General features: G+C 67.3%; 55 protein-coding genes and 2 pseudogenes (2 of these 57 running past the window's edge). 39 read left to right on the top strand and 18 right to left on the bottom strand.

Annotated features, from left to right (window positions below; all coding sequences use genetic code 11):
• Positions 1-216: the final stretch of a hypothetical protein gene (locus EDD27_RS17810; RefSeq protein WP_127933435.1), read on the top strand. The gene continues 216 nt to the left of window position 1, outside the view; 216 of the gene's 432 nt are visible here — the last part of the coding sequence; its start codon lies beyond the left edge, outside the window; its stop codon occupies positions 214-216.
• A gap of 69 nt (positions 217-285) precedes the next feature.
• Here the strand turns inward: EDD27_RS17810 and EDD27_RS17805 are convergent, their stop codons facing one another.
• Positions 286-1,989: an alpha/beta fold hydrolase gene (locus EDD27_RS17805; protein ID WP_127933434.1), complete on the bottom strand. Its 1,704-nt coding sequence runs from the start codon at positions 1,987-1,989 to the stop codon at positions 286-288.
• Between the two features lie 1,401 nt (positions 1,990-3,390).
• On the opposite strand from EDD27_RS17805, the gene EDD27_RS17800 reads away from it, so the two are divergent.
• The gene (locus tag EDD27_RS17800) at positions 3,391-4,299 is read left to right on the top strand and encodes a hypothetical protein (protein WP_127933433.1); all 909 of its coding nucleotides are present in this window, start codon (positions 3,391-3,393) and stop codon (positions 4,297-4,299) included.
• Between the two features lie 149 nt (positions 4,300-4,448).
• On the opposite strand, the gene EDD27_RS17795 is transcribed toward EDD27_RS17800, so the two are convergent.
• Positions 4,449-4,892, bottom strand: a complete 444-nt coding sequence (locus EDD27_RS17795; RefSeq protein ID WP_127933432.1) for a hypothetical protein — start codon at positions 4,890-4,892, stop codon at positions 4,449-4,451.
• A 204-nt stretch (positions 4,893-5,096) separates the two neighbouring features.
• Here EDD27_RS17795 and EDD27_RS17790 point away from each other — a divergent pair, with 204 nt between their 5' ends.
• From EDD27_RS17790 to EDD27_RS17745, 12 genes are all read left to right on the top strand, one after another.
• Positions 5,097-5,345: a DUF7662 domain-containing protein gene (locus tag EDD27_RS17790; protein ID WP_127933431.1), complete on the top strand. Its 249-nt coding sequence runs from the start codon at positions 5,097-5,099 to the stop codon at positions 5,343-5,345.
• Between the two features lie 26 nt (positions 5,346-5,371).
• The gene (locus EDD27_RS17785) at positions 5,372-5,605 is read left to right on the top strand and encodes a hypothetical protein (protein ID WP_127933430.1); all 234 of its coding nucleotides are present in this window, start codon (positions 5,372-5,374) and stop codon (positions 5,603-5,605) included.
• Entirely contained in the window at positions 5,602-5,952 is a 351-nt protein-coding gene (locus EDD27_RS17780) for a hypothetical protein (protein WP_127933429.1), read from the top strand. Before EDD27_RS17785 ends, EDD27_RS17780 begins: the two co-directional genes overlap by 4 nt.
• Positions 5,949-6,116, top strand: a complete 168-nt coding sequence (locus EDD27_RS54300) for a hypothetical protein (RefSeq protein WP_164903665.1) — start codon at positions 5,949-5,951, stop codon at positions 6,114-6,116. Before EDD27_RS17780 ends, EDD27_RS54300 begins: the two co-directional genes overlap by 4 nt.
• Positions 6,113-6,343 carry a hypothetical protein gene (locus EDD27_RS17775; protein ID WP_127933428.1) on the top strand — a complete coding sequence of 77 codons (231 nt, stop codon included), beginning with the start codon at positions 6,113-6,115 and terminating at the stop codon, positions 6,341-6,343. The genes EDD27_RS54300 and EDD27_RS17775 overlap by 4 nt, the downstream gene beginning before the upstream one ends.
• Positions 6,340-6,567 (top strand): hypothetical protein, encoded by a 228-nt coding sequence (locus tag EDD27_RS17770; RefSeq protein ID WP_127933427.1) that lies wholly within the window; start codon positions 6,340-6,342, stop codon positions 6,565-6,567. Before EDD27_RS17775 ends, EDD27_RS17770 begins: the two co-directional genes overlap by 4 nt.
• Positions 6,568-6,644: 77 nt before the next feature.
• The gene (locus EDD27_RS17765) at positions 6,645-6,965 is read left to right on the top strand and encodes a VOC family protein (protein ID WP_127933426.1); all 321 of its coding nucleotides are present in this window, start codon (positions 6,645-6,647) and stop codon (positions 6,963-6,965) included.
• Positions 6,966-7,022: 57 nt separating this feature from the next.
• On the top strand, positions 7,023-7,247 hold the full coding sequence (locus EDD27_RS58680; protein ID WP_421915398.1) for a DUF6221 family protein: 225 nt from the start codon (positions 7,023-7,025) through the stop codon (positions 7,245-7,247).
• Positions 7,183-7,452, top strand: a complete 270-nt coding sequence (locus tag EDD27_RS17760) for a DUF6221 family protein (RefSeq protein WP_127933425.1) — start codon at positions 7,183-7,185, stop codon at positions 7,450-7,452. The genes EDD27_RS58680 and EDD27_RS17760 overlap by 65 nt, the downstream gene beginning before the upstream one ends.
• Positions 7,449-8,012: a phage tail tube protein gene (locus tag EDD27_RS17755; RefSeq protein ID WP_127933424.1), complete on the top strand. Its 564-nt coding sequence runs from the start codon at positions 7,449-7,451 to the stop codon at positions 8,010-8,012. The genes EDD27_RS17760 and EDD27_RS17755 overlap by 4 nt, the downstream gene beginning before the upstream one ends.
• Before the next feature lie 29 nt (positions 8,013-8,041).
• Positions 8,042-8,581, top strand: a complete 540-nt coding sequence (locus tag EDD27_RS17750) for a hypothetical protein (RefSeq protein WP_127933423.1) — start codon at positions 8,042-8,044, stop codon at positions 8,579-8,581.
• Between the two features lie 18 nt (positions 8,582-8,599).
• Positions 8,600-8,788 (top strand): hypothetical protein, encoded by a 189-nt coding sequence (locus EDD27_RS17745; RefSeq protein WP_127933422.1) that lies wholly within the window; start codon positions 8,600-8,602, stop codon positions 8,786-8,788.
• Between the two features lie 172 nt (positions 8,789-8,960).
• Here EDD27_RS17745 and EDD27_RS17740 read toward each other — a convergent pair whose 3' ends face one another.
• Positions 8,961-9,299, bottom strand: a complete 339-nt coding sequence (locus EDD27_RS17740; RefSeq protein ID WP_127933421.1) for a hypothetical protein — start codon at positions 9,297-9,299, stop codon at positions 8,961-8,963.
• Positions 9,300-9,836: 537 nt separating this feature from the next.
• Between EDD27_RS17740 and EDD27_RS17735 the strand changes: the two genes are divergently transcribed.
• Positions 9,837-10,304, top strand: a complete 468-nt coding sequence (locus EDD27_RS17735) for a hypothetical protein (protein WP_127933420.1) — start codon at positions 9,837-9,839, stop codon at positions 10,302-10,304.
• Entirely contained in the window at positions 10,301-10,717 is a 417-nt protein-coding gene (locus EDD27_RS17730) for a hypothetical protein (RefSeq protein ID WP_127933419.1), read from the top strand. Before EDD27_RS17735 ends, EDD27_RS17730 begins: the two co-directional genes overlap by 4 nt.
• Positions 10,718-11,108: 391 nt before the next feature.
• Here EDD27_RS17730 and EDD27_RS54295 read toward each other — a convergent pair whose 3' ends face one another.
• The 3 genes from EDD27_RS54295 to istA all read right to left on the bottom strand — a co-directional run bounded on the left by EDD27_RS54295 (position 11,109) and on the right by istA (position 14,573).
• Complete coding sequence (locus tag EDD27_RS54295; protein ID WP_164903664.1) at positions 11,109-11,282, bottom strand: hypothetical protein; 174 nt, start codon at positions 11,280-11,282, stop codon at positions 11,109-11,111.
• 872 nt (positions 11,283-12,154) lie between these two features.
• Positions 12,155-12,985, bottom strand: coding sequence for an IS21-like element helper ATPase IstB (gene istB, locus EDD27_RS17725; protein WP_277750727.1), 831 nt, complete (start codon positions 12,983-12,985; stop codon positions 12,155-12,157).
• Between the two features lie 109 nt (positions 12,986-13,094).
• Positions 13,095-14,573: an IS21 family transposase gene (istA, locus tag EDD27_RS17720; RefSeq protein ID WP_127933418.1), complete on the bottom strand. Its 1,479-nt coding sequence runs from the start codon at positions 14,571-14,573 to the stop codon at positions 13,095-13,097.
• A 146-nt stretch (positions 14,574-14,719) separates the two neighbouring features.
• Between istA and EDD27_RS17715 the strand changes: the two genes are divergently transcribed.
• The 3 genes from EDD27_RS17715 (at position 14,720) to EDD27_RS17705 (ending at position 16,933) form a co-directional block, all read left to right on the top strand.
• Positions 14,720-15,061, top strand: a complete 342-nt coding sequence (locus tag EDD27_RS17715) for a hypothetical protein (RefSeq protein WP_127933417.1) — start codon at positions 14,720-14,722, stop codon at positions 15,059-15,061.
• A gap of 148 nt (positions 15,062-15,209) precedes the next feature.
• Positions 15,210-16,439, top strand: a complete 1,230-nt coding sequence (locus EDD27_RS17710) for an IS256 family transposase (protein WP_127940761.1) — start codon at positions 15,210-15,212, stop codon at positions 16,437-16,439.
• Positions 16,436-16,933, top strand: a complete 498-nt coding sequence (locus tag EDD27_RS17705; protein WP_127933416.1) for an HAD domain-containing protein — start codon at positions 16,436-16,438, stop codon at positions 16,931-16,933. The genes EDD27_RS17710 and EDD27_RS17705 overlap by 4 nt, the downstream gene beginning before the upstream one ends.
• 160 nt (positions 16,934-17,093) lie before the next feature.
• Here EDD27_RS17705 and EDD27_RS17700 read toward each other — a convergent pair whose 3' ends face one another.
• Both EDD27_RS17700 and EDD27_RS17695 read right to left on the bottom strand, forming a co-directional pair.
• Complete coding sequence (locus EDD27_RS17700; RefSeq protein WP_127933415.1) at positions 17,094-17,315, bottom strand: hypothetical protein; 222 nt, start codon at positions 17,313-17,315, stop codon at positions 17,094-17,096.
• 248 nt (positions 17,316-17,563) lie between these two features.
• A complete protein-coding gene (locus EDD27_RS17695; protein ID WP_127933414.1) occupies positions 17,564-17,806 on the bottom strand; it encodes a hypothetical protein in 243 nt (80 codons plus the stop codon).
• Positions 17,807-18,236: 430 nt separating this feature from the next.
• Between EDD27_RS17695 and EDD27_RS17685 the strand changes: the two genes are divergently transcribed.
• Both EDD27_RS17685 and EDD27_RS54290 read left to right on the top strand, forming a co-directional pair.
• Complete coding sequence (locus EDD27_RS17685; protein WP_127933412.1) at positions 18,237-19,061, top strand: hypothetical protein; 825 nt, start codon at positions 18,237-18,239, stop codon at positions 19,059-19,061.
• Between the two features lie 175 nt (positions 19,062-19,236).
• Positions 19,237-19,404 carry a hypothetical protein gene (locus tag EDD27_RS54290; protein WP_164903663.1) on the top strand — a complete coding sequence of 56 codons (168 nt, stop codon included), beginning with the start codon at positions 19,237-19,239 and terminating at the stop codon, positions 19,402-19,404.
• 266 nt (positions 19,405-19,670) lie between these two features.
• Here EDD27_RS54290 and EDD27_RS17680 read toward each other — a convergent pair whose 3' ends face one another.
• Complete coding sequence (locus tag EDD27_RS17680) at positions 19,671-20,270, bottom strand: hypothetical protein (protein WP_127933411.1); 600 nt, start codon at positions 20,268-20,270, stop codon at positions 19,671-19,673.
• 283 nt (positions 20,271-20,553) lie between these two features.
• Between EDD27_RS17680 and EDD27_RS17675 the strand changes: the two genes are divergently transcribed.
• Entirely contained in the window at positions 20,554-23,718 is a 3,165-nt protein-coding gene (locus EDD27_RS17675) for a Tn3 family transposase (RefSeq protein WP_241564093.1), read from the top strand.
• Between the two features lie 639 nt (positions 23,719-24,357).
• Here EDD27_RS17675 and EDD27_RS17670 read toward each other — a convergent pair.
• The gene (locus EDD27_RS17670) at positions 24,358-24,861 is read right to left on the bottom strand and encodes a hypothetical protein (protein WP_127933410.1); all 504 of its coding nucleotides are present in this window, start codon (positions 24,859-24,861) and stop codon (positions 24,358-24,360) included.
• Between the two features lies 1 nt (position 24,862).
• Positions 24,863-31,333 carry a polymorphic toxin-type HINT domain-containing protein gene (locus EDD27_RS57800; RefSeq protein WP_127933409.1) on the bottom strand — a complete coding sequence of 2,157 codons (6,471 nt, stop codon included), beginning with the start codon at positions 31,331-31,333 and terminating at the stop codon, positions 24,863-24,865.
• A 231-nt stretch (positions 31,334-31,564) separates the two neighbouring features.
• Between EDD27_RS57800 and EDD27_RS17660 the strand changes: the two genes are divergently transcribed.
• Genes EDD27_RS17660 through EDD27_RS17650 form a run of 3 tightly spaced genes read left to right on the top strand, consistent with a single transcriptional unit; the run spans position 31,565 to position 34,236 of the window.
• Positions 31,565-32,785 (top strand): sensor histidine kinase, encoded by a 1,221-nt coding sequence (locus EDD27_RS17660; protein ID WP_164903662.1) that lies wholly within the window; start codon positions 31,565-31,567, stop codon positions 32,783-32,785.
• Positions 32,782-33,477: a response regulator gene (locus EDD27_RS17655; protein ID WP_127933407.1), complete on the top strand. Its 696-nt coding sequence runs from the start codon at positions 32,782-32,784 to the stop codon at positions 33,475-33,477. The genes EDD27_RS17660 and EDD27_RS17655 overlap by 4 nt, the downstream gene beginning before the upstream one ends.
• A gap of 42 nt (positions 33,478-33,519) precedes the next feature.
• Entirely contained in the window at positions 33,520-34,236 is a 717-nt protein-coding gene (locus EDD27_RS17650; RefSeq protein ID WP_127933406.1) for an FkbM family methyltransferase, read from the top strand.
• A 207-nt stretch (positions 34,237-34,443) separates the two neighbouring features.
• Here the strand turns inward: EDD27_RS17650 and EDD27_RS17645 are convergent, their stop codons facing one another.
• Positions 34,444-35,850: a YncE family protein gene (locus tag EDD27_RS17645; RefSeq protein WP_127933405.1), complete on the bottom strand. Its 1,407-nt coding sequence runs from the start codon at positions 35,848-35,850 to the stop codon at positions 34,444-34,446.
• A gap of 718 nt (positions 35,851-36,568) precedes the next feature.
• Here EDD27_RS17645 and EDD27_RS17640 point away from each other — a divergent pair.
• A complete protein-coding gene (locus EDD27_RS17640; protein ID WP_127933404.1) occupies positions 36,569-37,171 on the top strand; it encodes a hypothetical protein in 603 nt (200 codons plus the stop codon).
• 298 nt (positions 37,172-37,469) lie between these two features.
• Here the strand turns inward: EDD27_RS17640 and EDD27_RS17635 are convergent, their stop codons facing one another.
• Entirely contained in the window at positions 37,470-38,990 is a 1,521-nt protein-coding gene (locus EDD27_RS17635) for a hypothetical protein (RefSeq protein ID WP_127933403.1), read from the bottom strand.
• A 420-nt stretch (positions 38,991-39,410) separates the two neighbouring features.
• On the opposite strand from EDD27_RS17635, the gene EDD27_RS54285 reads away from it, so the two are divergent.
• Entirely contained in the window at positions 39,411-40,949 is a 1,539-nt protein-coding gene (locus EDD27_RS54285; RefSeq protein WP_164903661.1) for a hypothetical protein, read from the top strand.
• Between the two features lie 388 nt (positions 40,950-41,337).
• Here the strand turns inward: EDD27_RS54285 and EDD27_RS17630 are convergent, their stop codons facing one another.
• Complete coding sequence (locus tag EDD27_RS17630; protein ID WP_127933402.1) at positions 41,338-44,004, bottom strand: ATP-binding protein; 2,667 nt, start codon at positions 44,002-44,004, stop codon at positions 41,338-41,340.
• Between the two features lie 350 nt (positions 44,005-44,354).
• Between EDD27_RS17630 and EDD27_RS17625 the strand changes: the two genes are divergently transcribed.
• The 10 genes and pseudogenes from EDD27_RS17625 (at position 44,355) to EDD27_RS17585 (ending at position 50,875) form a co-directional block, all read left to right on the top strand.
• Complete coding sequence (locus EDD27_RS17625; RefSeq protein WP_127933401.1) at positions 44,355-44,861, top strand: pyridoxamine 5'-phosphate oxidase family protein; 507 nt, start codon at positions 44,355-44,357, stop codon at positions 44,859-44,861.
• A 195-nt stretch (positions 44,862-45,056) separates the two neighbouring features.
• Positions 45,057-45,554 (top strand): dihydrofolate reductase family protein, encoded by a 498-nt coding sequence (locus tag EDD27_RS17620; protein ID WP_127933400.1) that lies wholly within the window; start codon positions 45,057-45,059, stop codon positions 45,552-45,554.
• Positions 45,548-46,357 (top strand): annotated as a pseudogene (locus EDD27_RS17615) (MBL fold metallo-hydrolase). Before EDD27_RS17620 ends, EDD27_RS17615 begins: the two are co-directional and overlap by 7 nt.
• Before the next feature lie 425 nt (positions 46,358-46,782).
• A pseudogene (locus EDD27_RS17610) lies at positions 46,783-47,298 on the top strand (dihydrofolate reductase family protein); the annotation flags it as partial.
• Between the two features lie 60 nt (positions 47,299-47,358).
• Entirely contained in the window at positions 47,359-47,766 is a 408-nt protein-coding gene (locus EDD27_RS17605; RefSeq protein WP_127933398.1) for a transposase, read from the top strand.
• Between the two features lie 236 nt (positions 47,767-48,002).
• The gene (locus tag EDD27_RS17600; protein ID WP_127933397.1) at positions 48,003-48,422 is read left to right on the top strand and encodes a DUF6069 family protein; all 420 of its coding nucleotides are present in this window, start codon (positions 48,003-48,005) and stop codon (positions 48,420-48,422) included.
• Between the two features lie 20 nt (positions 48,423-48,442).
• On the top strand, positions 48,443-48,679 hold the full coding sequence (locus EDD27_RS17595; protein WP_127933396.1) for a putative quinol monooxygenase: 237 nt from the start codon (positions 48,443-48,445) through the stop codon (positions 48,677-48,679).
• Positions 48,680-48,729: 50 nt separating this feature from the next.
• Positions 48,730-49,440 (top strand): alpha/beta fold hydrolase, encoded by a 711-nt coding sequence (locus EDD27_RS17590; protein WP_206641478.1) that lies wholly within the window; start codon positions 48,730-48,732, stop codon positions 49,438-49,440.
• On the top strand, positions 49,437-49,613 hold the full coding sequence (locus tag EDD27_RS55530) for an alpha/beta fold hydrolase (RefSeq protein WP_206641477.1): 177 nt from the start codon (positions 49,437-49,439) through the stop codon (positions 49,611-49,613). The genes EDD27_RS17590 and EDD27_RS55530 overlap by 4 nt, the downstream gene beginning before the upstream one ends.
• A complete protein-coding gene (locus tag EDD27_RS17585; RefSeq protein ID WP_127933395.1) occupies positions 49,610-50,875 on the top strand; it encodes an MFS transporter in 1,266 nt (421 codons plus the stop codon). The genes EDD27_RS55530 and EDD27_RS17585 overlap by 4 nt, the downstream gene beginning before the upstream one ends.
• 325 nt (positions 50,876-51,200) lie before the next feature.
• Here the strand turns inward: EDD27_RS17585 and EDD27_RS54280 are convergent, their stop codons facing one another.
• Both EDD27_RS54280 and EDD27_RS17580 read right to left on the bottom strand, forming a co-directional pair.
• Positions 51,201-51,371: a cysteine hydrolase family protein gene (locus EDD27_RS54280; RefSeq protein WP_164903659.1), complete on the bottom strand. Its 171-nt coding sequence runs from the start codon at positions 51,369-51,371 to the stop codon at positions 51,201-51,203.
• A 211-nt stretch (positions 51,372-51,582) separates the two neighbouring features.
• Complete coding sequence (locus EDD27_RS17580; protein WP_127933394.1) at positions 51,583-52,827, bottom strand: MFS transporter; 1,245 nt, start codon at positions 52,825-52,827, stop codon at positions 51,583-51,585.
• 135 nt (positions 52,828-52,962) lie between these two features.
• Here EDD27_RS17580 and EDD27_RS17575 point away from each other — a divergent pair, with 135 nt between their 5' ends.
• A complete protein-coding gene (locus EDD27_RS17575; protein ID WP_127933393.1) occupies positions 52,963-53,898 on the top strand; it encodes a LysR family transcriptional regulator in 936 nt (311 codons plus the stop codon).
• Between the two features lie 603 nt (positions 53,899-54,501).
• Here EDD27_RS17575 and EDD27_RS54275 read toward each other — a convergent pair.
• Positions 54,502-54,642, bottom strand: a complete 141-nt coding sequence (locus EDD27_RS54275; protein WP_164903658.1) for a hypothetical protein — start codon at positions 54,640-54,642, stop codon at positions 54,502-54,504.
• Positions 54,643-54,649: 7 nt separating this feature from the next.
• Complete coding sequence (locus tag EDD27_RS17565; RefSeq protein ID WP_206641476.1) at positions 54,650-54,934, bottom strand: hypothetical protein; 285 nt, start codon at positions 54,932-54,934, stop codon at positions 54,650-54,652.
• Positions 54,935-55,488: 554 nt separating this feature from the next.
• Here EDD27_RS17565 and EDD27_RS17560 point away from each other — a divergent pair.
• Positions 55,489-56,730 carry the 5' portion of a cytochrome P450 family protein gene (locus tag EDD27_RS17560; protein ID WP_127933392.1) on the top strand. 33 nt of this gene lie beyond the right edge of the window, so the window shows 1,242 of its 1,275 coding nt (coding positions 1-1,242); the start codon lies at positions 55,489-55,491; the stop codon falls past the right edge of the window.

Here is a 56,730-nt window from a genome sequence, read left to right as displayed (position 1 = left end):
GACCGCAACAATCCCGGACAGGGGCACAAGTTTCTCCTCAACTGCTACCTCCGGGCTACAGATGGGCCGTCCCTGGAGCGGCTGCTGCTGACCACGATCGAGAACTTCCTCAAGGACCAGGCCAAAAGCACCCCCCCGGGGCCTACTCAGGCGGCGGGTGCAGACGCTCTTCAAGGCTGTTACGGATGTGTGAGTTCGGCCCGCCAGCGAAAATGACTACGCCCCCGCCCCGGAGAGGTGCCGGGACGGGGGCGTAGTCAGACGCCGGCTAAAGCCCGTTCAGGCTCAGCCGGACGTCCTGGACGTGCCGGTGAAAGCCGGGGCCTGGAAGCGGGGCAGGCCCGCCAACGGACCTGCCCACTTCAGGCCGTCCGTCCGCCACAGCTCACGCTGGTCCTTCTTGAGCTTGGTCTCGACCCTGCCGCCCACGGGGCAGCGGAAGCCGTGCGGAGGCACGGTCAGCGAGATCAGGTAGTTGTCGATCGGCACCGTGCTGCACTCGTCCTTGCCGTAGATGCGGTGGCCCCAGCCTTCGTAGGTGAGCAGCACGGCCTTCGGGCCGAGTTGCTTGGCCACGTTGGCGGACCAGCTGTACGGGGTGGAGGGATCGTGCAGCGAGTTGCCCAGCAGGATCGGAGCGCTGCCCGTGTAACGCAGCCGGTGCTGCGGGTTGTTGGTGGGGTGGTTGAGGCAGACCGGCAAATCCTCGATCGGCATCGGGTTGAAGCGCATGTCAGGAGCGCGGCGCTTGGAGCTGCGCAGCAGGAAGGCGTATTCCTTGTAGCTGCGCACCTTCAGCTTGTAGTCCTCGCACAGGATTGTGGTGGCCAGCTGGGCCGTCTCCCCGGACACGGGCTGGCGGCCGGGCAGCGGAGGCACCCACGACGGCGGCTCGCCGCCGTCCAGCGCGCGAAGCACCTCGGCCAGCAGCGCCCAGGCGGGACCTTCGGTGCCCAGCACGCCGTTCCACAGGACCTGGAGCTCGGTCACCGGCTTGCCGGGGACGCCCGGCCAGTACAACTTGCCGTCACGCGCCTTGGCCAGGATCCTCTCCCACACCGCGCGGACGTCTTTCCCGTGCAGCACGCAACTGGGCTCCTGGTCGCACCAGCCGACGAACTGGTCGAAGGCGTCCTCGACGGCGGCGGCCTCGCTGTCGAGGAACGCCTTGACGCCGAGGCTGTGGTCCATGTTGCTGTCCAGGGTCATGGCCCGGATCTTGGTGGGGAACAGCTCGGCGTACATCTGGCCGAGCAGCGTGCCGTACGAGACCCCGTAGAAGGTCAGCTTCTCCTCGCCGAGCGCGGCGCGCAGGGCGTCCAGGTCACGCGCGACGTTGACCGAATCAACGTGATCGTACAGCGGGCCGGTACGGGCCCGGCAGTCCGCACGCAGCTTCTTGGCGAAAGCGACCCATTTGACGTAGTCGGCCTGGCTCTTCATGACGGCGTACGGCGCCTGGTTGTACACCGACGCCGAGCAGGTGATCGGGTGACTGCGACCCACGCCCCGCGGGTCGAAACCGACGATGTCGAACCGCTTCTGGATCTCCGGGGTGAAGAAGCCGGGGGAGCTGTAGGCGAACTCCACACCGGATCCGCCCGGGCCACCCGCGCCGAGCACTAGAGACCCGACCCGGGCTGCCGGGTCGGTGGCCTTGCGGCGCGCGACGGCCAGCTCGACCTTGGCGCCGTTCGGGCGGGACCAGTCTATCGGCACCGCCAGCTTGCCGCACTCGGCGGAGGGCTCCTCCTCGCAAGGCGCCCAGGTGATACTGCTCTTCCCCGGAGCCGGGGTCTTGGAGGCCGTCGGGCTCGGCGACGCCGTCGAGGTTCCCGAGGCATTGGGAGTGCTCGAGGCCTTCGGAGTGCCCGACGCCGTCGGGGTCGCGGTGGCTCCGCCAGGGGCCTCCGCCACGGCGGCCGAAACAGGTAACAACGTCGCCATCGCCACGAAGGCGGCGGCGAGCAGAGAAGATCGTGTTCGCACAGTGCTCCAATCATTGGTTGGCCCGGCCCACGCGCGCAGCATGCGACCGACCTGTGACCATCCCCTGGTCGACGGCCGCGGCGGCTTGGAAGCCGGCGGCAGCGGCGGTGAGCGCGGCCGACGTGGTCCAGCCTGCGCCCCAGCCGTCCAACCCCGAAAATTTTGCTGCGTACGTCCTATCATGATTTTTACGGCCGCATGACGCATGTGTTCGAAACACTTGTCCGACCCGGAACGCGTCCGCCGTTCGTTCCCGCGGAGAACCCCTAGAAGCTCACTGAAGATCTTGTTCTTGGTGGCCTGTGAGGTGGCAGGAGGCTGGGATTCTTCAGGAGAGTCGGAGAGCCCGGACGACGGCAATCCCGTGATCTATGAAGGCTCCCTGCCGTGTGCAGGTGAGGTGATGAAGGGGATGGGGTGGCGCGAGACGTGACGATCGAGAAACGATGTGCTGATGTCATCGCTGTCCAGGCCCCGCGCCAGGATGGTGGCGGGCGTATGCGCAACTGCCAGCACGCTCGTGCTGTCCCTGACCGTCGCGCTGGTGACGGGTTGGAGTTTTCGCTCGACGACGGCGCGAACGCCGGTTGCGTCCGATGTGCCGAGTGTCCCCGGGCCCTGGGATGAATCCGAGCCGATCTCCGCCAGGGATCGCGCCGTATTCCTCGCGGCGCTGCGGGACATCGATCCAGGTCTCGTCGTAAATGAGGAGCGTGCGGCCCGACCAGCCCCTACCACCCCGAACACGCCAACCCACCGCGACGTCCCACCACGCCTCCGTACTTGCCGCCCCCACTTGCCTTTGTCACGTCTGCCCATGCCAATGCGACATGCCATACCTGGCCGCGCCGTCCCATGCCGACTATCCCGCTCGACCCTGGCCATCACGAGCCGAGCCGACACGCCGATGCCTGGCCGCGTCTTCGCCATGCCGACTTGCCCACCCGTGCCGAGGACCTGCCGAACCCGCCCGAATTGCCCTCCGCTCACCCTCATCGTTCCGCGGCCTGCCCGACAGCTCATGCCACCTCTTTCCTGCCCCGCCGAGGAGCCTTGCCTCACCCGTGCCGACCGACTGCTCTCCCCCAACCATCCCCGGCCACTTCACGCCGGCCCCAGCCCCGCCGACGTGCCGCCACCAGCCACAGCACGCCGTCCCGTGCCGGACCGACCACCCTGCCCAACCCATGCCCGTACGACATGCCTACGCCTGCCGCGCCCGCCCGACATACCCGCCCGGCCCGTGACCACCCAAGGCCTCGACAAGCCCAGTCCCCGCCGACGTGCCCTGCCAGACCGCGCGTTGCCGACCCGCGCCCTGCCTTCCCGGGCCGACGCGCCTAGCCATCCCTGGCCACGCCTCGCGCGGACCGCACGGCACCGGCCACCCAAGGGAGCCCGATGACCCCAGCTGAAGAGACCCCCACGCTCGTCACTGAGCTCAAGGCCCTGCTGCCCCGTCTGCAGGAGCTGCTGCCCGAACCCGTCGCCGACCCGACCAAGGGCACCATGTCGCACCACAAGATCTCCGGGTCGCCGGCGCCCTGGCACCCGGAGGCCGGCGGCGTGCTCATGACCATCCGCGCCGGCGTGCGCGAGCTCGAGGACGACCTGCGCTACCACGTCACCGGCCACACGGGAGAAGGCCGGGGCGGCAGCGACGGCAACACCGTGGCGGCCCTCGACACGATCGTGCGACTCGTGCACGGCGTCGACGACGAGATGGCCCGCGACGCCTGCCACCGACTGAACAGGTGGATCGAGCAGGCGCGCCAGATCCGCGACATCGGCGAGAGCGAGAAGTGGATTCCGATCAGGGTGTCCAAGGGCCTGCCGCCAGCCTGCCCGTACTGCAACACCTACTCGATCCGGCTCGCCCAACAGTCCGGGCGCGTGGTCTGCGTCAACGTCCGGTGTGAGGACGGAAACGCCGAGCGGCCCCGCGGCCGCATCGACAAGAATCGGCTGGACGGGTCCGCCATGTTGGTGTGGGCGGATGGGCGCTCTACCTATTACTACCGGGGCGATATGACACATCGTGATGTTGACACCCCTTGGAAATCGCGCCACGCATGCTCAAAGATATGTCCAATAACCTGTGAGCTGTATCGCTCAAATAGAACGGGCGGAGGAGCATGTGACTTACCGCGCGGTTTATTTCGAACGTACCATGCCTATCCCATATATGACTTTATAGTAGTTCCACATTTGTTCGAGATCGTCATAGATGGCAGTCACCTCGAAGGGCTTGCCATTGTTGTCTATTGTCTGTTGGATTGTGTCGCCGTGTGCCCGAGTGGTGAATTGTAGCGCGAACTTGAAATAGTGTCGCAAGGTCGTAGCGTGGATGCGAAACGTTGCACCCTCGCCAGGTTGTAGCTGTATTCTATGCTTGTCGAAATATTCCTCCTTTGATTGTGCTTGCAGTGCAACTGGGATTTGGCCGTCCAGGTCTATGTCTAGGGTTTTAACTTCCTCCTCCCCTCCACCGGGGGATCGTAAACGAACGTCCCCGTTAGTGGTTTGACGCACATCGGACCGCTCGAATAGGGGACTGCCCTAAGGTCGACTACTCGAACATTCCGGCTATGGTTTCCTCGGAACTCGACATTGATAATCAAGGTAACGGGGTCTATACCGCCTCTGCTGCGAAACCATTCTGGTTGATCTTCTTCTTCTAGGTTTCTTACTTCAGTGATCTCTTCTTGAGAGAAGATAGTGGGTTTCGGGAAAGCCCAATTGCCGCTGGCGTCGTCGTGTAGAACCTCTACGCTGTCTATGTCAAGTGGGCTCTTTATGAAGTCGAGGCCATATTTGACCCACTCGGCACCAAGCGTTCCAAGAATCGCGATCAGGATCGCCCCGATACCTGCAAATAGCGTTTTAAGCTTATGGGTGCGCATCCAGGCCAGCGTGTGCTTCACCCATGATTGGCCCGGTTGTTGGCTGCTGGCTGCTGCTGCACGGCGCGCTGACCTAACGCTGGATGTTGCGACGACTGCATTCCTATTCCCCTGAGAGGACTCTTCATGCCTATTCCGAAAGACGCTTTGATCTATATTGAGAGGCGCATTAGAGAAAACCGGGCGTCGAGGAGTCGTGACCACATGGTGGCCCGAGAGCAGTACGAGCGCCTCACCCGACACCTCCGGGACGATGGACGCGACCGGATCGAGATGACCTTCGCCGAGGTTGCCTGGGTGGTCGGCGAGGACCTGCCCGCGAACGCTGGCCGATACAACGCATGGTGGGCCACTGATCCCAAGCACACACATGCCGTCTGGCTCGACGTCGGCTACATCGCCCGGCCCAATCTCACCGCCCAGCGCGTCGTCTTCGACCGGGGGACACCGTGAGCATCTGAGCCAGCGTCGGCGCCGAGGTGATCGAGGCGCTCGACGGCCACGAGGAGGCGGCGAACTACCGCGCCGAGGGCACGCCGCGGATCGAGTTCGACGTAGCCAGAACCAGTGTGCACGACCACATCCGGGTTGCGTTGTGGAGCATCCGCGACGACGGCATCCGGACGGGTGGGCTCGACGTGTGCGCCGTCCTCTCGCCGGCCAACGCGCGCAACCTCCGCGACGCCCTGAACATCGCCCTGGGGGAATCATGAGCTGCGACATCCTCGACCGGATCGACGACGTCATCACCTGGCACGGCAGCCGAGACGCCATGGTCTGGACCGCCGAACCGCCCAAGCCTCCCACGTTGGCGCTCAACATCGACGGCGAGGCTGCCCAAGCCGCGTTCGCCAGGCTGGGCGAGCATATGCAGGTGGTTGTCGAGGCGTTCCGGTCGGCCGCAGAGCAAATGACGCGAGGCGCTACCGTCATCTACGAAGCGTTCGACGAGCTCATGCGCATGCCCGGCATGCAGGACCTCGCCGAAGCCCAGCGGCTACAGCGCCGCGCGATGAAGAGCCAATACCACCAGCGCAGGCGCAAGAGGGCGAGACGGTGAACCGTATCCGAGCCGAACTGCGCGCCGCCGCCCAGGTCCTCGTCGAGATCTTCACGCCTCAGATCTGGGTCCGCTGGTGGTCGCCGAGCATCCGCATCGACAGCAGCGGCGCAGACGAGCGCGTGGCCGCCGTACGCGCCGGAACGAGGAAGGCGGGCCGATGAGCATCGCCCGCCCGACCGATCGCTATGTGGCCGCCGGTGAGGTGCTCCGCGCCTACCAGCAACAGTCCGGCGTACTCGCAGTATGGCGTCACCTCGTCGGCCTGGCCGGGCGTCCGGCCGCGATCGGGACGCTGCTCCTGCGCTGCGACAACGAGTCCACCGCGTCCGGGGACAAGCTGGCGGTGGCCATCTTGCGCGCTGTCGGCATCGAGCGGAGAGCGCGATGAGTCCCGTCGAGGAGATGAAGGCCGCGTTTCGGGCACGGCTCGACGCGGCGGGCGTCCGCGAGCTGGTGCAGCTGGACGGGCAGGGCGAGGAAGAGCGGCTGCTGGAATGGGGCCGGTGCCCGCTGTGCTGCGTGGTGCCCACACCCCGCTTTACGATCCGGCTGGACGAGAACGACCACATCCACGCCGCGTACGACGCGATCTGCGAATGCCGGGGACCATGAGCCACAACGACAACCGAGGCGCAACCAGCCCCGGCGGGCACTCGCCCCACAACCACCGACGCGATACAAGGAGACCCATGCACACCACGCTCATCGTCATCTACACCGACCGCCTGCAGGAGTGCACTGACTTCTACACCAGCGTCGGCCTGCCCCTGCAGATCGAGCAGCACGGCAACGGCCCCGAGCACTACGCCACCGAGCTCGGCACGACGCTCTTCGAGCTCTACCCGACTTCCGAGCGCCGGCCCGCCACCGGCAGCCTCCGCCTGGGTTTCCGCATCCCCGACCACGCCGTGGCCCGCGAACTGCCGCCCGGCCGGCACCTTCTCACCGACCCGGACGGCCGCACGGTCGCCCTGGAGATCATCAAGGAGACGACACGAAGGACGGCGTGAAGCGCTGGCGACGTGCCACCATCGACGACGTCATGAGCAAGCGGCGCGGCTACCGGCGTGCGGCGAAGGGTGAGCAGCGTGGATGACCTGATCGCGTTCCTGCGAGCGCGGCTCGACGAGGAGGAGCAGGCGGCGAACGCTGCGGCAGAAGAGGCACGAGCCCTGGACGGATGGTGGACCCTACGCGGACGACGTCCGAACAGACGGCGGGGGTGTCGTGGCCACCGGCCCATGGACGGCCTACCTCCCGGATCCGCTGCGCCTGCACATCGCCCGCTATGACCCTGCCCGTGTACTCCGAGAGGTAGAAGCCAAGAGGTGCATCCTCGACGCGCTCGCGTCTGATGTCGCCCAGTTCTCCGGCGGAGTCGAGCAACAGAAGTTCGCCGAACGGATGGCGACGTGGGCCAAGGCGTACGCCGTCCTACGCCTGCTCGCCCTGCCGTACGCCGACCACCCGGACTACCAGGAGAGGTGGAAGCCGTGAGCGAAGATCAGAAGGTCCGCATCGTCTGGGTGCCCCAGGTCCGCGACCCCGAGGCGCCCACGGCCGACGAGCTCGCCGCTGGCGTCCCGCTCGGTGAGGCGGACCCTGCCGTCATCGATGACGGCCTCCAGTTCACCAAGGCCGACGGCCCCCCGACGCCGTTCCTGCCTAGGACCGACCGGTACAAGGTCATCCGCTACCCGGGCGGCATGGACGTCATTCGCGAGGACCTCTGCAGCCTGAGCGAGCCCGACTGGATCGTGCTCCGCCCGGCCGAGGGCGTACCACCGGACGCCCTGCCGCCGGGTATCGATGGCTGGTGGCTCGACCGGTACGGCTGGTCCGCCGAAGGGACGATGCTCCACAGCAGCGGGACCGTCCTCCGGTTCGCCCCGGCGGGGCGTTTCGAGGCGCGCGAGGACGGGGCCGTGGCCGAGGTGTTCGAGGTGTGGCCGGGAGTGACATCGAGCCGGCGAAGATCTGGCCCTGCCGCTGCGTGCACGACCTTTAGCGAAGATGTAACGGCAGATCGACCTCGCCGATATGGTCACGTTTGCTGATTGTGCGACCAAGCCCCGCCGAGGTGCCCATGATCTTGATATCTGCCGGTCTTGTCATCGCGTCGGTCGTGCTCCTCATTGCCGGATTCGTCGCCTCGGCGGTACCTCTGATCTCGGCATCCATCGTCACAAGCATCCTCGCAGCCCTCTTTCTGGTGCTCGGGGGCTACATTCGTCGTAAGGAGCTATTCCCGCAGGCCGCAGCGCAGCTTGTCGAGCCTGAACCTGCTCTGGAAGATGAACTGGCGACGATCGCAAAGACGCTTCTGCGGCAGGCGGCGCGGTTAGCCGAGGTCGAAGCAGATGTTCGCGCCAGAGCGGCGGAAGCGGAGAAGCTTCAGATCGAAGCGAAGGAGCACGCTCGGCGCGCCAGAGAGAGCCAGGAATACGCCGCAGCTCAGGAGAAGGCGGCCGAGGCCGTTGAGGAAGTGCTCAAGAACCGTACCGACACCTTGGCGAAGTTCTTCGCCCACCAAAGCCGGAAGACTCAAATCTCGTTCCTGGTGATCGGCGCTGTCCTTGGTGGCGTCGTTGGCGTCGGCATACAGGAACTCGTGAACCTTCTGTGAGTCAGTCGGGGCTTCCTTGTGCGCTTCGAGTGCGGACACGCCTTCCCGACGCCCGAAGCGCTACTTGCCGACCATGCGGCGCTGATCGAGCGGCTCAACGCCAACCCTCTGCCCGACCCCTTCGGGCCGGACCACGCCGCGCCGCTCGCACCGAAGACCGACCCGGAGGCGATCACCGCGTGCCCGCACTGCTCGCACGACCTGTAGATCAGCCGGATGACGCCCGCGGACGGCCACTCTTGTGCTCCCCGGCCCAGCTCGCGCACGGGCCGTACGCCAGTCGCCTCCTCTCCAGAACGAAAGACGCGCCGCCCGTATCCAGGCGGCGCGCCTGACGCCGCGACCCATGTGGGCCGCGGCTCAGCCAGCGGACCGTGAACTATCGTCTCTGGACGGTGAAGTCAGCAGTGGCGATGATGTTCTCGGCCTGCCGATATTGAATGGTGATCGTTCCGGGCTCGGTGCTTTCCATGACGCGGAATGTCGCGGCAGGAATGCCGCCGAATTCTTGAGCTTTGATACTATCAGGGCCGCTTAGCCCGGGATGGGAAATGCTAATCAGGAGGTTCGGGAGGAAACCGATCCCGTCAACGGTTATTTCCGTTCCCGGAGGTCCGGTCTCAGGTGATACGTAGATCCACGGGTTTTGCCTGATTGAGGCGCTTGCGGTCGGAGCCACAGCTCCCGTCACCAGAGCTACCGGGGCCACCAGCGTCATGATGACGTGCTTGATCGTATGCCTTGGCCGCATGAGAAAACTCCCTTGCGTATGGCAGGCTCGCTAGATGTCTAATTCCTCCTTGGGTGCGATGACATCTTCCATCGTTGACTGTCCTTCTCCTGGCCGTCCAGGCACTTGGCCCAAAACTGGGGTTGACAAATTATCCGCAAATGCCCGATTAAACGTGGCTGCACCGGCAGGCCCTCCAATGAGCCCCACGCCGAGACAGTGAGGCGGCGCGCGATCCGCGCGTGCGGCGAGTGCGGGCACGCCCAAGGCGCTGCCGGCCGACCACAACGCCCTTGTGGTCCGGCTCATCGCGTCCGGAGTCGAGCCGCCCGGCGGACCGGTCGAGCCCATCCCGGAAGAGAGATCGACCCGAACGCGATCTGGGTCCGCCCGCACTGCGCGCACGACCTGTAGCACCGTACGCATCACCCCTGGAGCGCCAGCCAATCCGGAACGCTCCACAACTCGATCACGAAGCGCAGCGTCATACGTACTGTTCGCGTCCACATCCCCCAAGGAGGCGCCATGCCGAGCGCGAAGGCAACGGCACGCGACCAGGCCAAAGGCTGCGGCTGCCTGATCGTGGCCATGCTGCTCGTCGTCGGCGGCTGCAACGCCCTGTTCGGCAGCGACGATGCGCCCACGCCTGTCCCCGTCGTGGCGACCGCCACGCCCACCACCGCGCCCGCAATCACGTGGAGCCCCGAACTCATCGCGGACCTCGACGACGACGGCATCGAAGACCGCTACGACGTCGATGCCGACGGCGACGGCGTAACGAGAACCTACGACCGCGACGACGAGGATCCCAACAAGGGCAAGCGCAAGCCCAAGCGCACCACGACGCCCAAGCCCGCAGTCCAGCCCAAACGCGAACAGCCGGCTCCGGTTGCCAAGGCGCACCCCGGCGGATTCTGCGGAACCCCTGTCGCGGTCGGGATCGCCTCCAACGGTCGCACCTACACCTGTAGGGGTGGACATTGGCGCCGATGAAGCTCGCAATCACCGCGGCCCTGACCGTCGTCATCACCGCGGCCGCCGTCGTCGGCATCCTCGCAGCGGCGGGGATGCTGGTCCTCACGCGGCCACCCGCTGAGATCGTCGAGGCGTGCCGGGCCTTCATCCCCGCCTTCCAGGACGCCATGGCAAGCGCCACCCGCGACAACGAGCGAATCCTCCAGACGGAGCTCGCCCACCCCGTGCGCCCATCAGACCACTGGAAGGCCAAGCACCAGGCCGCGCTCGAGGCCGCCGCACTACGCGTGCAGAAGATGCAGGGCGAATGGAGTGGCGTCGCCTGGCAACTCGTACACGCGGCATCCGCCATGCAACCCGAGAACCTGATCGGAGCTGTGGACAAGGAGAACGCACTCAGCGGCGCCCACGCCGCATGTCTGGGCAGATGAGCTTCAGCTATCCCGAAAACGCCCTGCTGCTAGATCGCAGTAGGAGTGCTGGTCTCACCATTTGAAACACGTGAACCGAGTAGCAAGCGAAGACGTCATTATGTATGTAAGAGACAGTGATGGCGTCAAGGTCACTACGTCCACTGGACTAGCATGACTCCACAGTGTGTCGAGCACTATTGATGCAGAAGTGACGTAGCGCAGTATGTATCGCTTCTGAAACATTGCTTGTGCTGGGGAGCGTGCTTACTAACATAGGCAACCCAAGACCCCATAGGTCTACCCGGCCGGATGCCGGGTAGACCGTGGTTGGCGAGGCGTCGCCGGATAGTCGTTGGTAGCGACCGGCGGGAAGCCTCAGTCTCTCAGGCGGTCCTGCGGCCTCCTCGCACTAGAGTGCGAGGGGGCCCGGGCCGTCGCCGTTCCCGAAGTATTTCTCCCAGAGCAGTCGCGCGAGCTCCCACGCCAGTCGGCCCGCGGCCCACGTGACGATCGGAACCCAGCGACGCTGGGGTCGTTCCCCCTTGCTCTGCTCTTCTGGACCCCCGGCGTCGTTTGCCGCCATTGAGCATCACCTTCTCTCGTGATCACCCCGCTGTGGGGTCTTGCCGGACCTCGTGGACAGATCGTGTGTCCGTCGGCCTGGCCGCCGTCCGGGCGACCACGTGGTGCAATTTCGCCCGCATTAGGCGATCACGGAGAGTTGGTTCTTCAAAGACTAGCTGGGCGGGATGCTCCGGGCATTTCGGTGCCGCGCGGGCATGTCGTGCACTCGCCTGGCAGTGCGAAGATCCGTTGGAATACGATAGTTCCCCGACCAGCGCTGACATGAGCGTATGGGGTCAATGCCCATTATCTGGTCGAAACCCGTGTGAGCGTCATGTAACCCTAAGTTCACCCGTCGGGACTATCCCAAGTCGCCAGGAAATGGCACCAAGTAGCCATGGAACGGTCCGGCGATGAGCGGTTCACTATGAAGGTTTGGCTCTTGCGCGTTTCTTCAAGGCCCCCAAGCGATCCGTGATAGACGCCCGCACACGACGACGCGACCCGCAGTCGAGCAGCTGAATACCCCCGGTTGTCGCCGCCATAGGGCCCAGAACGGAAGAGCCGGACGTGGCAGAGACCGACCAGGAGAAGGTCACCCGCTGCCCGCACTGCTCGCACGATTTGGGCACCCTGGAACGCCAACCAGTTGCCGGGCCGCTCAGGGCCGGCGTGACGTCTCATCTGGGGTCTGGTGCGCGACGCCGGACTACAGAGACGATGAAGGGCACCGCCACATCTGGCCACGATCTATGTGGCTGTTCCTGCTCGACGCCAGCTGACAGGAGTGTCAATGGACTCTGAGATTTCCCCGGTGACGGACTTGAGATGTCCCCGCTGGTGGACAGCGGTTCTCCCCGGGATGGACACGGTTTCTCCCCGGGGCTGGGGTTAGTTGAGTGGGACGACGCCGTTGCCGGTGGTGGCTTCGGTGAGCCGGTGGCTGTCACCTTGGGTGACGACGACGTGGGCGTGGTGCAGGAGTCGGTCGACGGTCGCGGTGGCGAGGGTCTTGGGCATGATCTCGTCGAAGCCGGACGGATGCAGGTTGCTGCTGACGGCGAGACTTCGCCGCTCGTAGGCGGCATCGACCAGGCGGTAGAAGCCTTCGGCGGCGTCGGCGGAGACGGGTAGCAGGCCGATGTCGTCGACGATGATGAGGTCGGTGCGGGTGATGCGGGTCATCGCCTTGCTGACGGAGTCGTCGACGCGGTGGCGGCGGACCAGGGCGCCGAGGTCTTCGATGGTGAACCAGGCGACGGTGAGGCCTGCGTCGACGGCGGCTTGGCCGAGGGCTTCGCAGAAGTGGCTTTTGCCGGTCCCGGATGGGCCGCAGATGCATAGGTTCTCCCGGCGGCCGACCCATTCCAGGGTGCGCAGGGCGGACTGGGTCGGGATGGGGATGGAAGAGGCGTCTTCGTTCCAGATGTGGAAGGTCTTGCCGGTGGGGAACGCCGCCCGGCTGCGGCGGGTTCGCAGGTTCGCGGCGTCTCGGCCTGCGGCTTCCTCGGCGAGCAAGGCCCGCACTACTTCGGCGGGATCCCAGCGCTGGGCCTTGGCGGTGGGGACGATTTCGGCCAGTGCCCGGCGGATGTGCGGGAGTTTGAGGCGTCTGGTGAGTGCGATCGCCTCGTCATAGGCGGCGCCCGAGACGGCGGCGCCTGCCGCGGCTGGGGCTGCCAGGCGAGGCGGGGCCGTGGTCGGGATCGGGGTGGTCGTCAACGTGCTTCTCCTTGGGCGGTGGTTTCGGGCAGCGTGCAGCCCGAACGCGGCAGGTCAGGTCATGCGGGCGGGATGCTCGTGCGGGACGGTGCCGAGGGGTGGGCTGAGGTCAGCGGCCAAGTTGGGCCCAGGCCGAGGTGCCGGGTTGCAGGCTGTGGGTCTCGCTCGCCCGTGAGGGGATGTCGGGTTCGCGGGCGCTTTGGTAGTCCAGGATGGCCATCAGGTCATGTTCGGCGAACCGGCCGGCGAGCGCTGCGGTGCCCAGCGCCCGGTCGACGGCCTGGTTGCCGCGGAGTTTGGCCAGGGTGACGGCCTCGGCCATCTTGAATCGGATGCGCGTCACGCCCTGGGCGGCGGCCTCCATCAGCCACTGAGCCGCGCCGGGCCCGATCGCCAGGAAGGCGGCTTCCGCGGCGTTGACCGGCTTGGGAGTGCGCTGGCCGCGGGCGGTGTCGGGGTAGTGCTCGTCGCGGATGCGGGGGTTGCCCGGGGTGGAGCGCTGATGCCGGGCGATCTCGGTGACCATCCCGTCGATGACGGCGGCCACGACGAGCTCGTCGCCGTGGAAGCGCACCCAGACCTTCGAGTCGATCAGCGCGTGCGGGACGGAGTAGCGGACGGACCCGACCGACACGGTCGAGTCCTTGCCCACCTTTCGAGTCTCGCCGAACACGCCGACATAGGGCTGCTCAGGCACCAGATGCAGCCGGAGCCGCTCCTCGGCGAGCATCTGGGCCGGGACTTGGCGGGTCTCTCGATGCAGGCGGCCGTTCACCTCGGCCGTGAACTCAGCGCACGCCACCTCCAGATCGGCGAAGGCCGAGTAGGCGACCCGCAGGTTCACCTCGGTCGGCACCAGGTCCCGCTTAGCGATCCGTACTGTCGCCTCGGTCCCGCCCTTGGACTGCGGGTCGGCCGGCATGCAGGTGCGCATCACCGTCCCGTAATGCCGCCCGATCGGGAGAATGTCAGGGTTACGGACCGCGACCCGGGCCACATGATCGACCGTCACGGTCTTCTCGTTGTCGGTCAGGCAATACGTCGGCACCCCGCCGAACTGGCGAAACGTCGTATCCAGGCAGGCCGCGATCGTCGGCAGCGTCTTGTCGAAGGTCGGGATCACCACCCGAAACCGCGACCAGGCCAGCCACGCGCACCACAACTGCGTCTGACGTCCATCGACCTTGGGACCAAACCCCCAGTCCCACTGCATCCACAACCCCGGCTCGACGATCCACGGCCGGTGCACCCGGCGGTTGCCCGCCCGATACGACTTCTTCGCCGCCGCGACCGCCCGCCGGGTTGTGCGGTCGGTGCCGGTGAACCCCATCGCCCGCAGCTTCTTATGGACGACATCGCCGCCGATCCGGCCGCCCGACCGCTCGACCAGCTCCTCGATCTTCGGCATGAACTCGTCGATCATCTTCGGCCGGTCTGCCCGCACCGTCGGATCCACTCCCGTGCCCCGCAGCAGCACATACCGGCGCACCGTGTGATGGTCACAACCCGCCAGCTCAGCCGCTGCGCGGTAACTGCCCGTGAGGTCATACGCCTCAAGAATCTCCATGATCTCCTCATCGCTCTTCACGAGCGCCCACTCTGCCGAGTAGGCCAGGACGAACCCGTGGGGAGATCCGGTGTCCGTCAGCGGGGAGAACTCATGTCCGTCGATGGGGGCCGTTCATGTCCGCCATTGGGGATTCTGCCGTGTCCACTGACACAGGAGGGACGCGCATGACGGAGCCCAAGACCCCGCAGCAGATGATCCCGCAGGGATATCCTCTCTGGCTCATACAGGAGGATTACGCGGGCGAGCCCCCCGGCACATACCTGGCCGCCAGCGTCTGCCATCTGGTGATCGGCTGGGTGGCAGGCATGGATCCCGAGGGTCCGCACTGGTCCCCAGTTTTGGCTGTCGATGGCGGCTTGGCGTTCCTGGAGGACGTCGACAAGCCCGGAGCCAAGATCTGGAGCGTCAGCTTCTTCACCACAGTGCCGCCAGTCGACGGTGGCCGAATCCGCCACAGGCGCCACGCGCCGAGGCGCCCTCCAACCGAAGCTGAAGCGGAGCAATGATCGAAGCCTGTGGATCGCCGGGAAGGGGTGTACCTTCCCGGATCACCCGATGATGGTTTCGAGATAAGGCCGACGTTGCAGCGTCGGCCGGGAAGGCACACCCGTGCCGCTTACCGTAGTCCCTGATCCTCCCTCCGACGACAGCCGCCTGGCCTCCGATTCGGCCGCGCTGATCGACCAGATCGTCCGCGAAGGCGCCCGCCGTATGCTGGCCGCCGCCCTGCAGGCCGAGGCGGACGCCTACATCGCTCAGTTCGCCGACGAGCGCGACGTCAACGGCCGCCGTCTGGTGGTGCGCAACGGCTCCCACGCCCCGCGCGAGGTTCTCACCGCGGCCGGCGCGATCGTGGTCCGCGCGCCCCGTATCAACGACAAGCGCACCGACCTTGTCACCGGCGAGCGTAGACGGTTCGCCTCGTCCATCCTGCCGCCGTGGTGCCGCAAGACTCCGAAGGTCAGCGAGGTGTTGCCGCTGCTGTACCTGCACGGCCTGTCCTCGGGCGACTTCGTCCCGGCGTTGGGGCAGTTCCTCGGCTCGACCTCGGGGCTGTCGGCATCGGTGATCACGAAGCTGGCCGAGCAGTGGAAGGCCGAGCAGCGCGCCTTCGCCACCCGGGACCTGTCGGGTGTGGACTACGTGTACCTGTGGGCCGACGGCATCCACGTCAACGTGCGCCTGGAGGAGGAGCGCCTGTGCCTGCTGGTGATGATCGGCGTGCGCTCCGACGGCCGCAAAGAGCTCGTCGCCTTGGCCGACGGCTACCGCGAATCCACCGAATCGTGGGCCGATCTACTGCGCGATTGCAAGCGGCGCGGGATGCGCGCTCCGATGCTGGCCGTCGCCGACGGGGCGCTGGGGTTCTGGGGCGCGCTGGGCGAGGTGTTCCCGCAGACCAGAGCCCAGAGGTGCTGGTTTCATAAGATCGCCAATGTGCTCGGGGCGCTACCGAAGTCCGCGCACCCGGGAGCGAAGAAGGCGCTGGCCGAGATCTGGAACGCCGAGGACAAAGAGCACGCCGAGGCGGCGGTGGCGGCGTTCCAGGACGCTTACGGCGCCAAGTACGGCAAGGCCGTGGCCAAGGTCACGGACGATGTCGACGAGCTGCTGGCGTTCTACGACTTCCCGGCCGAGCACTGGATCCACCTGCGCACGACCAACCCCATCGAGTCGACGTTCGCCACGGTCCGGCACCGCACCAAGGTCACCGAAGGGCCGGGATCACGCGCGGCCGGGCTTGCCATGGCGTTCAAACTGATCGAGTCGGCCCAGGCGCGCTGGCGCTCGGTCAACGCGCCTCACCTGGTGGCTCTCGTGCGTGCCGGAGCCCGCTTCGAACGCGGCGTACTCATCGAACGTGACGAGGCTAGTGCAGCATGACCGGTCATACCGAACGCCCGCTGCTCTTCCTCGACGTCGACGGGCCCCTTCTCCCTTTTGGCGAGGACCCGCAACGCGCACCGCGGGGTACTACACCGGACTCGCGCTTGGCGCGGCTCACCTCCGAGGTGGGGAGTCGGCTGGCAGCGCTGCCCTGCGAACTCGTCTGGGCGACGACCTGGGAAGAGGAGGCGAATGCCGAGATAGCACCCCGAATCGGCCTGTCGCGGCTACCCGTCGTGAGGTGGCCGGAGGCAACTGAACACCACGAACGTGAGGACCAATGGTTCGGGCTCTGTTGGAAGACCCGGCCCCTGGTGAACTGGGCGGGCGGACGCCCGTTCGCCTGGGTCGACGACGAGATCACCGACGCCGATAGGGAGTGGGTCTCCACGCACCATAGCGGCCGGGCTCTCCTCCACCACGTGGAGTCATACAGGGGACTCGCCGACGAAGACTTCGCAGTCCTCGATCAATGGCTTCGAGCCCTGTGAATCACCCGCAATCCACAGAATTTGACAATTGCTCCTGAAGCGCACCCTCCCGTCGAGAGCGACACCGAGCAACCCTCCGAGCAGCCCCCGCTGAGGGCGACACGTGACGAAAGGTACCGACCGAGCTTGCCGCGTTGTCCGCGTAGTTGCCTGATCGCGGTCAGTCTCTGAGGAGCTCCTGGAAGTGCTCGCAGTCGATGGCGTGCCACTCGCGCACGAGGACCTGGCCGTCAACGGTGACCACCTCGGCATGCCAGGCGAGGCAGTCATGGCAGGGCCAGATCTCGTACGGGGTGCCATCGTCTTGGAAGGCGGCGAGATCGATCGATCCCACCGGCGCCGAGTAGATCGTGTTCGGCTTGCGATTCTTGGGGGGTTCCACGATGGCCAGTATCGACGAAGGCCCCGCACAGGCCGGAACCGTGCGGGGGCCTTCTGGTGTGTCGCTACCTCCCCCCGACGATCGCATCTCACGCCGCCGTATCCCCCGCGCGACGACGTCGAGCACGGCGTGATGAGGTAGCGACAAAGCGTGATCGATGACGTCATGAGGAGTCAGCGCGGATACCGGCGTAGGGGTGAGCAGGCCGGAAAGTCAGGCAGCCGCGCCCTTGTCGCGCATGGGGTGTGCTATCTGCGCCCGGGGTCATAGGCGAATTCCGTGTAGCCGTAGCCCGGATCGCGCTTCAGTACCTGGCGCAGGGCGAGCGCACCGAGGGCCAGGAGCAGGCATTCCTCCTCGGTCCAGTCCTCCCGGCCCTCCTCTCGATATCGCTGCGCCAAGACGGCGGCTTCCCGGTGGTGATTCACCAGAGCCGCGATGTGGCGGCCCGCTTCCCACAGGTCGTGCTTCTTCTCGGTCTCGGCGCTCATCGGCGTCTCCTTTCCTGTTTAGTCCTCGATGAGGACTTGACGCGGGAGAGTAGACAACATCGACCCGGTTTGCGTCTTGTGCTGGATTGACTACCTAAGTAACGGCTGGTTGTCGATGAGCCAGTCATCCGGACACCCGCGGGCGGCCGCTCTTGCGCTCCCAGGTGGCCAGCCACCGCCGCACCGCGGCGGCCGACCAGATCTTGCCCGCGGCCAGATCTGCGAGCGGCTGAGGGAAATCGTCGCGCTTGGTCAGCTGGTCGGCCCGCTGGCGACTCAGTGGCTGATTGACGGCCGCCGCGATCTCCCCGAACCTTGAGGTGCAGCGGTAGTCACGAAACGGCCAGCACAGGTGTGAAGTAACACCAGACTCGCCATCAGCGATTACGCGACAGAGCAGCGATCCACTCATGGGCATGGCGAGGCAGCGATGAAGCTGTGGGACTGGCTGACCGGCAGGAACAAGCCACGACGCGAACGCCCCCCTGCCTTCGCAGCCACCGTCTTCCGCCTTCTGCCGCGCTTGGACCAACCCGAACCAGAGCTCACCGGTAGCGATCCTGACGCTCAGCGAAAGCTCAACAACTGGCGTAGCTCCGAACCAAACCTCCGCGCCATCATCGACCGGCTCGCGAAAGCGCGCGACCCAGCCGTCGCCAACGCCTTTCTCCTGCTGGCCAAAACCATCCGCTACCAGCCAGGCCGCCGGGACGACACCCTCGCCGCCTACATTGATGCTCTCTACTACGACCGGCACAACGCGGACCTGTGGCGGGAGCTGATCGACTATGCCGCCTCGGCACCGCACATTCCCATGCTCGCCGCGCTCTTCCGGCGGGCTCCCGCCGACGTGCGCCCCGTCCTGCTAGGCCAATTCCTGTCCATCTCGGACGGCAACGATCGTATGGGTAACCTCGACCCCGCCAACGGTCCGCGCCTCCGCGACGCTCTTGCCGAGGCCGCCCACGCAGAGGCGGACCGACCCAGCATCGCCGCCCTGGCCGCCGACGCTGCCCGCCGCGCGGAAGCCGCAGGAGAGCAGGACGTCGCTGTCCACCACTGGCGAGTCGCCGTTGCAGCCGGCAGTACAGATCCCATGGTCGCCGACCGCTTCACCATATGGCTCACCCAGCAGGGCGAATATGCGGAGGCCGCGCACGTCCTACGGCAAACTCTTGCCGTGCCGCCCAAAGGAACAACCGTCAGACAGCGCTTGGAAAAGCGCCTTGCCCGCTGCGAAAGGGCCCTCGGCTGACCGCGTCCGGGGTCGGGCACGCGACCGCGGGCCCTCTCTCCGCCGACTCGCTTCCGGCCCTCAGGTCTACCTCAGGAGGCACGCTAACCTCACCGAAGTCTGGGCATGCGGGAACACCTCGCGGCGACGATCCGGGCGTCGCACACTACGAGCAGGTGAAGGAGCGGGAGAAACTATGAACGTCAGCAATCGTGTCGCCCGTATCATCGTCTGCATCTGGTGGTGGCCGTTTGTCTTGGCATACATGGCATTCGGCGACCTGACTGCCACCCAGATCCTCGGCTTGGCGATCGCCAGCCTCATTGGGACCGCAGTAATGGGGTTCTTTGTCTCGCTTAGTTAATGGAAGCTCTTCGGTGGGAGTAGTCGGCGACGGCGAGCCCCTGAGCGAAGAACAACTCGCGGCTGGCATGCCCGGACGCCGGTCTGGCGGCCGGCGACCATTCTCGAATGGAAACGGCCCGGCCAGGCCGCCGGCGGCGGCTCAACGCTCACCCGCTGGCCGACCCGTTCCCAGACGAGCCTCCCGCCCCGTTGGAACCGAAGACGGACCCGGAGGAGATCACCGTGTGCCAGCACTGCGCGCACGATCTATAGCCCAATGACGCATCACTCTGGCGCTGCGCGTCTGGCATTCAAGTCAGCGAGTTGGCTCTGGATGCGCTCGTGCACCTGACGCGTTGATCTATCGGGTTTCCAGTCGCCAGGTGCCCGGAGCCATTCCAGGGTGGTGTGCTCGATGTCCTTCACGTCAGCTGATGTCGCGCGGAGCTTGTTCATGAGCTGTCGAGGGTCTGTGCTGTTCATGAAGTGCACGTCAAGTAATAGGTCGACCGCTTGACCGATGAGCGCCACCCACACCGCGAAGCGTTCATGAGGGGAAGCTACGTGGCGGCGTAGAGGCTTCGGCAGGTGAGCCATGATCCACTTGTACGTCTTGTAGATGCGGCCCCGTACAGAATAGTTCGAGTAAAGTCGAACAATTCGACCAGTGAGCACGTTGAACTGCTCAAGGGCATCCTCAACCGTCCGATGATCAGGATTAGGCAGGAGAACCTGACTCGCGAGTCCGGTGATTTCCTTCGAAAGCCTTCGAGCTGCGTCTGCGTACTGAAGCGCGATAGTGCGGCGGTGTTCTTCGTCGCGCGCGCGACGATCAGTCCTCGCCATCAGCCGGGACGCGTACCAGGCCGCGGCGAGCGCGCCCATGACGCCGAATGCTGCACCGCCGAAATCGCCCCAGACGACATCGTGCCACCAGTCCCAGCTGTCTGGTGGAGCCTGGACGTTGACTACAGGGGGGGCAGACCAAGTACGAGAGAAAGGGACAGTGGGGTGTAGAGGCGCTGCTCAGAGGGCTCGTTTGTCCGATGATGTGACCCTCCGCTTGGGTTTGGTTGCGGTTTGATGAACATGACCATTCGGCAGGGTTGATCATCGCTACGGTTTTCGGCGTCTGGACGCCGGGATCGAGGCGAGGGACGGCCCTAGGATGACGTGGATCGAGCGGACCGCCTATCCGCAGTTCAAGCGGCTGACGTCGGCGCGGGTGCTGCACGTGTTCTTCACGCCGTCGTCGGAAGAGGTGGCCTGGGCCGAAAAGCGCACCGGCAGCCCGGAGTCGTGCTTCGCGCTGGTGCTGGCGTTGAAGTGTTTTCAGAAGATGGCGCGTTTCCCATCCCCGGACGAGATTCCCGAGGTGGTGATCGACCACGTCCGACGCTGCCTGGAGTTGGCCGAGGACGTCTGCCCGGACCATGGCTCCTCCGGCAGCGCGAAGGCGCATCGCAAGCTGGTGCGCCAGCGTCAGGGTGTGAAGTACGGCGCGGGCCGGGCCCGGGCGATCGCCGCGGTGGCGATTCGGGAGGCGGCTCAGGCCAAGAACAACCCGGCGGATCTGATCAACGTGGCGATCGAGGAGTTGCTCCGGCTCCGGCTGGAGCTGCTGGGGTACACGACGCTGGAGGACCTGGCCACCAGCATCCGCGCTGAGGTGAACGCCACCATCTTCGCCACGATCCTGCAGCGGATGGGCGAGGCCGGCCGGGCCCGGATGGAGGGTCTGCTCGTCGTCGGGTCGGACGGCAAATCGACGTTCAACCGGCTCAAGAAGCCCGCCCAGCGGGCCACCTGGTCGCGGTTCAGGGATCAGGTGAGATGGCTGGATCAGGTGGACGCGCTCGGCGACACCGACGCGTGGCTGGACGGCATCGCGCCGTCGAAGATCGCCGACTTCGCTGGGGAGGCCGACGCCCAGGACGCCGACACCTTGTCGCGCTACGAGGCGGTCAAGCAGGTGGCGTTGCTGGCGTGTCTGACGCATACCGCCCGGATGCGGGCGCGCGATGACCTGGCCGAGATGTTGTGCAAGCGGATGGCCTCCCACGTCAAGCGGGCTAAGGCGGAGCTGGAGGAGATCCGCGCCCGGCAGCGCGCGACCAGTGAGCGGCTGATCGGCACCTATCGTCAGGTGCTGGAACGTCTCGACCCCGGCAGCGAGACCTCGGCCGCCGGGGTCGAGGCGGTGGCGCGGGCCATGGAGGCGGTGACCTCGTGCGCGGCGGGCGCCGGGCAAGTCCAGGCGCTGGGCGAGATGCTGTCGGCGCTCGTGGTGCAGACCCACAGCGTGCAGGCGGTGCGGGCGGCGGTGGAGCAGGCCGGCGGGTTCGCCGCGCAGCTGGCCGATATCGAGGAGGTTGCCGCCTTCCACGGCGACGCGCACGAGCTGCTGGTGTACCGGTTCTTCAAGAAGGACCGGCCGGCGCTGTTCGAGCTGGCGGGCAAGCTGCGGCTGAAGGCCACCTCCAGCGACGATTCGGTGCTGGTCGCGCTGGCGCACGCCCGTGAGCATTCACCCAAGCGGCGCGACTTCATCCCGCTGCCCCCGGCGGTGGAGGAGGATGAGCCGGAGTCGGGCATCGCGTTCGCCTCGGGCAACTGGCGGCGCGCGGTGACCGACCGGCGCCGCCCCGGCATGGTGGCGCGGCGGCCTTTCGAGGCGATGGTGTTCTGCTACCTGGCCGAGGAACTGCGCACCGGAGACGTGGCCGTGCTCGGCTCGAACGAGTACGCCGGCTGGAGCGCGCACCTGCTTCCCTGGGAAGACTGCCAGGCACGGCTGGCGGCGTTCTGCGAGAAGGTCGGGCTGCCCGATACGCCTGCCGGTTTCGTCGCCCATCTCAAGGACGCCCATCTGAGTGCGGCCGCGCATCTGGATGCCGGCTACCTCGACAATGCCGACCTGGTCATCGACGAGAGTGGTGTGCCCACCCTCAAGCGCCGCCGCGGCAAGGGCAGCGATGCCGAGGCCGAACGGCTGGCGGCCGCGATCGAGCGGCGCATGCCCGAACGCTCACTGCTGTCGATCGTGGCGCGTACCGCCCACTGGCTGAGCTGGTATCGCCACTTCGGCCCCGCCTCCGGCTCCGACCCCAAGATCAAGGACAAGCTGGGGCGGTACTCGTTGGCGGTGTTCACCGGCGGCATCAACATCGGCCCGTACGAGGCGGCCAAGCACATCGCCGGCGTCACCGCCCGCGAGTTGTCCATGGTCCGCAACCGGCACATCACCCTGAAGAAGCTCAACGCCGCGATCGCCGATGTGGTCAACGCCTTCGCCGAGCTGGATGTGGTCAAGGCCTGGGGCGACGGCAGCACGGTCGCCGCCGACGGCACCCAGGTAGACACCTACATCGATAATCTGCTCGCCGAGACCAGCATCCGGTACGGAGGATTCGGCGGCATCGCCTACCACTACATCTCCGACACCTACGTGGCGCTCTTCTCCCGCTTCATCCCGTGCGGAGTGTGGGAGGCGGTACACCTGATCGAGGGGCTACTGGCCAACACCTCCGACATCCAGCCCTCCACCGTGCACGCCGACACCCAAGGCCAGAACTTCCCGGTCTTCGCCCTCGCGACCTTGTTCGGGTTCGACCTGATGCCGCGCATCCGCAACTTCAAGGACCTGATCTTCTTCCGCGCCTCGGAGAAGATCGCCTACCCGCACATCGACCAGCTGTTCGGCGAGAGCGGCCGCAACGTCATCGACTGGAAGCTGATCGACAAGCACTGGATCGACCTGATGCAGGTGGCGATCTCCATCAGCGAGGGCCGCCTCAGCTCGGCCACGCTGATGCGGCGCCTGCGCTCCAACTCCCGCAAGAACCGCATCTACAAAGCCTTTCGCGAGGTCGGCCGCAGTGTACGCACTGTCGCCCTGCTGCGGTACCTGGCAGACCCGGCGCTACGGGCCCGGGTCACCGCGGCGACCAACAAGGTCGAGTCCTACAACGGGTTCTCCAAGTGGCTCGGCTTCGGCGGCGTGCTGGCCGACAACGACCCCGAAGAGCAAGAGAAACTGATCAAATTCAACACCCTGCTGGCCAACCTGGTCGTCTTCCACAACGCCCTGGACATCTCCGACATCGTGCGGCAGCTGGTCGCCGAGGGCTGGCAGATCACCGCCGACTCTCGCTGCTCTCTCACCAAGTTCGCCACTCGTCGGCAATATCGCGCCTCGGTATTCCATGGCGTGCGGCCAACCCATCCAGATCGACGCCTGCCTCCGCAAGCACCTCGTCGATATACGTACACAGTTGATCACGCTCGCCAGTGGCATATGTGTCATCGTCATGATCACGATTGGTCGTGGTGAGCTTAAGAATGAGGCGCTTAACAGCCGCCAGCACGGTGTCGTCCGACTGGACGTCGAGACAAGCGATATCTCGCTCGAATGCTTCCAGAGCCTCGTCGGTCCGCGAGAGCATGGTCTCTGGAAACATTTCGGCCTTGTCTGCCCAGTCAGCCCTCAACTCTCCAGACGCGACCTGTCGCGCCTCCTCTTCGAGGCCCTCGCGCCACAGTACGGTTGGTCGAATTGCCATGAGCCAGGCATACCGTCCCATCACTATGGCCTGAAGAAGTGATCTCTACAGAAGACTTTCCGCGCAGGCATCAATCCTAGCTTTGTTAGCACCTGTTCCGATAGCCGTGGGAATTGTTAGTGTTGTGCGGCAGGTCCTTTTTGCCGCCGAACTCGTCGAACGTCTTTCCTTCTAGTTCATTCAGGGTCTGTCCTTGCTTAGGCAGGCGATAGTCGACATTGGCCACGTCGTCACGGGTGTATCCGAGTCTCTTCAATTTCCCGCCGGCCCAGTGTAATATTCATTATCTTCAAAGATCTGATTCATTCTCACGTAATGGACTCGGAATAATTTAGCCCGACCTAGACCCCTCAACCCCGCAGTCCGCCGTACTAAGCCCCGGCAGCGACGGTGAATGGTTACTTTCCTGGCTAAAATGCCTCGCTGTCCGGCTCGAAAAATGCCGCATACAGCGAGCTATCTGGTGTACCTTCTCGAAGTCTAATTGGAATCCTGCGCCTCAGTTCTCTTTCGGAGAGGATTTTAAGGTTATGTCTGCTAACGATATCTATTATCAAAGCCTCCGAGGTCGTTCCGTATTGACTTGCTGTTTCCAGCAACCGAAGTGGGCCGTGGCCGTCGCTACCGGAGGCAAAGACGACCGCGTAAGGTCCGACCATGGAAAGACGAACGGTCAGATATTGCTCACTTTGAATAGTAAACGTAAAGCATACGTCGCAATTGATATCTGTATCGTCGATAACAGCTCCGAGCGAAGACAGTTCTCTGAACAGCTCCGAATAAGGATTCCGGTCCATAGCTTCTCTTACGAAAAACCACTTGGGATCGTCCAGATCGCCATAGGAGCGGGTCAGGAACTCCAGATAGTCGGCCAGATCGCCGTATTTACTGTCTCTGCCTTTGCGTGATCCCAACCTATCTATATTCCCTTCCCTTGGGGTGGGCGTGCACCTTGCCCGAGCCATCTATATGGACGCGGACTTGAGTTTGCCAGCCTCCTCTTGGACCTCGACCGACTGGTTTTCCGAAATCATAATCACGCACGTTCGGGCGCCCAGGCACGGGCTTGCCGTGCTTCCATGCGTATTCCGCATAGGCATCCGCCTCGGCCCTGCTGTTGAAATATGATGTCGGCTCACCTCTGCGTACACGGTCATTATAGCCCTTTGATCCATAGACGTGTTGATCCTGTTTTTGACGTGAAACTCCGGAGAAGCAAGGGCTAGCGTTGTGGACCAGGACAGGCGTCTCGCCCGCCAGCACATAGAACGTATGGAAGTCATCGACCGTGAGATTATGGACGCGCTGACCGTTGGCGGACCATTTGGCGACAGCTGCAATCTGTACATAAGTTCCAGCACTCGTCTGGAGCCATTGCGTCGGCTGCAACTCCCCAGCTTGCATCCATCGGCGTGCGGTGGGCACCCAGAAAGGATGCGTATCCGTGGCCACAATATTATCCCGGCTACCTGTGCCACCCGCCGAGATCTTCACCATGTTCTTGGGGCCCTTGCTAGTGATCAGAGCGACCACCGTCTTCGGTGCTGTCTCTCCAGTTGTGAAGTTAGTAGCGAGGACTTTGTCGCCTACTTTGATCTCGTCGATGGGCTTGCTGGAGCCGTCCGCCGTGAGCACCTTCGTGCCCGGGGTGAAGCTGCTACATGGGCGGTATTTGGGCTTGTGGTTACCGCCGCGTCCGCGGGTAGCCCTGCGGAATAGAAATTGCTCAATGACGCCTTCGCCCTCGCCGATGAGGCCTGCGCGCTCACCTCTGCCGTCAGAGCAGCGCTTTTCGCTGCAATGTGTCCTGTTGTATCTGTCCTGCGCCGCTTTGTGCTGGTTGTAATCCTTCTTCAGGTAACGCTCGCGGGCTTGCTTACGCTGCTCCTCCTGACGCCGCCTCTCGGTTTCCCGCTTGCGGTCCCGCTCGTACTGCTGGTGTCGCTTCTTGTGGATTTTGCGTTCGCGGGCGGTCTTCTTTTTGCCGCTGGCGTGGTGGGTTTTGGCGAACGTCGCATCGGATTTCCGGTTGCCGGTGTCGACGCGGCGGCCGTCGGGGTCGGCGAGGTCGATGGGGTTGTTGGCGGCGTAGGAGTAGGCGTTGGCCCATTCGGGGGTGCGCAGGTCGAGTTCGGGGTCGGTGGAGATAAACTTGGCGATAGTGGGGTCGTAGTAGCGGGCGCCGAGGTAGGTCAGGCCGGTGGAGGCGTCTTCAGCTTTGCCGAGGAAACCGCGGTCGGTGAAGGGCAGATCATCCGCACCGCGCCGCTGGCCGAAGGGCAGGTAGCGTTCGCGGCTGATGGTGCCGGTGCTGTCGTTGACGGCCAGCTGGGTGCTGCCGTGCATCCCGGCGAGTAGCCAGGTGACCCCGGTCTCGCGCATGGCGACCAAGGTGGCGTCGGCGGTGCTGTAGTAGCGCTTGCCGGTGACCTGGCCGCCTGCCAGGCGCAGTTCCATAGCGCCGAGGTAGAGGGTGGCGCTGCCGTCAGGGTCGCGCCGGATCAAGCGTTCGCCGTCAGTGTCGTAGACCATGGACGTCTGCTGGCCGTCGATCGTGGCTCGATCGAGCTGGCCGAGCGGGTTCCAATCGAACGTGGCCTGTTTCCCGGCGACGGTGCGGGCGGCAAGCTGGCCTGCATTGTCGTAGGCGTAGGTGTCGGTGCCGGCGGGGCGGGTGATGGCGGTGACCGCGTTCGGGCGGATGGCGGTGGCGCCGGGGGTGGGATAGGTGTAGGTGGCCGTCTGGCCGTTGTCGGTCAGGCTGGTGATGTTGCCGACGTTGTCGTAGCTGTAGGCCTGGCTGTAGGGGTCGATGCCCTGGGCGTCGCCGGTGCCGGTACACGAACTCCCGGTGGTGGTGTAGGCCGTCTTCAGACGGAGCAGGCCGTCGTAGCTGAAGCATTCTGACTGGCCGTCGGTAATACCAGGGATGGCCGAGGCGGCGTCCAGGACGCGGGCGATGCTGCCAGCAATGTTGTAGCTGTAGCGGTCGTCTTGGACGGTTTCCGGGGTGGCGGTGTCGACCTTGGTCTGGGTGGTGACCCGGGAGAGCCAGTCGGTGGCGGGGTCGCGTTCGAGGAGGCGCTTGATCTGGCCGCTCGCGCCCAGCGTGCGGCTGGCCAGCTTGCCGGTGAGGGTGAAGGTGGTGTCCTTCACAAAAGTGGACCCGGCCAGGTCGGAGGTCAGGCCCTTGGCGAAGCCGAGATCGGTGTAGCTGTGCGTGAGGGTTTCGGAGGCCAGGCCCCCGGCCGCCGGCATACCCTCTTGGCGCAGGTTGCCGGCGGCGTCGTAGGCGGTGGTGAAGACATAGTCGCCGCCGAGCGCCCCCTCACTCGCGGGCACGGTGAGCTTGGTGGTGGTGGGCCGGTAGTCGCTGTCGTAGCCGGTGACCGTCTGGGTGTAGGCCTGCCCGCCGGTGTAGCGGGTGGCAGCGTCCGGCTGGCCCTTGGCGAGGGTGTCGTAGCTCCACTCGGCGAGCTTGATGCCGGTGATCGGCTCGCCGGCCCATTGAGCGGTGCGGCGGCCGAGGTCGTCGTAGCTGGTGGAGATCTTCTGGCCCTTACCGTCGATGCTCCAGATCTGCCGGCCTGCTGCGTCGTAGCCGTGGCTGGAGGTGCCCGCGTCCGGGTCGGAGGCGGCGGTGCGCCGGTCCAGCCAGTCGTAGGTGTAGCTGCGGACGTTGCCGTTGGCGTCCGTCATCCGGGTGAGGTTGTCGCCCAGGTCGTAGCCGTAGCTGGTGTCGGCGTGGCTGGTGGCGTCGGACCATTCCTCGACCTTGACGACGCGGTCGAAGGCGTCGGTGACGGTGGCGGTCTTGCCGCCGACCGGCGGGGTGACCTTGCTGCGCTCGGTTCCCGGGTAGGTGGTGCTGGTGCGGCGCAGCTCGGTGGCCTCGTGGTAGGCGATCGCAGCGGTGGGCCGCTCCAGCCCGTCATAGAGGGTCTTGGTCCACTGCGGCGGGCTGGTCAGCGCCGGGTTGAGCAGCCCGCTGCCCGGGTCGTTGCTGTTGTGCACCGGCTCGGAGATGGCTTCGGCCAGGCCGCGCGGGTCGTAGGTGGTGGCGATGACGATCCGGCCGCCGCCCGGCGAGGCGGTCTGCGTCTCCCGGGTGCGGCCGAGGCCGTCGTCGTAGCTGTGCGTGGTGGTCCATGTCGCTGCGGTGCCGGTGCCGGTCAGCAGCTGCTTGACCGTGGTCTTGATCGGCGCCGTGGGCTGGCCCAGCCCACCATTGAACGGGATGTCATATGCGACCGTTGCGCTGGGAGTGCCGCCGCTGCGCGGCTGGCCCGGCTTCCACAACGCCGTGGTGCGGCCGAGGGCGTCGTAGTCCATCTCGGCGGTCTTGCCGTTGGCGTCGGTCACCGCGGTCGGCTCGCCCAGGATGTGCGACAGGCGGGTGGTGACGGTGTGGCCGCGCGGATTGGTGACGGTGATGCCGTCTTTGGGCCAGCCGACGGCCGGAGTGTAGGTGGTCGTGGTGGTCTTGTTGAGCGGGTCGGTGGAGGTCAGCGTCCACCCGTAGTCATCGAAGGTGGCCTTGCTGACTGAGATGGTGGAGGCGGCAGCGAAGGAGCGGACCTCGGTGGGGTTGCCGTCGCTCGGCTTGTTCGTCGCCGGATCCGTGCCCGCGTCGTACAGGGTGACGGTCTTGCCGACCAGCGTGCCGGCGGTGCAGTCGTCGCCGGCGCGTTTCTCCTCCACCGACGGGAAGTCGACCAGCCAATGGCCGGGGTCAGCGTTGCGGGCGTAGGAGGTGGTGGTACAGGAGTTATCGGTCCTCACGCCGTCCTGGCCGTAGTCATTGACCTTGGTCGGCAGGCCGTCGCTGTTGTAGGCGGTCCGTTCATCGGTGTAGCGCCAGGTGCCACCGGTCACTTTCTGCCGCGAGCGCTCCCGGGTCTGCAGAACAAGGGCGGGGTCCATGCTCCCCGGGCCGTTACCGGTGGTCTGGAGCGTGTACTCCCAGCGGGTGGAATCGACCTCTGTGTAGGCGCGCGGGCTGAACGAGGTCATCTGCCACGTCTGCTCCTGCAGCACCTGACCCTGCAACAGCGGCGCGTCGGTGATAGCGGTGCCGTCGAAGTGGGTGACCTGCAGCTCGCTGCCGCGCAGGAACGTCTGCGTGGTGACGGTGTAGCCAGCCGGATCGGTGCCCGATCCCTGCAGCGTGCGGACCTCGGCATAGCCGCGCCAGTCCGTGCCCGAGGGGGCCAACGCGGGCTCGGCGAACTGCACCGGGTTGGCCCAGCGCGGGCTACCCAGGAACTCATAACTGTGCACCATGTCCGGGGAGCCGGCGACCATATCCCGCTCGACCACCTTGGTGGCCAGCTGCTTGTAGTAGCGGGTCCAGGCCTCAAAACCCGAGGTGGGGTCGGTGCCCATGTCGATCTGGTAGCAGTCGCCCACCTGGTCGGCCAGGTAGTTGGAGCCATCGCGGCCCTTGCCCCCGCCACACGGATCCGCCTGGCCGTAGGTGACCTCGATCCGGCCACCCATCCCGTTGCCGATCGCGGCGATGCGCGGCACCATCCGCCAGGACACCTGGCTTGGCCAGTCGGAGGTGTTGATGTAGTCCATCTTTCCGGCCAGCATCACCGCGTCGAAGTCCAGCGGCGGCAGCGTGACGTTCGGGCTGGCCGCCTGGCCAGCCTGTTGCACGGTCTCCAGCCACATCACCGAGTCGAACGGCAGCCCTTGATCGGTGCGCTGATACATCCAGGCGTGGGTGAAGTTCAGCCGATCCACCGGATCCCACACACCCGATGTGGGGTTGCGGGACTCGGTGCCGATAGTGGTGAGCTTACGGGTGGAGAAGAACGCGATCGCGTCGTTGGCGCACCCGGCCGCCTGGTCGCAGCGCAGGTCGGTAGGCACATCGCCGCCGTCGCGGGCAGCAGTGGTGAACGTGGTGCGCGCGGTCGGCGTACTGCCGGCAACCTGCGTGTTGTGCCCCCACGACACCGACGCCAGGAACCCGCCCCGATCATACGGCAGCGTCTGGTAGACCTCATCGACGCACGAGGGCAGGCAGAAGTAGTTCGTCTCCCGGGTGTAGGAGTAGTCGATCACGTTCTCGTTGCGGTCGGCCTCCTGGTCCAAGTTCCACCGCCACACCCCGGTACAGGTCGGCGGGATGGCGTTGTTCCAGTACCGGTCAAAACACGGCTCGCCGTTGTCATCTCCGACGTAGGGGACCTGCCACTGGGCGTCCCTGGTGGAGCCGAACCGCCAGACCTGCCCCTCCCGGTCGGTGATCTTCCAGTAGGGGTTGCCGTCCGCGCCCCCGGCCACCTGCTCGATCTTCCAGCCGAAGTCCGGGACCGTCTTCCAGCCGCCTGAGGTGCGGTCCTTGACGATCTGCGCCGACCGGCCGCCCGCGCTCAGCACCAGCTCCGACTGCGTCAGATCATTGGTGGTCGAATCGCCGTCGGTCTGATCCGGGGACTCCCAGCACAACGCCCGGCCCGACGTGCTCTCCTGGGCGATCCACACCAGCTCGGCAGTGTCGGGGTCGTAGTAGGTCGACACCGTGCAGCGGCGATAGCGCCGCTCGATGAAGCCCGCGCTCAGGTCCCAGCCAGCCCCGACCACGCCGGACTGGTTGTTGGTCCACGCCCCCTGACCGTCCACCGACGAGGCGTCGTACTGCAACGACAGATCCGGGCCCTCACCGGCCGGCGACGGCGGCTCCGGAAGCGGCACCTCATAGTCGAACCCGCCACCGGACGTGCCCGCCTGCCACGTGCCGGACGGTTTGAGGTCGGTGGCGCCCCAGTTGCCGTCCGGCCCCTTCACATTGGCCGCCAGCATGTACACCGAGCCCTCCGCGAGTTGCGCGGTCAGCATGGTGTCGGACGCCTTGGCCGCGTCCTTCTTGCGGTCCTTGCCCAACCCGGGCGCCTGCGCGGTGGTCTGCCTGGTGTTGGCCGGAGCCGCCTCCACCTCGGCGGTCAGCGTGCCCGTCTTGAGATCGTTGACCGAAGGCACCACCGTCGGCCGCACCACACACGAGCGCGGACGCGGCTGCTGCAGCGCGCATGCGGGTAACCGCAGCACCTGCAGCCGGCTCACAAATTGGCCACCGTAGGCGTCGCGGAAGCCGGCGTAAGAAAATGCCGCCCGTACCTTGCCCGGGGCGGTCTGGCCATCGGCTCGTACCAGCCGGGCGGCGATCCCTACCCCGCCCAGCTTCTGTGCGGCCTCGGGGGAGAGCGTCTCGATCGTGACCTTATCCAGCCCGGCTCCTCGGACCTGGCCCACCTTCACCGGCAGCGCCCCAGCGTCGGCCAGCTTGCCCGGCTGCGGCACGGCCACTTCGGCCTTGCCCGGCTGGGGCCAGACTGGCTTCTTCGGCTCGACCTTCAGCCGCAACGTGAAGGCCAAGCCGGTGCCGCGGCGGGTCGGGCTCCGGCGATGGGCTCTCAGAAGCAGGTCCGGTCGCTGCTCGGGATCTGTGCGGGTATCGTCCCTTCGAATGGTGATCTAGGAGGCGTGAGCCGCCGCGCCCAGGGCTCACACGGAGGAGGCCGGGAATGGCTGACCACCTGTACGACAGTCGGCTGCCACTTTCGACGGTTGGCGCGGGTGGGCAGGCGGACCCATAGGGTGAGCGGCATGGGGGTAATTCGGGATTTGTACGACGTGCGGATGCCTACCTCCCCCGGCACGGAGCGTCCGATGCTCCGGTGCCGCCCTTTCGCGGTCCTGGCCGGGATCCTGCTCGTCGGCAATACGACGCTCTTCGCGGCGGCCGGGGACTTCGGTGTGCTTGCCATCCCGGCGGCCGTGCTGGCGTCCGGCCCTGTGCTCCTTGCGTGGTACCGGCCCGTGGCCGCGTGGGTGGTCATGGCGGTGGCCGGGCCACTCATCACCTCTGTCGGGGTTGCGCTGGCCAGCCCGATGACGCCCCTGCCGTGGTATTTCAACTTGCTGTTCGCCCAGTTACCCGTCATGTACGTGCTGGCCCTGTCGGTCACCCGCCGCATCACGGCGATCGCCTGCGTCGTAACCATCGCGGCGGGAACGGCCACGGTCTTGCTGTTCGACGTCGCGGGCCCGGTCGTCGTGCTCACCGGCGTGGGGAGTTGGAGCCTGGTGCTGCTGGCCGCCGTGTTGGTCGGCGACGCCCGCCGGGCGCGGCGGCTCGACACCCTGCGCGCGGCTGAGGAGGTCGGGCGGACACGGATTCTCGAGGAGCGGACCCGCATCGCCAGGGAGCTGCACGACGTGGTGGCCCATCACATGTCGGTGATCGCCGTGCAGGCGGCCAGCGCCCCTTACCGGGTCGAGGGCGGGGTGAGCGAGCCGGCAGCCCGGGAGTTCGCCGCCATCAACGCCGCCGCTCGCGCGTCCCTGCGGGACATGCGCCTCCTGCTCGGCGCCCTGCGCGGTACGGACGGCCCGGTCCGGACCGCGCCGCAGCCCGGCCTGGCCGACCTGAACGAGCTCGTGGAGTCCGTACGCCGGGCGGGCGTGCCCGTCCGATTCACGGTCGCCGGCGAGCCGTCGCTGTCGCCGGTGGAGTCAGTCACCGTCTACCGGATCGCCCAGGAGGCGCTGAGCAACGTCGTACGCCACGCGCCGGCCGCCGACACGACCGTCGTGGTCCAGGCCGACGCCGACGGGGTGACGGTGGAGGTGGATAACGAGCCGCCCCCGCCCCGGACCACCCCAGCGGTGGAGGCGCGGGTCCCCGATAGTCATACCGGACCGGGGCTCGGGCTGATCGGCATGCGCGAACGGGTAACGGCGCTCGGCGGCAAGCTCACCGCGGGCGCGACGGAAGAGGGCGGCTTCACCGTACGCGCAAGGCTGCCGAAGGGAGATGATGCATGATCACGGTGCTCGTGGCCGACGACCAGGCGATGATCAGAGCCGGGTTCGCGGCGCTGATCTCCGCCCAGCCCGACCTCCAGGTGCTCGGGGAGGCCCGCGACGGCCTGGAGGCGGTGGCGGCCGCCCGGGAACTGCGGCCCGACGTCGTGCTCATGGACGTACGCATGCCCAACCTCGACGGCCTAGAGGCCACCCGCCGCATCATCGGCACCGGCCGCGACACCAAAGTGCTGATCTTGACCACCTTCGACGTCGACGACTACGTCTACGCGGCCCTGCGCGGCGGGGCCAGCGGGTTCCTACTGAAGGACGCGCCGCCGGAGGACCTCATCACCGCCGTCCGCGTCGTCGCCGCCGGCCAGGCGCTGCTGGCGCCCTCGGTCACCCGCAGGCTCATCGAGGAGTTCACCTCCCGCCGGCCCCTGGACGAGGCCGAGTCGCTGCGGCTCAACACGCTGACCGGCCGCGAGCGGGACGTCCTGCGGCTGGTGGCGGCCGGGCTGGCCAACGCCGAGATCGCCGGCGAGCTGACGATCGCAGAGGAGACCGTGAAGTCGCACATGGGGCGCATCTTCACCAAGCTGGGGCTGCGCGACCGGGCGCAGGCGGTGGTGTTCGCCTATGAGAGCGGCCTGGTGGTGGCCGGCGATCCCTCTCCGGAGGCACGGCGGAGCCCGCGACTGCGCTCCTGAGGGGGATCCACCGCCCCGCGTCCCCTTCCTACCGTTGGCTGCATGATCAGATTGACAGTCGCGGCCGCGCTGCTGCGGGCTGGGGCCACGGTCTCCCTCAGCGAACCCGAACTGCTTGGCCTGTCCACCTTCGTCCGGCCGGGAGCGGTCTGCTTCGACATTGGTGCCGCGTACGGGATGTACACCTATCCACTGGCCCACCTCGTCGGCCGGACCGGGCAGGTACACAGCTTCGAGCCGCTGCCCGTGCCGTACCGGATCCTGCAGGCCGGGTGCCGCGCGTCCGGCGCGCGCAACGTGCAGATCACCAACGCCGCGCTGGGCGCGTCGCTCGGGTGGCGCACACTGCGACTGCCCTACCGATTCGGGCTGCCGATCCACGGCTGGGCGCACCTGGAGGAAGGGCTGAAGCACCCGGGGCGGTTCGCCGCCGCCAAGAAGCTGGAGGTGCCGGTGTACAGCGTGGACCGCGTGTGCGAGCTGCGGGAGATCGCGCGCGTGGACTTCATCAAGGTAGACGTGGAGGGCTTCGAGGCGAAGGTGCTGGAAGGGGCCAAGTGGACAATCGAGCAGCACCAGCCCGCGCTCCTGCTGGAGATCGAGCAGCGCCACCTCGACAAGTACGGCAGGACCTCCACCGAGGTCGCCGGGTCGCTGATCGAGCGTGGCTACCGGATGCACGTCTGGAAGCGCCGCCGCTGGCAGCGTACAGACCAGGTGGTCGCCCGTCGGCGCAACTACCTGTTCACCGCGGGATGAGGCAGCCGCCACGCGAGCGTGCAGACCCTGCGAAGTCAAGCCCGCGCAGCTGACGATCAAGGAGCTGAACAGCGGCTACGCCGTCCCGCGGCCCGTTTCAGCCGTATTCCGGTGGCACGCGGTTGGGAGCCTCTGTCAGTCCTTCGCGATGGGGCGGGAGACATGGGTGACGGCGAGTCGGGTCGCCGTCACCCGGGCGTCGGGATGCTAAGCGGGCGGCTGGAGGACGGTGACCACGTGGGTGGTGCTCGCTGGCTCGATGGTCGAGTTGCCGAGCAAGTTGACGGTGTACGTGTGTTCGCCGGCCGTGGTCGGCGTATCGGAGAAGCTGAACGATCCGTCGGCGGCGGGGGTCAACTTCACCAGGCCCGTCGAGGTGCCGGTGCCGTCCGGGCTGACGACCTTGCGCGATACGGTGATGATCGTCCGCGGGAAGGTGATGCCGTCGGCACCGAAGGTTCCGCTGAATTCGAGTCGCTCGCCGACGTTGCCCGTCGCCGGTCCGGTCGCGGTGATCGTCGGCTGGTACCTGGCCACCGTGACGGTCACCGAGGAGCCGCTACCCCAGAACCATGAGTTGCCCGGCCAGTACACCTGATACTTGAACGCCCCGGTCGACGGCGGGGCGTCGGTGAATTGATAGGTCCCGTCCGCCGCCGTGGCGATCTCCTGGAACGGCCTGGAGGTGCCGTCGGGGAGCCAGCGGTACAGTTCAAGCGTCTGTACGCCGGGTGGCAGTCCGCTGCTCAGCGTGAGTCGTCCGCTGAGGGTCGACTGCTTGAGCGCGGTCACCTTGGAGGGAGCCGTCAAGGTCAGCGTGGAGGAGTGGTAGGGCGAGGGAGGCAGCCGCCAGAGGTGCATCCGCCCGGTGCCGGGCTCTTTCAAAACCGCGAAGGTGAGTGTGCCGTAGAACTCGATGCTGCCCGCCACGACCACCTTCCCCTGGTGGGCGGCTGTGTAGATGACCTCCGCGCTGGTCGCGTCGTACACCACGAGCTCCGCCGCGTCGCCCGCGGAGGAGTTCCAGCCGCCCACGACGTAGGCGCCGTTCGGGCTGGCCGCGACGGCGGTGGGGAGGCCGTGCTCGCTCAGCTCGCCGCTGTCGTAGGCGCGGGTCTTGGCGTTGGTCGTCGTGTCCCAGGCGTCGAACCGGTGGGTGTCGGCCAGCGCCGACAGCGCCGCTGACCCGTAGTCGGCGAGGGCGAGGTCCCGCAGGGACGTGTCAGCGCGGATCTCACCGCGCGGGGTGGCCGGGGTGGTGCTGACGTCATACACCCTGATCGAGGCGGGGCCCGCTCCCGGCTCTCCCGCCACCAGAGTGCTCCCCGCGACGGCGACCAGCGGAGGCTGCGTCGTGCCTGGCCCGACCGGGACGAGGGTGGGTGTCGGCCTCCACAGCTCGAGGGCGACGACGCCTCCTTCCCCCGCTTGGCCGCACCCGTATCCGACCCACAGCCGCTCGTACGACTGGGCCAGCGTGGACGGGCACGGGTAGGCGGTGAGGTCGATCCGCTTGGTGATGGCGAGTGTTGCGATGTCGATCTCGATCACTTCATGCGAATCGCGCAGCGCCGCGTACACCTTCCTGCCGTTGTCCGCCACGGACAGGGCCACGGCACCGGACAGGCCGCTGATCGTGTCGATGAGCGCGCCGTCGCTTTGGTGACCACGATCCGATCGTCGGCGGCGACGAAGATTTTGCCGCTGTGCCCCACCACGTCGCCGCCCCTGTCGGCGGCGACGCCGAGTTCGGTGACGGTCGCGGCGGCCGCGGCGGTTGCGGCGGTGGGCGCCTGAGTGACGAGCAGGGCCGCCGTCAGGAGCAGGGTCCCGGCCCAGGCGACTAATCGGCAGGACAGAGGAGCTCGGGCAGAGGTTGATGGGCGCACAGGCACTCCGTTCTGGAGGAGAAGGGGAGAAGCGAGCACTCCGACATGACTGCGGGACTCGGCTCCGCTGACGATCTTCCCTAATCGAACACATATTCGCATAGTGTGGCATTGTCGTCTAGGGATCTTCGGCGTCGTGATTCGAAGGGCGGACCCGTCCCTCGGCCATCGCCTATGTCGTGACCCACCCGACGATCGGGCAGCCCCGAGCATCTCCGGCGCGGACACGTCAATGTTCCCGGCTTCTTGCGGGACGCTCTGGGCGTCCTGGTCGATGTCCTGGCGGTCGCGGGCGGCAGGACCAGCCGCCCGGCGGCGCACGAGATGCCGTTGTCGGCGCGGGCGCGAAGATCATCCCGCCACTGGAGACCTTATACTCCTTCAATATTGCGATCTCGTACAATGTTCTTGTACTCACGCAAAAAAGGTTGCATGGTTCTCGTATGACTTCACGTGAGATGCTTGCTGATCTCGCGGCGATCCGCCACCCGATGCCGGTCGCCACCGAGCACGACGAGACCACACCCGAGTCGTTCGACACTGCGGTCGCCGGCGTCGAGGAAGCCCGCGCCGCGTTCGTGGAGAGCCTGGACGCGGCATGGGACGCCAGCGGCCCCGGTTTCGATCCCCTGCTGACGACCATCGAGGACCTGGTCGCGGTCAAAAAGGACGCCGACACCCAGATTCGGCTCCTCCTCGCCTACGGCCGCGCCTACGTCGCCCCACGCCCCTACACCCTGGAAACCCTGGGGCAGGCCGCCGACCTCAGCCCCTCCGGCGCCAGCCGCGCCTTCGGGGCCGACGAGGTCGTCGAGGTTGGCGACCGCACCGGCCTGCGCCCACCCGCCGCCAAGATCGAGGACTACGACCCCGACGATCCCCGACTCGGCCAGGCCAGCCGCATCCGATGCACCTGGGGCGGCGGGGACCGCAACAACCCTTGCCCCAACCACCCCAAATACACCGTTGCCGACAAGTCCGGCACCCGCTGGGCCTGCTGTGACGATCATGTCCCCCGCTACCTCGCCTCCCGGCCCCCGCGCTGAATCAATACCAGGGAAGCCGAGCGGGCAGCTCGGGCAGTTTCCCCGGCCGCATACAGATCTGGGAGAAGACCAGGGTTTCGTGGTGGCCGTGATCGCAGCGGCCGACCAGACCAACCCCAGCCCCTGATAGCGGCCCACCGGCATCGCGAGCTCGGGCGAACACCCCGGCACGCCTTCGATGCAACATGCCTTCAAGGCCGGTCCACATGCCTTACGTACCTGACAAGATCGTCGCGCTCTGACCTGGGAGAATAGGCCAACAACCCAAGATGACCATCGCGGTCGTCGCGGCAGGGGATCACGGCTCTTCGGCTTCGACGACGAAGAACCTGGTGCGTTTCGCGTCGAGCGGCAGGGCGATGGCGCCCTGGTGGCCGGTGGCCCAGTCGTCGGGCAGCGGCCCGGGCCCGCCGCCACCCATCTCGCCGCCCCGCCCGGCGAGATGGGTGCGCAGGAGCCCGTCGGAGAAGCCGAGGATGGTCTGCGCGGCCTGGGCCGTGAGCATCCGCGGGTCGTCGGTCTTCTGGAGGAGGGGGAACATCGTGCGGAGTGCCGCGATCGGGGTAGGCTCGGGCTCGGCGGCCCACTTCGTCCAGGGCCTGGCGGTGCGCCAGTGTACGCAGTGCGCCACGAAGACGATCATGGATAGATTCCAGGACCGCACCACGTTGTCGGGGACGGCCGCCGCGCCTCCCTGTCCGGTCAGCACCTCCCACTGGGCGTTCATCCACTGCTGGCGCAGCTTCGGGTCGTCGGTGGTGTCGAGAAAGGTGTTGAGCAGGCCGACGTCCTTGGCGATGACGTCGAGGGCGGGCCGTCCCGTCGCGACGGTGCGCGCGTCAGGGTCGACGACGTACCAGCCGGACTTGGCGCGGTGGAAGCCCGCCCGCCGCAGGATCGTCAGAATCTCCTCGCCCTGCCCGGCAAGTTTGTCCATCACCTTGGGCAGGAGGCCCGTGGCCGCGAATCCCGGCCCTAAGCTGAACTTGGCGTCGTCCCACGTGTTGATTGACGACTGGGTGCCCTCGCCGATCCCCAGCTCGCGCCAGACGGCCTCGTTGACGGCCTTGCGCTTGGGGTCGTCCGCGGCCATCCCCTTGGGCTGCTCACCGGGATGGGACGGGCCCACGTAGATGTGACCGGCGTTCTTGGGCCGCAGCGGGTGCCGGCTCGCCAGGGCCCGGTTCCTGCGGATGGCGTCGTAGAGGGCGGCGTGGTACTCCGGGTCGCGGCGCGGGTCAGGGGGTGCGCCGGGAACCTCGGGGGTGGGCGCCAGCACCAGCGGAGGCGAGTCGGGGCCGATGACCTGCGGCCAGCGCTCCACGTCGGCCATGGCGGTAAGCTCGACCTTCTGCTTCCAGTCGGCAGGCAGCCCGGCCTCTTGTGGAGCCTGCCCGTTGGCGACGGCAACTGCGCTGGCCAGCCGAGGGTTGGATGTGAACGGCCGGGAGGAGCTGATCGGCCCCCAGGCTCCCGCGTCCATCCGCAACGCGCGCAGGGTGTCGACGATGTCGCGGATCCACATGCCGCTGAGCGAGGCCGCGATGCTCGCGAACGTCTCCTCGTGCTGGCCGGCCATGAGTTGGTCGCGTAGCGCCTTGGCCATCGAGACTGGGTCCCCGGTCCACGCCACGACGCCGGGGCTCTTCGGAGCGTGCTGGCGCAGGACGGTGCCGACGGCGCGGTTGCCCGCCGCCCGCTGGAGCGCGGCGAGCCGCTGCTCCGCGGACAGCGCGGGGGCCGCCTGCGCATGCGGGTTGTGCCACCTCGCGGCACCGGCCTGCCCGAGGCTCTTGTCCGGGACCTTGGGCTCCCTCATGGCGTGCCACCATCCGTCCGGCGTCGGGTCGGGGCCCGGGGTGCCGATAATGTGGCCGCGGTGCCCTGGTCTTACGTTGCCCACTCCAGCACGTGGCGGGACAGGCGGCCAGGACGCGCCGGGCGCCGACGAGGGCAGGCCCCACTGCCCGAAAGAGCGGCCCTCGCGCTGGCCAGCTCAGCCACGCGAAGGGGTGGATTCAGTTGTACGTGGCCCCCGTCGTTGCTGTACAGCACGGAAGTAACAGAAGGGCAGGGGCTCGTTTCCCCCTCGTCGGCTCTCCAACTGAAAGGCCTCTGAGCAGGTATTACGCCGTCACGGGCCTTCTGCTTTCCGGCTTTCAACTGGTGTCTTCGGTGCTTTGGGAGCCACCAGGGCCAGTTTCCCCAGGAGAGCGCTGGAAATGTCCTCGGTCGCGGCATGGCGGTCGCTTTCCAGCAGGTGGCCGTAGATGTCGGCTCGGGTGCCGCCGCCGCGCTGGCCGAAGGTGGCCACGTCCTGCCCGTCCTGGACGGCCTGGACGAAATCCCTCCGCCTGCGCGCGCTCAGGTGATTGCAGCGCTCAACGCCTCGCTGACCGCCCGCGACCAGCTCATCCTCACCAGCCGCCGCAAAGAGTTCACCACCGCCATCCACGAGACCGGCCGGCCACTGACCGCCGCCGCGGTCATCGTCCCCAAGCCCATCACACCCCAGGCCGCCGCGGACTACCTGACCGCCTGCCTCCCCTCATCCCCGACCGACGCCTGGAGGCAGACCTTGGCCGCACTGCGCTCCCGCACCGCCCCCGGCCTGACCCGGCTCACCGCCACCCCGCTCGCCCTATGGCTGATCCGCACCGTCTATATCGCCCCCGGAGCCGACCCCATCCCCCTGACCGGACCGCTCGGCGCCGACGCCGACGCCGACGTGCTGCGCACTCACCTTCTGGACCACGTCATCCCCGCGCTGATCCAGGCGCGCCCGCCCAGCACCGACCCCGCCCACCACTTCCGGCCTCGACGTGTGCGCGACCCCGACGCCACCCGCCGCCACCTGACCTACCTGGCTCGTGCCTTCCCCCCGGCCACCACCCGCGACACCACCTGGTGGCACATCGCCCGCACCACACCCCACATCCGGTCAACAGTCCTGCTCGTGTTCGGGATCGCGTTCGGGATTTGGTTCGGGGCCACGCGCACGATCGCGTTCGGGCTCGCGATGGGGCTCGTGATCACGTTCGGGATCGCGAGCTGGCTTGTGCGCGCCAGCTCCTGGGTTAACGAAAAACCCGGCTACGCAGACCTGCGCCTGCGCGGACGAACGTCCTTTCTCTTCCGCTCTATAAAAGGCACCCTCGCGTTCGGGCTCACGATCGGGTTCGTGTCCGGGCTCACGATCGCGTTCGTGTCCGGGCTCACGATCGCGTTCGTGTCGATGTTCACGGTCGATCTCGATCGCGGGGTCTATCTCGATTCCGAGTTCGATTTCGATGCCGGGTTTGGATTCGGAATCGCCCTCTGGCTCGGGATCACACTGGCATCCGGGCTGATCACCTGGGCGGAACAACCCACGCTCGCATCGACCAGCACACCCCGCTCCAGTTGGCGAGCCGACAGAGCGCTATCCCTTCTGCGGATGGTCGTGACCGGGCTCGTGACCGGGCTCGTGTTCGGGCCCGGGATCGGGATCGTGCTCGTGTTCGGGCCCTGGGAAGGGCTTGTGCCCGGGCTCACGATCGGGCTCGTGTTCGGGCTCGGGGCCGGGCTCGTGATGGGCAACCATCATGCGTGGCTGGTCTGCACCATCGCGGTGGCCCGGCTGGCCATCCAACGTCGGCTTCCCTGGCGGGTCATGGACTTCCTTGACGACGCCCACCGCCTGGGGCTGCTGCGTGCCGTCGGCCCGGTCCACCAGTTCCGCCACGCGGCCCTGCACGACCACCTCTCCGCCAACGACAAGTCTGGCGGAGCCTCGTAGTCACTGGTACTGACCGGCAGCTGTTGAACCTTTCCAGGCGCTTCCCCGGACAACTCACTGGAGGAACGCTCCTGAACGCCGATGACCAGGCCGGCCAGCCACGGGAACACCACTCCCGCAAGATTCTCTACGTCACACCGGCGTCACGCTGACACAGCATCCCGAGACAGCCGTGTACCGACACGAACTATCACGTTTTCACCACCGAAAGTGTGCCAGAGCCGTTCTTTGTACAGTCCCTCACCACCAACACCACTGAGCCGTATGGGTGACGGGGCGGGCCTCTCAGCGCGGTTCTAGATCATCCCGCGACCTTTTGGGCTCACCTCGGCGATACCCAACAAGCCCTCGGACGGCATAAGGAGCTCATGGCACGCGATGAATTCCCCTAGCGGCAGCCGAGCGCGGCCAGCTCGGCGTGCCCCTCATCGGCCCGGTCGGGCAGCAGCGCCAGCGTGGCTGCACGCTCGAAGCGCGCACCCAGCCGGTACCACTGCTCCGCTGCGTCCGCCAAGGCGGCGTGGTCGCCGAGCCGACCGCGCACCCGGGCCAGGCACGCGGCCGCCCAGTCGCTCTCGGCCGCGTACGGCTCGGCGGCGATGATCCGGTCTCCGGCGTCGGGAAGGTCGGCCATGACGGCGAGCTCGGCCCCGACGAGGCGCGCGTAGCCGACCCACCGCTGATCGGAGAACGGCGTGAAGGCCCGTTCGACCTGGTCGGCCGCGTCGTCATACTGTCCGCAGTGGACGGTGACCCGGGCGTCGGCGAACGCCCTGCAGGCCGCCACGACGGGCGAGCCGGCCGCGACCGTCAGCGCCCGTTCGCGCCATCGCTGCTGGCCCGTCGGGTCGCCGCGCAGGCCCTGGATCATCCCGGCGAGGGCGAGCGCCGAGTTCATCCACGGCATCGACGGGTTACCGTCGCGCCGCCACGCCGCCCACAACGTCTCGGCTCGGCTGATCGCCTCGTCGAAGTCGCCGGTGAGGGCTAGCACGCGCACGAGTCGCGGGGCCTGCAGGTACGGATGCCCGCCGATCGGATCGTCGGCGTGGGCCTGCCGGGCCAGCGCCAGTGCGGCGGGTAGGTCGCCTGCGCCCAGCGCGGCCCTCGGCGCGACGTGGAACGCGTCAACGATCTCGGCGGCCGCAGCTGGGTCGTGGCGCGGCAGGGTGGTCGCGATGCGCAGTCGTTCGCCGGCCAGCCGGTGGGCTTCCCGGGTGGCCCCCGCGCGGTCGAGTGCATTGCACAGGGCGTCCATTGCGGCGAGTAATACCAGTGGATCGCCGGCCGCCTGGGCGAGTTCCATGGCCTCGCGGGCCCGGTCCAGGTCGGGCATCCAGCCGTGACCCTCGTGCCAGGCCGTCGCTATGGCGACCAGCGCGGCTAGTCGCTGATCGATCGGGTTCGCGTCGGCTGTCTTCCTCGCCTCAGCCAGCAGGCGCGTCTGGTCATCGGTCGCAGACTCGATCGGCCCGAAGTTGTAGCGCACGCCGACCACCACGGCCTCGGCACGCAGGTCGGCGGTGCCCGCGGCCTCGACGGCCTGCCGCATGAGTTCGGTGGCAGTGCGGTTGTCGGCGACGGCCAGCGCGGCGTAGGCGCCGGCTCGCAGGTCCTGGCCCTGCTTGATGCCGGTAGCGCACCGGGCTGCGGCTTGATAGAGCGTTCGCGCTTCGACGAACCGGCCCGCGGCGAAGGTCAGGTGGGCGAGCGTGCGCAGGAAGCCGTGGGCCGCGGGGTCCGATCCGACCGCGATGGCCGCCGCCCGAAGGTCATCGGCGACACCGTCGAACGCCGATCGCCAGTCGGCGTCGAGCCGGGTCTCTACGTCGGCGGCGGTCGCGAACGCCCAGAGCAGGTACCGCTCACGAATCGCGTCCTGCTCTCCCACGGCGCTCGCCTGCGAGAGGCCGAACGCGCGGATCGTGTCGAGCAGCCGCCATCCGGGGCCGGTGCGCACGACCAGGTTCTGATCGACCAGCCGGCCCAGCAGATCGGCCACCTCGGCCGGGGTCGCCTGCGGACTCAGCGCCGCCGCGGCGTCCAGGTCGAACACCCCGACGAAGGCCGACAGCCGGCGGAACAAGGTTCGCTCGTCGGCGTCGAGCAGGTCGTAGCTCCACCCGATCAGCTCGCGCAGCGAGTGATGGCGGACGTGTGCCCCCCTGCCGCCGGCCAGCAGCCGCAGCTGATCGTCGAGGCCGGTCAGCAGCCCGTCGGCGCCGAGCGCGGCCACCCGGGCGGCGGCCAGCTCGACCGCGAGCGGCAGACCGTCCAGCCGGGCGCAGACGTCGGCCACGACTGTCGGTAGCGCGGCGAACCCGGGATCCGCGGCGCTGGCTCGATCCCGGAACAGCTGCTCAACTTCGGTGCCGGCGAGTGGGCGCACGTGCACGAGCCGCTCGCCGGTGACACCGAGTCGCTGCCGGCTGGTGGCCAGCACGGTGGCCTGCGGGCAAGCGGCCAGCACCTGTTCGGTCAGCACGCTGACCTCGTCGATCACGTGCTCGCAGTTGTCCAGCACCAGCAGCGGCCGGCCCGAGCGCAGCCGCTCGAACACTGCCCGCTCGACGGACTGCGTCGGGCCCACGGTCACGTCCAACGCGTCGGCGACGGCCTGCACCACCGAGCCGGCCACGGCCGCGGTCCGGACCGGCACTAGGTCGACGAAGGCGCCGCCGGCGGGAAACCGCGACTGCGCCCGCTCTGCGACGGCGGCCGCCAGCCGGGTCTTGCCCACTCCGCCCGGGCCGACCACAGTCACCAGCCGGGACTTGTCCAGCGCCGACTCGACGGTGGCCACCTCCGCCGCGCGGCCCACGAAGGTCGTCCGGCTGACCGGCAGGCCGACGAACCGTCCGGTCCGGGCCTGCTCGGCCAACGCGGCCAGGGCTTGTCGATCGGACGCGTCAAGCTTGCGCAGCAGCGCCGCGACGTGGCTCTCGACCGTCCGGACCGAGATGTGCAGCCGACTGGCGATCTGCGCGTTCGACAGGTGCCGGCCCACGGCGGCCAGCACGTCGGCCTCCCGGGTCGAGATCTTCGTCAGGTCCACGCCTACCAGGATGGCGTACGTCGGTGACCAATCCGTACCGGCTCAGTGCTCAGCACGGATGTCCAGATGCGTGCCGCCCGCCAGCCTGGGTGTACACCGTCGAACAAGGAGGTCACGATGCACACCCGACCGTGTTCCCGGATGCGGGGTGCCCGTCATGGACGAGCTCTCGATCCACTGGACACCGTTGCTGCTCAACTGCGGCACCCGCCCGCGGACAGGCCGGCCGACCGGCCCGACGGAGCCGATCGCCGCCGTCAATCTGCCTACCGTATTCGACGCGATACCACCGAACGCGGCGCGGAGGCCCTGATGAGCCTTATCCACCGGGTCCAGCGGGGGGCGGCGTCATGACCGACATCGATCTGGACGCCCACGCCCGTGGCCTGATGGACGCCAACCTGTACGTGATTCTCGGCACCGCCGACGCCGAGGGCATCCCGTGGACGTCGCCGGTCTACTTCGCGACCGCTGACTACGCCGAGATCTTCTGGGTGTCCAGCCCCGACACGCAGCATTCCCGCAACCTCGCCGCGCGTCCCCGGCTGAGCATGGTGATCTTCGACTCGACGGTGCCGGCCTACCACGGCCGGGCGGTGTACCTGTCCGGCACCGCTGCCGAGCTGACCGGCCGCGACCTGGACCGCGGTATCGAGATCTTCCCCGGAGACCCCGGCCGGGGTGGCGCCGCCCTGTCGGTCGAGGACGTCACCGCACCGGCCGCGTGGCGCCTGTATCGCGCGACGATCAGCGAGGCGTTCGTGCTGTGCCCCCGCGAGCCGCGGCAGCCGTGCCCCCTGCACGGCCTCGCCATCGACCATCGCGCGCCTGTGATTCCCTGGCGGCATCCAGCCTAGAGCTCGACGGCGACAGGCGTCCCGGTGCGCTGCTCGATCGCGTGGACGGCATTGATGGCAGAACGCGGCCTGTCGTTGAGGAAGCTGTCGCCAAGTACACCCGAGCGGAGTTTACCCAGATGGAGGGGGCACTTGAGTGCTCGCCTGAGTGACCGCTTGGCCCTGCAGGACTACACAGCGACGAAAGGAATCATCATGGGCAAGGCAATCATGGGTTGCGCGGCGGTGTCGGCCGACGGCTATATCGCTTATGACGACGGCCAAGTCGGGTCCTTGTTCGACTGGATGTCGGCGGGCAAAGTCGAATGGAAACTGTCCGAATCCGACGAGGATGCGATGCAGAGCACGCAGGCGTCCAAGGACTTCATGCAATCCGTCTACACCGACATCGGCGCGGTCATCATGGGGCGGAACCTCTTCGACCAGACGAACGGCTGGAATGGCGTACCGGCAGCGGGTGATCACGTCTTCGTCGTCACACATGAGGCGCCGACAGATTGGGAGTACGCGGACTGGACCGTCAACAGTGAGAACGGACCCACCATGCCTGACAACACCGAACAGCAGCGCAAGGTCACAGCCGACGCCGCCGTGCCGATCGAGCTCGCCCTGCTCGAGCATCGATCGTTCGAGCAGGGCGTCACGATGCATCTCTACGCCATCCAGGACGCAAAGGAGGCGAGCTCGTGCTGAGGCAGGTCGCGGAGGGTGTGCTGGTCCACGAGAGCGAGTTCGTGCAGACCAATACCGTTGTGGTTCAGGGCCGGGCCGGTGTGTTGCTCATCGACCCCGGGATAACGGGCGACGAAATGGTCGCCATCGCGGACGACCTTCGTCAGGTGGGCCAGCCCGTTGTGGCGGGCTTCTCGACGCATCCTGATTGGGATCACGTGCTCTGGCACGCCAAGCTCGGCGAGGCGCCCCGTTACGGTACAGCCCGCTGCGCGGCTCATATGCGAGATGTGCTGTCGGACCCAGGTGCGAAGGCCCGCATCGCCGCCGACCTGCTCGAGACGGAGATCGCCGGGTAGGTCCCGCTGGACCTGCTCGGCCTCATCACCGGCCTGCCCGGCGGAACTGCGCAGATTCCTTGGGATGGCCCGCACGTCCGGATCATCGAGCATCAGGCGCATGCACCGGGCCACGCGGCACTGTTCATCGAGGAACGCGGGGTTCTCGTCGCCGGCGACATGCTTTCTGACGTCCTGGTTCCGATGCTCGACGTCGGAGACCTCGCCACCGCGATCGAGGAGTACCTCACCGCGCTGCAACTGCTGGAGGGCGTGGCGGGAGACGTCGACGTCGTCGTCCCGGGCCACGGTTCCGTCGGCGGATCCGACCAGATGCAGGCACGAATCGACCAGGATCGGGCGTACGTACTCGCGTTGCGGAACGGCCAAGTCCCCGCCGACCCACGGGTCGGCCCATCGGCCAAGCCCGGCTGGGAGTGGGTGAGCGACATCCACGTAGGGCAACTCCGGCGCCTCGCCCAATGAAGCGAGCGCGACGGGACGCCCCGCCGACGATCGGTGTGCGACATCGCCAGTACGCGCGGGTCGCCGGTCGGGATCTGAGGCGGCGGCACGACGTCCTCCAGAGTGGTCGGGCTGGTCAGCGGAGGTGCCCGCTGCGGAGCAGTGCGCCTCCTGCCCGACGGCCTCGGCGAAACGGCCGCCTTCCCACGCCACCACAGTCGCCACGACAGGCGCCGTCGCCCTGTGCTGCCGCCGCCCCTAAGCCGGCGTCTCGCCTCACGGGCAGACGCTTGGGGCGACGTCACCGATGCGCAGCTCTGGCCAAGCGACAGGCGCGATCCATCTCTGTCCGACAAAGTCACAGAACGCAAGCAGAACGCAGGAGGCCACCAAAATGAACGACCCCAAGCCGCAGACCGCAGACCGCAGACGGGAAAGTACTCCTTCACTTCAGCATGTCGCTGGACGGGTTCGTGGCCGGCCCGAACCACGCCATGGACTGGCTGACCGGGGTCACCGGCCGCGACGGCGTGGAAGAGGAGTACGTCAAGACCACCGGCGCGGTCCTGGGCGGGCGGAACGGCTGGGACCGCGACCCGAGCGCCCGACCCTACAGTGAGGACTGGAACGGCCCGATCTTCGTGCTCACCCACCACCCCGAAGACGCCACACCCGCCGACGGCGTCACGTTCCTGAACTGCGACGTGGCCGAGGCCGTACGCATCGGCCTGGAGGCCGCCGGCGGCAAGAACCTCGAAGTCCTCTCCCCGACGATCGGCCGCCAACTGCTCGAACGCGGCCTGATCGATGAAATCGACCTGCACATTGCACCCATCCTGCTCGGTGACGGCATCCGACTCTTCGACAACCCCGGCGGCAAGCCGATCCGGCTGCGACACGCCCACGGCTCACAACCCTTTGCCGAGGTCGATGTGCGCTATCACCCCGTTGCAGACGCCTAGGGACCGCGGCGGCCCCTGACCGGGCCGTTCAGGTTTATCCGTCCAGGCGGCGTCTTTCACATGATCTCGACTGGTGGATCACGGCCGGGTGCCGCGTCGCCACGAACTGTCGGCTGCCGAGTCGGAGTTCGTCCGCCCGCTGCTGCCCGAGTCGTTGCGGGGCAGGAAGCGATTGGACGAGCGCGCGGTTTCAACGGGATCGTGTGGAAGCTCCGTACCGGGACCGCATGCCGTGACGTGCCCAAGCGGTACGGCCCATGGGCCACGCCGCACACCCGCTTTCGCCGGTGGGCTCTGGACGGCACGTCCGAGCGGATGCTCCAGGCTGCCCAGCCGAGGGCGGACGAGGCCGGGGACATCGACTGGCTCATGTCGGTCGACCCCACCGTCGCCCGCGCCCACCAACATGCTGCGGCGGCCCGAAAAGGCTCCGCAGTCTCGCACTCGGACGCTCCCGAGGCGGGCTGACCAGCAAGATTCACCTGGCCTGCGATGCCCTGGGGCGACCGCTCGCTTCCACCCTCACGGGCCGGGAACACCAAGGACCGCACCATTTCACCGCCGTGATGGACGCGATACGGGTGCGCCGCCCGGTCCGGGAATGCCGCGCATCAGACCCGACCACGTCATCGGCGACAAGGGCTACGGCTCCAAAGCGATCCGGGCCTGACAGTCCGCATAGTTCTCCTCCGAAAGGCATCAAAATGACGCAGAACATCCACAACGACGTCACCACCACCGCCACCTCTTCCGCGCAGCCGCTGGTCATCGGGGGCTTGATCGCCGCCGCGGTAGCCGGCGCGGCGACCGCGGCCATCGCCGCGGTGGGTGAGTTCGCCGGGATCAGCCTGGTTGTCGGCGGCGCGCCGATCCCGGTGCCCGGGTTCGCCGTGCTGACCGTCGTCTTCTCCGCGGTGGGGCTGGTGCTGGCGCTGGTGCTGGCTCGCTCGGCTCGCCGTCCGCGCACGGTATTCGTCCGAACCACCGTGGTGCTCACCGTGTTGTCACTGGTGCCGGATGCGCTCGTGGACGCGCCCGCAGCCACGAGGGTGCTGCTGATGCTGGCGCACGTGGTCGCCGCCGCGATCGTGGTCCCGGCCATCGCTCGCCGCCTGTCCGCCTGATCCTTTCCAAGGAGTTCGCCATGATGCAAGTACCTGCCGGCCGTCCCCTGGCCCCCGAACCGGGCGCCCTGCGACTCGACGTATGGGAGGTCGAGACCGAACCTGACGTGGTGTACGTCTACGAGGTCGGCACGGACGATGCCGCCTTCGAGTCCCACATCAACAACGCACCTGCGCAGAAGTTCGGTGAGATCATGAATGACCTGGTCGAGGACTGGACGATGGTCATCCCCTTCGGACACAGCGTCGCGTCGTGAGGTCCGATAGCCGCCGTCGGTTGTCTCCGGCCTCGGAAAAACTGAACACCATGATCGAACATCCGCACGGCCATCCGCACGAGATCCGCGACCGCCGCATCTGGGTGGAGCAGCACGGAGAGGGCGACGCCGTACTGCTGCTCTCGGGGCTGGGCCCAGCAGGCTCGCATGTGATCTTCCACCCGCACTTCGACGCCCGAGCGGTGGATCACCGGGTGATCTACGTGGATCTGTTCGGCCGCGGCCGCTCCGATCGGCCACAAGACCTCGCCGAGATCACCTTCGCCGACGACGTCGCCGACGTGGTGGCGCTGCTCGGACAACTGGGCCCGGCACACCTGTACGGCTTCTCGTACGGCGGGCTGATCGCGCAGGCGATCGCCCTGGACCATCCCGCCATGGCACGCACCGTTACCCTGGCCAACACTCTGCACGGCCCGGAGATGTGGCAGCTCAACCATGCCAACATCAATCGGGAGCTGGCCACGCAGTTTCCCGAGGTGTGGGAGCGGATCCAGGCGCTGCGGCTGGATGGACTGCGCTCCACCGACGAGCCGCTCAGGCAGGAGTTCGCCAGAGCGGCGGCCCTGGTCAGGTTCTATGATCCCGGTAACGCGGCCCTGCTGGCCGACGAGCCCGGCTCCAGCAACCACGAGCTCTATCCGATCTTCTGCGGCGACGACGTCGACTTCGTGATGGGGGCGAGGCGGCCAGGATCCCGGACTTCCGGCCCCGGCTCAAGGAGATCGGCGTTCCCTTGATGGTCTTGGCCGGCCGTTACGACAGGGCGTTGCATCCGGCGCTGCAGCGCGACTTCGAGCGCTTCGCGCCCCAGGCCCGCTTCCACATGTTGGAGCGCAGCGGCTCGTTCAGTCATGTCGAGGAGACGGAAACCGTCCACTCGCTGCTGCGTGACTTCTGGCAGCAGGCATGACGTCCGCGCCGGAGGCTGCCGGAGGTGCGCGACCGACGGCACGACGTGACTTCGGACTGCTGTGGGCGGGGCAGTCGATGTCATTGTTCGCAGACCACTTCATGACGCTGGCGCTGCCCTTGCTCGCGGTGACGGTGCTGGGCGGGAGCCCGGCCCAGGCCGCGCTGCTGCCGTTCGCCCTGTTCCTGCCCTTCCTGCCGCTCGGCTTACCGGCAGGGGCCATCGTGGACCGATTACCTCGCCGCACGGTCATGCTGGTCGGCAACGGCGTGCAGATGATCGCCTTCGGCGCGATCTGGATCTCGGCGGTCACCGGCGTTCTCAGCTTCGCCCTGCTGTTCGCGCTGGTCCTGCTGAGCGGTTGCGGGGTGGTGTTCTTCCAGGTCGCCTACACCTCATATCTGCCCGGCCTCTTCCGCGACCCGGGCGAACTGCACAGCGGCAACACCCGCCTGGCGCTGTCGGAATCGGCCGCCAAAGCGGTCGGGCCGATGGTCGCGGGGCCGGTCATCGCAGTGCTCGGCGTGGCCGGCGCACTCGTCGCCAACACCCTCAGCTTCGCCGCATCGTTCGTGACACTGATCATGATCCGGCATCGGGAGGTGCCACCCGCCATGCCCGCGCCGGAGCGCGGCTGGATACGGCGAGACGTCGCCACCGGGCTCAGATTCGTGCTCAGGCACCCGGTTCTGGAGCCGGTCCTGGCCTGCGGCACCGTTTACGTCCTGTTCCTGTCCATGGTGGAAACGAGCCTGGTCCTGTATTGCCGCAACGTCCTCGGGCTGTCCCCGCTGTGGATCGGGATCGTGGTGGGCTCGGCCGCGGCCGGCTACCCGATCGGGAACCTCGCCTCTGCCGTCCTCATCAGGCGTCTGGGCAGTCCGCGCGCGCTCATGCTCGCGGCCACCGTCTCGGTGCTGGGCATCGTGGCCATGCCCATGCTGGGAGCCCCCGGCGCTCTGGGAGCCCTCGGCCTGATCGTCGGCAGTGTCGTGCATTGTGTGGGCGAGGGAGTGTTCAGCCCCACCTCGCTGACGCTGCGCCAGACGCAGACCCCGCCCGAACTCCTCGGCCGGGTGGCCGCCGTGCAGCGGTTCCTGCTCTGGGGCGCGGTCGCCCTGGGATCCCTGCTCGCCGCCGCCACCACCGCCCTAGGCGGGTTGCAAGCAGCGATGTGGACCGGCGCCCTCGGCACCATCTTGTGTCTTCCCGCTCTCCTGCGCCGCGGCATCCGCACCGCCACACTCAGCCGCACCGGCTGATCATGCGCTCGTGTGACACCTTCGGCCTGCTCATAGATGGTCATGGTCATGGCCGCCGGGCAGCCCGACCGCGACGCAGCCCGGAAGGTGCTGCCAGGCCGGCGTCAGGGCGCGAACCGCGGCTCATCGGCACGTGAGGCGGATCCGCGTACCGGCAGATCCGGATGACCCCAGGCTTGTCCATGGGTCAGGACCTCATTCCTGATCACGCCACACCCTCCGCCATCGGGTAAGACTGGCCTGGTCAGACCTACAGTGTCAACAGATGTGACACTAAACCCGGTTCACCGTTCCGCTCCTACTGGCAGGCCAATCCGACCCGCAATTAGGCGATGGCGGCGCCGTGCGCTCGCATGTCGGCGATGGCACCGGCCACCCGTGACAGCAGCGCTTCCGGGTTGGCCAGACCGGGGAGCGAGGCCAGGATTCCCTGCTGGTAATCCATGACGAGCAGTGCGGCCGTCCGGGGGGCCAGTGCCGGGGGCGTGACGGTCATTTTTCTCTCCTTGGGTGATGAGGGGCGCCCTGACACGCGAGATCGCGCGCCGGGGCCGACTGCACGTTGGGCACATGAGCCACGATGTGCAGCGCCGCGACCCCATCGGCCACGGCGCGAAGGCCGTCATGCTCATCTCCGAGCTGTACGTGGAGGGGCGAACCGCTCCGAAGGGGCCGCGGCCGATCGCGGTGACGGCTGTGGCGGCCCGTCAGGCGTGGTTCGGTGTCGGCTCCGGCTCGGCGAGGGGCGCTGCGGCGCGTCGGGGGAGCAGCAGCGGAGTCGTCAGCAGGAGCACGCCGGCCAGGCCGATGGCCGTTCGCGGGCCGAGCAGGCCGCCGAGCACGCCCCAGACGGCCGTCAGGAGCGCGGTCGAGGCCTTGGTCGTCACCGACCAGGCGGACAGCGTGCGGGCGACCCGGTCGGGCGCGGTGCGCTCGAGACGGTAGGTGGCGCAGACGGGGTTGAAGAGCCCGCAGCAGAAGATCAGCCCGAGCTGGACGCCCATCACCAGCAGCAGCCCTCCGGTCCGCGGCCCCACGAGGGTCAGCCCGACGAGCCAGATCGCGCGCAGCGTCCCGGCCACGACCAGGACCCGGTGCTGCCCGAACCGGGTGACGAGCGGTCGGGCCAGCCGCGCACCGAACAGCCCGCCGATCGCCGGCGCGGCGAAGGCGAGGCCGTACTGCCACGGTGTGAACCCGAGCTGGCCGAGCATCAGGACGGCCAGCAGCGCGTCGGTGGCCATCACCAGGCCGTTGAACAAGGCGGTGTTGAAGAACAGCGGACGCAGCGTCGCGTCGGCGAGGATGTACCGCCAGCCGTCGAGCAGGTCCCCGGCCCGCATGCGCGCGGCCGGCCGGCGTTCGGGCCGCGGCTCCTGGCCGCCTGCCACGCGGATGCCCAGGGCCGAGAGCAGGTAGCTGACCGCGTCGGCCACCACCGTGGCCACCGGACCGAGGAGCCCGATTGCGGCGCCGCCCAGCGGCGGTCCGATGATGGTGATGGTCCAGGTGGTGGACTCGAATCGGGCGTTGGCGACGAGCAGGTGCTCGGCCGGCAGCAGCGTCTTCAGGTACGCACCCGAGGCGGCGCGGAAGGTGATGTCGGCGGCCGCCACGACGACCGAGACCAGCAGGAGCTGGGCGAAGGACAACACGCCGAGCGCGAACGCGGCGGGGATCGTCAGCAGCGCCGCGAACCGCACCAGGTCCATCCCGATCAGCACCGGCCGCTTGCGGCGGAACTCCACCCACGGGCCCAGCGGCACCGCCACGGCCGCGCCCGCCAGAGCCCCCACGGAGGACAACGCCGCGACCTGCGCCGGCCCGGCGTGCAACACCTGAATCGCGATCAGCGGGAACGCGCCGAAGGCGAGCCACGTGCCGAGCGCGCTGGTCCCGTACGCTGCCCAGAGCCACCCGAACTGCCGCCCCAACCGGTGCCCGCTCCGCATGCCCAACGCTCCTCGCCCCTCACTCGCACAACCGATCCGCGATCGCAAGCATCAAAGCGCGCGCCGTACCAGCGGATCAAACAACTGCGGGGCCGTTAGCCACAACGAACGGTTGTATCCATAGGGTGTGTCCGCATGGACCTCGACACCATACGGACCTTCGTCGCCGCCGCCGACGCGGGGCAGTTCCAGGAGGCCGCCGCCGAGCTGGCGGTTACCCAGCAGGCCGTCTCCAAGCGCATCGCCGCGCTGGAGCGCACCCTCGGCGTGCGGCTGTTCACTCGCACGCCGCGCGGCGCCGAGCTCACCATCGACGGGCAGGCGTTCCTGCCCCACGCCCGCGAGTTGCTGCGCGTCGCCGAGCGCGCGGTCGCGTCCGTGCGCACCGGCCGCCGTCCGCTGCGCGTCGACATGATCACCTCGCGCAGCGCGGCGTCGGGCCTGATGCGCGGCTTCCACCGCGCGTACCCCGAGATCGACCTCGACGTGGTGATGCTGTTCGACATCGAGACGGCCCTCGCCGCCATTCGGTCCGGTGCGATCGACGCGTCCTTCCGCGCCGTCGCCATGCCCGGCCGGCCCCTTCCCGAGGACATCGAGTCAGTCCGGGTGCTCGACGAGCCTCTCCAGCTCCTCACCGGCCCCGCTCACGCGCTGGCGTCCGCCCGTTCGGTGACCCTGACCCAGCTCGCCGGGCACCGGATCTGGATGCCCGGCCTCGTCCCCGGAACCGAATGGGCCGCCTACTACGACGACCTCGTCGCCGAGTTCGGCCTGACCATCGAGGCGACCGGCCCCAACTTCGGCTCCGACGCGCTCCTCGACACCATCGCCGACACCCCGGCCCTGGCCACCTTCATGGGCGCGCAGACCCGCCTCGTCTGGCCCGCCGGCCACGGCCTGCGCCGCATCCCGGTCATCGGCCCCACGCCGGTCTACCCGCACTCGCTCCTGTGGCACCGCGACAACCCCCACCCCGCGCTGGCCACCCTCCGCGCCCACCTCGCCGCCACAGCGGCCGGCCACGGCGCCGCCGGGACCTGGGCGCCGGACTGGGCAATCCCGCTCTGAACGCCACCTCAGCGGGCCGACCGCTGGACCACGATTCAGGAGACAGGCGTGGCCCATCGGCACACTCCGGCCCTGCCCTCCGTATGCCTCACCTGAGGCATGAGCAGGCACGCTAGGGCGCTCAGCCAGGGCAAACAGCCGTCGTCACCGAACCGTCGTCAAGATCGACTTACTAGCGCCAAAATCCGGTCCGATCCTCCCCGGAGGCCAGTACGCCGTCTTCCCCAGGACCTATTGATCAGGACATGCATGCCATCCGCGGAGCCCCGAAAGTGATCTAAGAAGCTGACCCTCGCGTTCACGACGCAACCGGGGGACACCCGAAGGTGAGGGCTCCAGCGTCAATCTCATGGACGGTCTCCACGAGCCGGCATGCGCATTTGAGTACCACCGAGCTCTACATGGCGCCCAGGCTGGATGATCTGATGGACAAGCTCACCGAGCACGATGCCCGTCCCCCTGCGGAGGGACGGTGGTCGGTGACCTATGAGCTTGCGCGCCGAGACAGCCGACAAACCGTTTCTGACGGCGTCGGCGTACTCTGCGCCGGCGCACTCGTTGGCCCGCTTTGGTCCGCGGCCGGATCCCGCGCGGCAGGCACGCCTAGGCCGTCGCTCTGGCCTGGTCGGGCGGCAGCAACGCCAGTGCTTGGGTCAACGCTTGCAGTTCGCGCTCCTGATCGGCGGCCTCGTCGTGGCGGCGCTGCGGTCTTCGGGGCGGGCCGGCCGCCGGCAGGAATTCCACCAGCAGATCAGCCAGGGCGTCGGCGTCGATACTCCCAGGCGGCCAGAGCGTCATACAACGCGCCGTGGCCGCGGCGGAACTCCGGCTCCAGCGACAGTTGCACGAGCGAGGTCACCGGGTGATCGGCACCCATGATGGCGTCGATCAGCTCGGACAGCACATCGGCCCGGCCTGTCAGCAATCCGTGCAGCCGCCGGCGAAACTCAGCCAGCCGACCCAGAGCCAGGGCCCGCCGAATCGAGGTGCGAAAGCAATCCTCGTTCGCCGGGCGCGGTGAGACGAGTGCCGCCACGCCGGGCAGAGCAGGTAAAGGCGTCAACTCCTGCGGTCGATCAGGTCACCGTGCCATCCTGAGCAGCATCAGGCCACCGCCTTTCCGAGATTCGTCAGATCCACGGTGAGACGGTGGCCCTCGACTTGCCGTGCAAGATGACGTCTGTGATGGCCATGCCCCTTCAACTGGGCGCCCGTGTGCGGCGGCGACCTGCGGCTATAACGGTCAGTAGCCACGAAATGCGGTAGACATTCCGAAACGCGCCATAGATGCCCGCGACGTCCACCAGACAGTCCATAACGACCTCAAGCAGGCTGAACGCCTGTTTCAGACGTTAAAGGCAGAGCTTAGGCGATGCGGCGGCATCTGCCGCGAACGCGCTCAAGAACGCGCGCCGGCGTGGTGCCGGCGGCAACCAGGCGCCGGTGCTGATTCCCAAAACACACGACCGGCACGGAATGTGGCCTGGTCGGCAGGTGGAAGCTGCTCGGCGGTAAGACCGTCCGCTACTTGGCGTGGTTAACAGTGACACGCACAGTAAATATGACATTCGGTCAAAGGAGTTGTTGCCGATGCACATCCCCCTCCAACTGCCGGCTCCGAACGAGCGGACATCCCAAACGATCCGCCGCTATCGCGACGAGATCGGCCCCGTCCTGCGGGTCGAACTGCCGGGCAAGGTGCCCGTCTGGTTGGTGACCTCGTACGACATGATCAACGAGGTCCTCGCGAACGACGGCACCCTCTACAGCAAGGACCCCAGGAACTTCACGGCCTTGCACGATGGCAGCATCCCCCCCGACTGGCCGCTGCGCCAGATCATCGAAGGCAAACATCTCCTGACCAAGGACGGTGCGGACCACCATCGGCTGAGAGGTCTAATCAACCACGCCTTCACGCCCGGCCGCGTGCAGGGGCTGACCTCACGCATCCAGAAGATGACGGACGCGTTGCTCGACCGGATGGCCGCCGAAGGCGGCGTGGTCGACCTCGTGTCCTCCTTCAACGCGCCGCTGCCCCTCACGGTGATCTGCGAACTGTTCGGCGTTCCCGAGGACGAGCGGCCCCAGATCCGCGAGTGGGGCAACGTGCTGGTGTCGCACACCGCCACTCCGGAGGAGTCCCTCGCCGCGAACAACGGGGTGCTCGGCTACCTGGCCGCCTTCATCGAGCGCAAGCGCCACGAACCCGGCGACGACCTCACCACCGGGCTCATCCGCGCACAAGAGGACGACGGCGACCGCCTGTCCGAGGACGAGATGTTGTGGATCATGTGGCATATGCTGATCGCCGGTCACGAGACCACCGTGCACCTGATCGGCAACGCCGTCATCGCCCTGTGCTCGGACCCGAAGCAGCTCGCGCTGGCGCGTACGGAGATCGCCTGGGAGCAGGTGGTCGAGGAGACGCTGCGCAGCCGCACCTCGGTGGTGGGCATCATGTTGCGCTACCCGCGGCATGATGTGCAGCTCGCCGGAGTGAGGATCCCGGCCGGGGAGGCCATCATGGTCGGCCTCGCCGGAGCGGGCACGGATCCGGCCAGGTTCGGCCGGGAAGCCGAGCGGTTCGACATCACACGGGAGCCGGACATGCACCTGGCGCTCGGCCGCGGTCCGCACTTCTGCCTCGGTGCGCCGCTGGCCAGGCTGGAAACACGCATCGCGCTGGCCTCATTGTTCGGCAGGTTCCCCGAGTTGCGCCTAGCGGTCAGGGCGGACGAGATCGTCTACAACTCGTCGATCATCACCGAGGGACCGGTCAGGCTGCCGGTGGTTCTCGGTCCCGCGAGGGGCAGCAGCCCCGGCGCGACCTCG

It is taken from the genome of Nonomuraea polychroma, from assembly GCF_004011505.1.
GTDB lineage: Bacteria > Actinomycetota > Actinomycetes > Streptosporangiales > Streptosporangiaceae > Nonomuraea > Nonomuraea polychroma.
This window is presented reverse-complemented; position numbering and strand designations above follow the sequence as displayed.

Bases quoted from the DNA above. Each gene is read 5' to 3' on its own strand.
- EDD27_RS17800 (WP_127933433.1), top strand. From the start codon at position 3,391: ATGACCCCAGCTGAAGAGACCCCCACGCTCGTCACTGAGCTCAAGGCC.
- EDD27_RS17795 (WP_127933432.1), bottom strand. From the start codon at position 4,892: ATGCGCACCCATAAGCTTAAAACGCTATTTGCAGGTATCGGGGCGATC.
- EDD27_RS17790 (WP_127933431.1), top strand. From the start codon at position 5,097: ATGGTGGCCCGAGAGCAGTACGAGCGCCTCACCCGACACCTCCGGGAC.
- EDD27_RS17780 (WP_127933429.1), top strand. From the start codon at position 5,602: ATGAGCTGCGACATCCTCGACCGGATCGACGACGTCATCACCTGGCAC.
- EDD27_RS17775 (WP_127933428.1), top strand. From the start codon at position 6,113: ATGAGCATCGCCCGCCCGACCGATCGCTATGTGGCCGCCGGTGAGGTG.
- EDD27_RS17770 (WP_127933427.1), top strand. From the start codon at position 6,340: ATGAGTCCCGTCGAGGAGATGAAGGCCGCGTTTCGGGCACGGCTCGAC.
- EDD27_RS17765 (WP_127933426.1), top strand. From the start codon at position 6,645: ATGCACACCACGCTCATCGTCATCTACACCGACCGCCTGCAGGAGTGC.
- EDD27_RS17750 (WP_127933423.1), top strand. From the start codon at position 8,042: ATGATCTTGATATCTGCCGGTCTTGTCATCGCGTCGGTCGTGCTCCTC.
- EDD27_RS17740 (WP_127933421.1), bottom strand. From the start codon at position 9,299: ATGACGCTGGTGGCCCCGGTAGCTCTGGTGACGGGAGCTGTGGCTCCG.
- EDD27_RS17735 (WP_127933420.1), top strand. From the start codon at position 9,837: ATGCCGAGCGCGAAGGCAACGGCACGCGACCAGGCCAAAGGCTGCGGC.
- EDD27_RS17730 (WP_127933419.1), top strand. From the start codon at position 10,301: ATGAAGCTCGCAATCACCGCGGCCCTGACCGTCGTCATCACCGCGGCC.
- EDD27_RS54295 (WP_164903664.1), bottom strand. From the start codon at position 11,282: ATGGCGGCAAACGACGCCGGGGGTCCAGAAGAGCAGAGCAAGGGGGAA.
- EDD27_RS17715 (WP_127933417.1), top strand. From the start codon at position 14,720: ATGACGGAGCCCAAGACCCCGCAGCAGATGATCCCGCAGGGATATCCT.
- EDD27_RS17705 (WP_127933416.1), top strand. From the start codon at position 16,436: ATGACCGGTCATACCGAACGCCCGCTGCTCTTCCTCGACGTCGACGGG.
- EDD27_RS17695 (WP_127933414.1), bottom strand. From the start codon at position 17,806: ATGAGCGCCGAGACCGAGAAGAAGCACGACCTGTGGGAAGCGGGCCGC.
- EDD27_RS17685 (WP_127933412.1), top strand. From the start codon at position 18,237: ATGAAGCTGTGGGACTGGCTGACCGGCAGGAACAAGCCACGACGCGAA.
- EDD27_RS54290 (WP_164903663.1), top strand. From the start codon at position 19,237: ATGAACGTCAGCAATCGTGTCGCCCGTATCATCGTCTGCATCTGGTGG.
- EDD27_RS17680 (WP_127933411.1), bottom strand. From the start codon at position 20,270: ATGGGCGCGCTCGCCGCGGCCTGGTACGCGTCCCGGCTGATGGCGAGG.
- EDD27_RS17675 (WP_241564093.1), top strand. From the start codon at position 20,554: ATGACGTGGATCGAGCGGACCGCCTATCCGCAGTTCAAGCGGCTGACG.
- EDD27_RS17660 (WP_164903662.1), top strand. From the start codon at position 31,565: ATGGGGGTAATTCGGGATTTGTACGACGTGCGGATGCCTACCTCCCCC.
- EDD27_RS17655 (WP_127933407.1), top strand. From the start codon at position 32,782: ATGATCACGGTGCTCGTGGCCGACGACCAGGCGATGATCAGAGCCGGG.
- EDD27_RS17650 (WP_127933406.1), top strand. From the start codon at position 33,520: ATGATCAGATTGACAGTCGCGGCCGCGCTGCTGCGGGCTGGGGCCACG.
- EDD27_RS17640 (WP_127933404.1), top strand. From the start codon at position 36,569: ATGACTTCACGTGAGATGCTTGCTGATCTCGCGGCGATCCGCCACCCG.
- EDD27_RS17635 (WP_127933403.1), bottom strand. From the start codon at position 38,990: ATGAGGGAGCCCAAGGTCCCGGACAAGAGCCTCGGGCAGGCCGGTGCC.
- EDD27_RS54285 (WP_164903661.1), top strand. From the start codon at position 39,411: ATGGCGGTCGCTTTCCAGCAGGTGGCCGTAGATGTCGGCTCGGGTGCC.
- EDD27_RS17625 (WP_127933401.1), top strand. From the start codon at position 44,355: ATGACCGACATCGATCTGGACGCCCACGCCCGTGGCCTGATGGACGCC.
- EDD27_RS17620 (WP_127933400.1), top strand. From the start codon at position 45,057: ATGGGCAAGGCAATCATGGGTTGCGCGGCGGTGTCGGCCGACGGCTAT.
- EDD27_RS17605 (WP_127933398.1), top strand. From the start codon at position 47,359: ATGATCTCGACTGGTGGATCACGGCCGGGTGCCGCGTCGCCACGAACT.
- EDD27_RS17600 (WP_127933397.1), top strand. From the start codon at position 48,003: ATGACGCAGAACATCCACAACGACGTCACCACCACCGCCACCTCTTCC.
- EDD27_RS17595 (WP_127933396.1), top strand. From the start codon at position 48,443: ATGATGCAAGTACCTGCCGGCCGTCCCCTGGCCCCCGAACCGGGCGCC.
- EDD27_RS17590 (WP_206641478.1), top strand. From the start codon at position 48,730: ATGATCGAACATCCGCACGGCCATCCGCACGAGATCCGCGACCGCCGC.
- EDD27_RS17585 (WP_127933395.1), top strand. From the start codon at position 49,610: ATGACGTCCGCGCCGGAGGCTGCCGGAGGTGCGCGACCGACGGCACGA.
- EDD27_RS54280 (WP_164903659.1), bottom strand. From the start codon at position 51,371: ATGACCGTCACGCCCCCGGCACTGGCCCCCCGGACGGCCGCACTGCTC.
- EDD27_RS17580 (WP_127933394.1), bottom strand. From the start codon at position 52,827: ATGCGGAGCGGGCACCGGTTGGGGCGGCAGTTCGGGTGGCTCTGGGCA.
- EDD27_RS17575 (WP_127933393.1), top strand. From the start codon at position 52,963: ATGGACCTCGACACCATACGGACCTTCGTCGCCGCCGCCGACGCGGGG.